Consider the following 57,671-nt stretch of genomic DNA (forward strand, 5'->3'; position numbering starts at 1 on the left):
TTCAGAATATTCTTTCCGTCACTCAGAATATCCCATTCATTTATCTAGTTCTATCGATTTTTATTACTTAACCTTACAAAATTGTAATAAAAATCAAAGTTCTACATACTTAGGGTTTTACTGTTCTTTATTCAAGGGCAGTGAATGTAATACAAAAAAGACACAGAGATTCCTCCCTATGCCCACAAATCATCTATTTCTTCACCGCATGCACATAATGCACCGTCTCAAAAGCTTTCAAATAATCGTTTCGTCCTTCAAAATATAATGTATTTATGTCTTCTGGCGATAAATGCTCATAAATAAGTAAGCCCGCCTTCTCTAACAGTGCTTCCATTTCGGCATAAGAAAAACATGATTTCATTGGTTCTCCGCCTACCGCAGCCATTTTCACCATATTTTCAACTCGATTGGACAGTCCCTTTTCCGTAAACAAATTTTCATCGGGATAATCAAAAACGATAGAACTACCTGCCGGAACCATCTCGAATAAACATTCTAATAAACTAGCAAGTTCCTCTTTCGTTAAATAGTACGTAACACCTAAAAGGCTAAAGAAAGTCTTTTTATTTTCAAATCCTTCATTGCGTAACTGTTCATAGGAAAATCCTTTCGTAAAATCCATTGAAACAAAATGAAGGTTATTTGGAACTTCAATTTCTACTTCTTTTATTCTTTCCTTCTTAAACGCCTGCGTAGAAGGATGATCCACTTCAAATATTTCTATTTTATTCTCTAACTCTCGGTTTCTAAAACTGAACGTATCTAAGCCTGCACCGAGTATGACGTATTGTTTCGCTCCTAATGTAATTTCATGTAGTAATACTCTTTCACAATATGCGGCACGTGCTAAAGGTGTTGGTGATAACTGAACTTGTGTAATCCATTTTAATATTTCTTTTGGATTGTCTTGAAACTGCTCTGCAATGTCTGTATTGAAAAAGTGAATCCCTTGAACCATGTTCGTTTCAATATTGTTACGTTCTTTTTGTGAAATGAAATCTTTAGCTACATAATCATTAAAGATTTTAGGACTATCAAATTCACTATGATACGCCCTTCCGAATGCTGATACTAACGACGTTACACTTGCTTCACCTTGTTTCACGCACATACACTCTCCTTCATTTTCACAACAAAAATAGGGTTCCCCTGGCCAGGAGAACCCTATTATACACCTTATTTTCGTATCGGTAAATTATAGCATAAATAAGTTTTTTTGTCAAGTTTTCATCCTACTAACGCTCCAATAATTTGTGTAATCTCTAGCAGGAAGATTTTGATCTACACCGAATATTCCAGTTCATAACAATACAAATGGAGGGCAATATGAAACGATTCGTCATTATTACTGTAGGAAAAACACACAGCGGTAAAACTACATTTGCAAAAGCTTTAGAAAAAGAGTTACCCCACTCTTTCGTTATGGATCAAGATAATCAAGCTGAATTTATTAACACGCATTACGAAAAATTACAGCCGGCTAAAGGCCCTAATACATTTAAGCACGGTCTTTCAAAATTCATTGTTGATTATGCGAAAGAACATTCAAATTTACACCTTATTATTAGTAACTCCAATCGCAGTAAAAATGGAAGGTTATATTTACTAAACGAATTATTTCCACAGAATGAATATGTACGCATACTCGTTCATTTTGACATTCCAGATGATGTACTTTACGAAAGAGTGGCTCGAAGCACGCGAAGTACCAATATTTTTAGAGGTGGATATTCTAGTTTCAAAGAAGTATTTGATCGACAACAAACTGAATCACTTCACGATGATGTGGTAGATCCTATAGAAAATGAGGCTGATTATTTGTTTGTTATTCGCAATAATAAAGATGTAAGCTTTACTATAGAAGAAATTGTTCATCTAGCTAAAGGTTTATCCCCTACCCCAAATAAGAGATTATAAAAATTACATAATCATAGATTATTATGCAAATCCTTCCTCTAAGCGCCTAACATAGTATATAATAATAAGATAATCTACTTCTATATGCTCATTTTTACACAAAACAGTTCATGCATATGAAAGAAAAGAGGTACAAAAATATGAAAACAAAACAAACAATTGCTGCGTCTACACTAGCTTTAGCAATGATTGCTGGCGCGAACTCTGCTCATGCGGAAGTAAATGATGCTACTCCTCAGCAAAGTACGGGAGATCGATTAGCTGAAATTAAGCAACATAAACAAGAGTTAGATGCAAAATTGCAGCAACAAAAAGAAAACGTGGATCAAACATTAAATGAACTTAACAAGGTTAAGGAAAATGTTGATACAAAAGTGAATGAACTACATGAACGTAAACAAGTTGCTGATGAAAAAATTAACGAAGTTAAACAGCATAAACAAGAACTAGATGCAAAACTGCAGCAAGACAAACAAATCGCCGAAGATAAAATCGCTGAAATTAAAGAGCATAAAAAACAAGTAGAAGATAAAGTTGCTGAAGTAAAAGAACATAAGCAAAATATCGATAACAAAGTGAATGAGATTAAAGAACATAAACAAACTGTCGATGAAAAAGTGAATGAAATGAAGCAACATAAAGAGAACATTGATCAAAAGGTTAATGAACTTAAGGAAGTTAAAAAACAAGTAGATGAAAAATTAGCTGAGTTAAAGAAAGCGAAACAAACTGCTGAGGACAAACTCGCTGAACTAAAAGAAAACAAGCCGAATACCGGTAACACGTTAGAGGAACTTAAGAAAATTAAAGGCAATTTAGACAGTCTTTCCGCTAACTTAGAATTAGCTAAACAAGATGTAAAAAACAAACTAGCTGTTTTACAAGAAGCTAGACAAGATTTAATTAATAAAATTAACGAAATTAAACAATCGAAACAAACTGTTTCAGATGATTTATCAAAGAAAAAACAAGACTTAGATATTAAAATCAACGACTTTAAGCATACTGAGAAAAAAATTGACGACAAATTAGCTGAGTTACATACAACGAAGCAAAATGTTGATAACAAGATTAATGAAGTATCACAGTCTAAACAAACGCAAGCAGATAATGGTACTAAAAACAATAACGCTAAAGAACTTCCTAACGCTGGTAGCGAGCAATCAAACAATATGGCTCTAGGAATGCTATCTGTATTAGGCGGTGTTTTATTACTTACTCGTAATAAAATTAAAACGTTATTCTCTAAATAAGTCCATAAAAAAAGGAAAACCGCACATACATGTACGGTTTTCCTTTTTTTATATTAACTGTCCATCTCGAAGCATCAATATACGATCACATACATCAAGCATTCTTTCATCATGTGTAATCATAATTGCTGCTTTTTGGCTCTCTTTCACTTCGCGTTTCATCATTTCAACAACTTCACGTGCGCGTTTTGAGTCTAAGCTTGCCGTTGGCTCATCCGCTAATATTAAATCTGGGTTGTTCATGAACGCACGAGCGATTGCTACCCTTTGTTTTTCCCCGCCAGATAGTTGATTTGGATAATGATTCTTTCTTTCTCCTAATCCAAATGCCGCTAATAAATGATCTGCACGCTTTTCGGATTCTTGTTTACTTTCTTTTTTTAGCTTTGCAATGTAAAGTAACTGTTCTTTCACATTTAAATATGGAACAAGGTTTGCAAACTGGAAAATGAAGCCGATTTTTTTCAAACGAATGTCTGTCATTTCCTTTTCTGATAACTGTGTAATATTTTGCTCACGAATGTAAATATCCCCTTTTGATGGTGATAATAATGCACCCGCGATTGATAATAACGTACTTTTCCCTGATCCAGAAGGACCGACGATTCCGATAAATTCTCCGGCTTTCACATCAAGCGATATCGGATGAAGGGCTGTTACTTCCGTATTCCCTTCTCCGTACACTTTACTTACTTTGTCTAATTTTAATAATGAAGTCATTACATCCCGCCTCCAATTGCTTCTAATGCATCAACTTTTAATACTTGATATAACGAAATAAGTGTTCCTAAAATACTAATAACGATAAAGATTGCTGCATATTGTGCAATCATCGGTGTTGTTAATAAGAATGGCATACCAGCTGGTAAAATTTGTTCTAACCCTTGTACAAGAACAATACTTATTACCATCGCAACGACTGATAAGAATAACGCCTGTACGACTAAGCTATTTGCTAAATAAGAGTTCTTCGTACCAATTGCTTTTAATACGCCTAATTGCTGTGTTTTTTGCAGTGTAATAACGTAGAAGAATACACCGATTAGTAATGCAGCGATAACAAGTAAGAACGCAATGATCATCGTTAATGTTCCTTGTTCTTCTTTAAATCCTGGAATACTTTGTAGCACTTCTTTTTTGTCAATTACGTGTGCATTTTTAATCTCTTTATCTGTGTTAAGTGCAATTGCACTATAATCTTTTTGGTTTGGTTGTGAAATAGCACCCCATACGTCTTCATTTACATAAACGACTGGTGTATGGCTAAACATTTGATCTTTCGTAAATCCAACGATTGTAAATTCTTTCTTTGAAACAGGATCAATAATTGTATCTCCAATATCAATTCCTTTTTCTTTAATTGATTCGTCAGCAACCATCTCGTTGTTTGCTGTACCTAATTTCTCCCCTTTTACAATTTTCGGTTCTAAAAATGAATCACGTTCACTTGAGAAAATAGCGACATCCACTTTTTTCGAACTATCTTTCTTTTCATATGTTGAAACTTTTACACGAAACGGAACGGCCTCTTTCTCGCCTACTTGATTGACTACGTTATCTACATCGTCTTTCTTAATTTGTGAACGAAGTAATTTATTTTCCGCATCATCTGCTAAAACGAACTTATTCGCCTCCATATTTTGAATTGATGAAGCATTATCATATGATAGTCCATTTGCTAATCCTGAAATAACAAGAACTAAAAATGATAATAACACCATAATCAGTCCGATTAATCCGTATCTTAATTTTGATTGTTTTAATTCACGCAGAGCTAAAAACATTTCGCTCGCTCCTTCCTCTTTCTTTCTATGCACTAATCATAAAAAAGAAATATGAACGGAATATGAACAGAAGATTACAGAGGGGAAGATTTAATTTTCAGAAAGTATTGAAAATAACTAAAATCCTTGATACAATTCAGTCAAATAATCTTGACCGAGTAATTCCATTTAAGGAGTTGATCATTTTGAAGCCCATGTTAACACTCACTACTTATAGCCAACTAAAAGCAATAAGCGATCCACTACGTGTCGAAATGATGATGCGTCTATGCGAACGTCCTTATACAGGACAATTACTATCTGAGAAATTCGGCATTCCAAGGGCGAAAATTCATTATCATTTAAAAGAATTAGAAAAGAATGGTTTTATAGAGATTGTTTATACAGAAGAAAAGAATGGCATCATTCAAAAGTTCTATCAATCTGTCGCTAGAGGCTTCACCCCTGCTGCAGACCTATTACCTCATTTAGAAATGTTAAGCGAATCAGGTCGCCAAATCTTTTTACAAATGGCAGAAACAACGAAAAACCATATTCTCGCTGCTCCTGAAGAAGCTTTTATATTACGAAAAGAAAGCGAAGACCCGGCTGAGTGGAATTACGTTTCATCTTGCTGGGAGTTTGATGCTACGCCGGAACAATTTCAAGTGTGGGTAAAAAAGTTTCATGAATTGATGGCTGAATTAAATGATATCGCAAAAGATGCGGATAAAGATCCAAATAGTAAATCTTATTACATTTCTACTACTGCACTACAAATCGACGAACGAGCAATGCAGCGATTTGTGAAAAAAGAAGAAAAATCGTAATACGATTTTTTTTACACTAACGGTCAAATTTATTTTACCGAATAAATTTATTATAAAGGAGTAGATTAAATGGACATATTGAAAAACCGGAATTTCCTCTTATTATTTTTAGGGAGAATTTTTACAAACATAGGAGATAGTTTGTATTATGTAGCCGCGATGTGGCTCGTATATAAGCTAAGTGGTAATCCTTTTTATTCTGGATTGGCTGGTTTTCTTACATTATTACCCTCTGCACTTCAATTTCTTACTGGTCCATTCGTTGATAGATGGTCCATTAAAAACACCCTCGTCATTACACAAGTTCTGCAATGCATTCTTATTTTAATCATTCCTATTACACACTACTTCGATCTATTAACAGTCCAACTACTACTCATCATTATGCCAATCGTAGCCTTTATCGAACAATTCGCCTATCCCGCACAATCGAAAGCTTTACCACTTCTACTGCATAAAACACAATTATTAAAAGGAAACTCACTCTTCTCATTTGCGTATCAAGGTATTGACTTAATTTGTACGACGATTTCTGGCATATTAGTAGCACTACTTGGCGCCATTACTTTATATGTGATCGACTCTTTCACATTCGCGATTACTGCCCTTTTGTTCTTTTCATTGAAAATGCCAAAGCAAACCGAAACGGGCACATCACTTTCAACAAAACAATATTTCTCAGATTTAAAAGAAGGTTTTTCAATTGTCTTCCGTTCCTTAATGGGCGCATTCTTAATCGGTTCAGTTGTTGCTAATTTCTCAATCGGTATGACGATGGCGATACTCCCTTCTTTCGCTGATTCTTTAGGAGGCGTGAAATCATATGGCTTCTTCTTAGCTGCTATATCAGCAGGTAGTCTCATCGGTGCATTATTCAGTTCATGGGTTGGCAAACGTAATGTTGGCCGCACTTCTATTATTAGCTTTGCGACTGGCGCTATCTTTTGGTTTCTCTCTACGATTGTACCGTTTCAATGGCTGTCTATTTTTTTATTCGGCCTAGCTTGGATCCCAATTGGTGCCACGAACATATTATTTGCGACAATTAGTCAAATTGTAATTCCAAATCAATATATCGGACGCATCAATTCAGTCATGCGAAGTATGGGCACAATTGCTATGCCATTCGGTTCTTTAATTGGCGGATACACCGCAAATGTATTTAGTAGCCAACTCATTTTTGCGCTCGCTAGCATCGGGATTTTCTTTATCTCTCTCGTATGGCTGCTTCATCCGAAATTACGGGCTTTGCCGAAAGCTGATGAGATTACAGCGGATACTTTTGGGGTTCGGTTTAAGGAAGAGCGTGGGAAAGGTGCGGCTTTATAGCAAACCAAACATAACCCCGTTCTAAATTGGGGACGGGGTTAAAAATATAGTTATTTCATTTTGGATGTAAAATAATTCACTAAAAATATAACAATAAAGTCGTTTGAATATCTAAATTTTATTCAACAATAGTACCAACTTATAACGGCAGTTAACGCTTTGATGGCCAAGCACCCTGCATTTTCCTTAATTGAATAATTTGTCCTGTATGATAAGCATCATGAAGCATGATATCCAGTAATTTCCCCTCTAGTGAATTTTGCTCAAGCTCTCTTTCGGAAATTGCACTTAATGCCTGTCTTAAATTACACTGAGCATTTTCAGAACGTTCAACGACTTTCTTCCATTCCATATCATCATTAGATTGCTTAGTAAGATAAAATGTGTCATTTCCGTCAAGATTATGTGTCCATTCACGGCCTTCCAAGTTTGCAGCAAGCCTCTCTTTGTAATAAATGAGATGATTAACGTTCTCCCAAATGGTATTCGTTTCCTCACCAGATGGTTTCCACATAGCCTGTTCGGCTGTAAGTCCTTCAATAGCATGTTTAAACGGTGCATACCAACTCTCTTTATCGAATGTTGAATCTAGTACGTTTAATAACACGTCAATTCGTTTCAAAGTAATTTCCTCCCTAAATAGTTACAGTTTCAATAAAATCCTTATAACTATGTAGAAATTCTACATTTCCAAACAAACTTCCTCCTGATTTCACTCCACAAACTCGTCCGAGTATGTAATGAAAATGACTCACATTTTTTCACTTTACACGTATACTAGAGACCAAAAAAAAAGAGGCCGTTCCGAAACAGCCTCTTTCTTTCCATCTATTTCGGAAGCTCCACCCGAACGGTCGTTCCTTCCCCCTTCGTACTATACACCGAAACGTTTCCATGATGCAGTTCAACAATCTTCTGCACAATCGACAATCCTAAACCGCTACCTTCTACGTTTCTCGTCCTTGCTGTATCTACTTTGTAAAAACGGTCAAAAATACGATCCATTTCTTCTTTTTCCATACCGATTCCGTTGTCTGATATAGAAATAATGACACTAGACTCTAACTCTTCGACGAAAAACTCAATCGTTCCACCATCGTTTGAAAACTTAATGCTATTCGTGAAAATGTTACTCCAAACTTGATGAAGTAAGTTTTCATCACCTTTTATAGTGATATCTGGCACATTAAATTCAACGGCGATATCTTTTTCCCGCCATTTCCACTCAAGCATAAAAATGACGTCTTTAATTTGCTTCTGCAGATTGAATTCTCTTATTTGTAGAACCTTTTCCTCTTTATCTAATGAAGCGAGCGTAAGTAACTGTTTACATAAACTAGACATTCGCTTACTTTCACCCTCAATAATTTGTAAGTAATGATTTCTTTCTTCCTCACTCATCTTTTCTGTTTGCAACGTCTTTGAAAAACCTTGTATGGAAGAAAGTGGCGACTGAAATTCATGTGAAACGTTCGAAACGAATTCTTGTCTCATTTCATCTAGTTCTTTAATACTCTTCGTCATCTTTTGGAAGCTTGTAGATAACGTTCCTATTTCATCTTTTCGTTTTACATCTAATTCAATTTCATATTCCCCACTCGCAATTTTTTGCGTAGCCTTCGTAAATTTACGGATTGGGCGAACGATGTAACCTGCTGCAATCGCTATAAAAATAATACTTAATAGTACGATAAACCCTAATAATACCGCTAGAAAAATTCTCATCTCGCCGAATTGTTGTTGAACGTCAGGGCGAATGAATAAAGCGTACTGTTTATCACCGTGTTGTACTGGGACACCGACGCTATTAATTAATTCATTATCGAAAAAACCTGTAATAAAGAGGCGCGTTGGATAAGTAGAAACACCATTAAATGTCTCCCCCTGCAATACTTTATGAACGGTATCATCACTTATTGTCGTCTTACGAAACGCATTACCGATACGCTTTCCATTCTTTTGATCATCAACAATGTAAATCTCATACCCTAAATTTGCAATAGAATGCAAATACGTCTCTTGATTTTCTTCACTTTGCTTTTCATATAACGATTTAACTTCTTCCGCATACTTTAAAATCTTTTCACTGTTATATGGTTTTAACTTCACTTGATAATATACGTTCGTTAATAAAAAGCCGATAATACTACTAAGTAGCATAATGCCGACCGTCATAAATACAAATCTAGAATATAGTGATTTCATCTTATTTCAACTCCAACTTATACCCGAGGCCGCGCACTGTTGTAATTTGAAAATCATCCGTTCGTTTTGAGAAACGATCTCGCAGCCTTTTCACATGAACATCAACTGTTCGTTCATCTCCTTCAAAATCCATTCCCCATACTAATTCAATTAGCTCTTCTCTTGAAAATGTTCTTCCAGGATAACTAGCAAGTTGTGATAATAACTCAAATTCCTTTAAAGGAAGCAAAATTGTTTGACCGTTACACTTTACTTCTACACCTTTTCGATCAATTGTCGTTCCGTGCAACGTAATAATATCTGCACTCAGCATTTGATAACGTCGTAATAAAGCTTTCATACGGAAAATCACTTCAGCTGGTTCAAATGGTTTTACGATATAATCGTCCGTACCAGAAATGAATCCTTTTTCTTTATCAACTAACTGATCTTTCGCCGTTAATAAAATAACCGGTATATCATGATACTTCCGGATTTCTTCACATAACGTATAGCCATCAACGAACGGCATCATAATGTCTACGATCGCAAGATGAATATTTTCCTTCTCTAAAACGTCTTGCGCTACCTTTCCATCTTCTGCTTCAAAAACTTTAAACCCCTCTTTTTGTAAATGGTAATGCAACAACTCTCTAATATGCTTATCATCATCAGCTAATAAAATATGTATCATCTTCATTAAACCCTCTCTCGTTCATCCTTCTACATCACTACATTAAGAAACAATTGGATTTTTTGCAAGAAAAAGAAAAAGAATCTATTTTGAAAAAAGATTATTCAAAATAGATTCTTACGTTTTAGTATTAAGATTATTTTAATCAAAAACAATTTCTAAGCCTTCGAAATATCAACAAATCCTTCTCCGAACACATCACGAACATCGTGTATAGCGATGAACGCCGCCGGATCCGTAGTTTGAACAATCCGCTTTAGCTTCACTACTTCTTGCTTATTAATAACAACATAAAGAATTTCCTTCGGCGTTTTCGTGTAATAGCCATGACCTGAATACACGGTAACCCCTCTCCCCATTAAGGTTGTCACCTTCCCGGCAATTTCATCTGGATTATCAGAAATAATCGTAATAGCCTTCTTCGGATTTAACCCTTCAATTACAAATTCCATCACTTTCGTTGCTACATATAGCATAATAATTGTTATCATCAGTTTTTCTGCACCAATGATGAAATAAGATGAAAATGCAACGATTAAATCGAAGAACAGTAGACCGTAGCTAATGCTCCAGCCTAAATATTTATGTGTCATCCTTGCTAAGATCGTAGTACCTGCAGTTGTTCCGCCAACGCGAATGATAAGACCAATACCACACCCGATAAATATTCCTCCGAAAATGGCATTTACAAGCATTTCATCCGAAGCAATCGTCCAGCCTTCTGTTAAATGAAGAAATAGCGAGTTAGTCACTACAGCGATAATCGTATAAATTGTTGTGATTTTATTTAAAAATTTATAACCGACTATTAACAAAATCGCATTTAAAATTAAGTTAACTAAACCTGGTGACCATTCAAATAAATAGTACGTAATAATCGTGATACCTGTTACCCCACCCTCACCAAACTCGTTCGGGATAACAAATAAATTGACACCTAAAGCAAAAAGAAATGCACCAATAATAATAAAAATAATGTCTGTCGTTCTTTTTTTCATACAGTACCTCACTTCTTATGTAAATATTTATTCTGTCATAAACTCTCACCATTATATCGTGGAATATTCAAATCGAACAGTGGTTTGTTTTTTATTTTAATATAGGATGATAAATCAACTTTATCCTATATCCACTTGTAATTAAGAAAGTAAAATAACTGTATTTATTATGTACTACAACTAAAGTTTTGATTTCACATGCAATTCATGCTAAAAATGAATAGGAACACGTACTCGCATTAACTTCGAGTACAAAACAAATAGGCGAAGCTATAGAATAGGCTTCGCATCAAACGTGTGCTCACAGAGATTTATATTCATAAATCTCTGATTTTTTCACTTATCTTTCTCCATATACTCTTTAATTTTTCGTTCTTCCCATTCTTTTCCGAATATCCCAAATGGAAAAGTTGTTAAACCGTGTATAACGATACCAATCCCCCAACCTCCAAGTGGATATAAAAACCATAATTTACTTGAATCAGAGCTTATATTTATGAAAAAAAGCATTAAGTTAACTAATATATAGACCGTTAAATGAATGTAAAACGCTTTTAAATTCTCCACTCTTTTTTTAGCTCGTAAATAATTCTCATCTCGCTCCATATATAAACACCTCTTTCATTATTGTATTTTTTAACTCGCTCTGATTTAAACATCATATTCTAGTCGGATATCCCTTATTCTCAAAAAATACAAAGCAAAAAAGTATCCAGCAAATGGTCATACACATCACCATTTGCTGGATACTACATGATACATTTGTTATTTACAGGATTTTAATTAAGACCAAATCCATACACCATCATTATTTTCAGCGTTCGTCTTTGCTTCATGAACTTTTTCAATATGGTCAACTGTGTTCCAGTTAATAGAACTTCCGCCCCACCCTACATACTTCATATCAATTTTCACTTTCTCACCCGCATTAAATACTTGTCCCTTTGTTAAGAAAACATCAATAATAGCTTTCTTCCCATTTAGCGATGGATACTCAACTACAACATATTTAGTAGCACCGTCTCCCTCATCTTCCATCGTTCCTACTTTTGATACTTCTCCAATTACATAATTAGGTGAGCCATCTTCTTTCATGTGCATACCTAACTTGTTTGTTGTATTTTCAACTGCAGTTGCAACCATATATTCTGTAAAATTACGCATCATAGATCCAGTAGCTTTTACTTCATCTCCTACTTTCACATTTGAAAGTGAATCAATATATACACTAACCGGTTCCTCATATTGCTTAGATTTTACAACAATTACACCGTTATCTACTTCTACTACTCGTCCTTCTAACGTCGAGAAATTCGATTCAATAGAAGCTGCACTCGCTTTTGTTACTTCTAGTCCTGGTAAATTTGTTCCTGATAATGCTGCGATCCCTAAAGCACCTGCTAAAATTAATTTTTTCATACCCATTATGAAACATCTCCATTCACGATGATTTTATTTTTTTGATTGGTATCGACCGACCTGTAATCATTATAGTTACAGGTAGTAAAAATAACAACCGTTTTCCTCATGCAATGTTGCATACTTTGATTTTCAAATATAAATCGGTTATTCCTATATTCAACACTAAGACTGAATTCTTGAATCCCAGCAGGTAAACGGATTGATGATGAAGAAACTAATGTCATACATCATGTTTTTCAATGATACAGTTTGTATAATCGTAGTCCATTACATTATGTAGGAGCGGAGTTAACATGTTAAAAAAACAAAGAGATTACAGCCAGGAGATACCGTGGCGACAGTAAGTCCTTCGTGGGGAGGAGCAGGTGATTCTGAAATAAGATAACGATATGACAGGACTCAAATAAATAAAAACACTCCTATAAGATATGACTGTGAATTGGTACTTTTCAAATGATATGAAGATTACTTATCTAATGATAAAGGGGGATTTACGTGTATGGACGTAACATTTACAGTAAGTAAATGGGATGAAAAACTAATTGATGATACTAGAAAAGATTTCCCTATTAATATTGCCCATGTTGAATATGATATTGATGGAGAATTAAAAGGAAAAGCTTTTGTTGAATACTTATTATATTATCTAGACTCAAATATAAATGATGGTCACTTGGCTACGGCTAAAATTTCTGGATTTTTACACTTTGAAGGAATTTATAAGGGGCAACAAGGGACATTCACAGCTATAGAGCAAGGAATATTTGATAAAGGAAATTTAGATTCCCCAGGAACAATTATTAAAGCTACCGGTAACTTAGAAAATCTGAGAGGGTCCTATAATTATCAGTTTACAGGTCAAACTAGTAAACTAATTTTAGAATTTGAACGTTAGCAAAATACCTTATAATTTAGTGGAAAGGACATTTCTTGTAATACTAGGAATGTCCTTTTTGTTGACGAGCTAGTACGTTATAATCTCCGCCAATTTTTGTAGGTAGTGTTGATGTTAATAGGCCTTGTACAACAAATCTCCCCTGCTCATCTTTAGATACTTCTGTAAATAAAACAACATCCTCTCTCGTAAAAGTTCTTTCAAAGGTAATTTTTTCGCCTACTTGCAATTTCATCGATCCCCCTCCTCAAAAACACTTGTAAAATAAGAAAAACCGAAACTCAAATCATTTCGGTTTTTCAAAACTATAGAAGTCAATATTTACTTTAAAGAATGAACAAACAACCCACTACGCAGTTTCGGTTCAAACCACGTTGATTTCGGCGGCATGACTTCTCCGGCATCTGCGATTGCTAATAAATCTTCCATAGATGTCGGATATAATGCGAATGCTGCTTTGTATTCGCCGCTGTTCACAAGGCGTTCTAGTTCTTCTAGCCCCCGTATTCCGCCAACAAAATCAATGCGTGAATCAGAACGCGGATCATGTATTTCAAGTACTTGGCTTAATAAATGATCTTGCAGGATAGATACATCTAAACCTCTAACAAGATCATTCGCATCAAATGTTTCTTCTTTCACAGTAAGCTTATACCACTTCTCATTTACATACATTCCAAATGCTTTTGGTTCATTTGGTTTATACGGAGAAACAGGTGCTTCTTCTACATAGAAGTATTGCTTGATTTGTTTTAAAAACTGTTCTTCTGATAAACCGTTTAAATCTTTCACAACTCGGTTATAGTCCCAAATCGATAATTCATCATGAGGGAATAGAACCGATAAGAAGAAATTAAATTCCTCTTCTCCTGTGTAATTTGGATATTGTTCTCTTCTCATAAGTCCTACTTTTGCAGCTGATGCAGAACGGTGATGCCCATCTGCAATATAAAGATTAGGAATATCTTCAAATGCGTTTACTAAAGTCGTAATTACATCTTCATCTGCAATCTTCCACGCAACATGCTTAACACCGTCTTCTGCTGTAAATGTATAAATTGGCGCATGCTCTTCTTTCCAGCTTCTAATTAAATGCTTTACTTCATCTTTTGTACGGTAAGTTAAAAATATCGGACCTGTATTTGCGTCACACACATCTACGTGGCGAATACGATCTAGTTCTTTTTCATGACGTGTTCTTTCATGTTTTTTAATTGTATCATCTTCATACTCATCAATAGATGTACAAACGACAAGGCCTGACTGCGTTCTTCCTTGCATCGTCAGTTCATAAATATATAGCGCTGGCTCTTCATCTTGTATGAACACTTCTTCTCGTATAAATTGCTTTAAATTGTCGCCCGCTTTTTCATACACGCGATCATCATACGGTGACAATTCAGGATCTAAATCAATTTCTGCTTTATCAACATGCAAGAAAGAATATGGATTCCCTTTTACAACTTCCCTTGCCTCTTCACTATTTAATACGTCATACGGTAAAGCTGCCACTTGTGCCGCTTTTTCCTCTACTGGACGAATGGCCCGAAACGGTCGTATTTTTGCCACATTCCTCTCTCCTTTACACAATCATTCGAACGGCTACAACACCTGTAATTTTGCTTATATTTTCTACAATATTCTCTTTTATTATATCATCAATTCCGTTATCGATATCAATCATTGTGTATGCCCAAGAATGTTTACTACGATTAATCATATCGGCAATATTAATATGATGTTCCGCTAAGCATCCTGTAATTTGCCCTACCATATTCGGGACGTTTTGATGCATAATTGTAATTCGTTTCTTTCCGATATACGGCAATTCTACGTTTGGATAATTTACTGAGTTACGAATATTTCCTGTCTCTAAATATTCACGTAATTGACGCGCCGCCATTACTGCACAATTTTCTTCCGATTCAGACGTTGATGCGCCAAGGTGAGGCGTCGCTGTTACATTTTTCATCTTTATTACATTTTCATTCGGGAAATCCGTTACGTAATGTGTAATAATATCTTCTTCTAATGCTGTTTGAAGAACCTTTTCATCTACAAGTTCTCCTCTAGAGAAATTAAATAGACGCATCCCTCTTTTCATCTTCTCTACAGCGTGTTCCCCAATGATCCCCTTCGTTTGATTCGTAAGAGGAATATGCAGTGTAATATAATCACACGTTGCAAAAATTTCATCAAGGCTAAATGCTCTTTGCACATGTGTAGAAAGACGCCAAGCTGTTTCAACTGAAATATAAGGATCATATCCGATAACATCCATGCCTAACGCTAACGCATCGTTCGCAACTAAAGCACCGATTGCGCCAAGTCCGATAACACCTAGACGTTTCCCTGCAATTTCTGATCCAACAAATTGTTTTTTTCCTGATTCAACAAGCTGTGGTACTTCTTCACCCTCTAAGTTTTTCGTCCAACTTACACCATTAATAATGTTGCGTGAAGACATAATAAGACTGGCAATAATGAGTTCCTTTACAGCGTTTGCATTTGCCCCCGGCGTGTTAAATACTACAATTCCTTTTTCTGTACATCGCTCGACAGGAATATTATTTACACCAGCGCCAGCTCTTGCAATCGCCTTTAAGTCTTTTGAAAACTCTTCTTGATGTAAAGAGTAGCTACGAAGCAAAATTCCATCTGGATGATTGATTCTATCTCCTACTTCATAACGTTCTTCAGTAAAAACTTGCAAACCTTTTTCTGCAATTTGATTTAACGTTTGAACACGAAACATATCCCCATCTCCCTATCTATTCTCAAGCTCAAATTCCTTCATATAATCTACTAATCGTTTTACGCCGTGTGCTGGCATCGCATTGTAAATACTGGCACGCATACCGCCAACTGAGCGATGTCCTTTTAACGTAACAAGGCCGCGTTCCTTCGCTTTTTGTAAAAACTCATTGTTAAGTTCTTCTGACGGTGTTGTAAATGGAATGTTCATAAGTGATCGATACGCAGGATCAACTGGTGAAGTAAACAATTTAGATTCATCTAAAAAATGATAAATAAGTGAAGATTTCATTCTATTTTGTTCTTCAATCGCAGATACTCCGCCTTGCTCTTTCAACCACTCTAGTACAAGTTTTGTTACGTAAATACTAAAGGATGGCGGTGTATTATATAAGGAGTTATTTTTACTGTAAGTTTCATAATTTAACATTGTCGGACAAGAGCGATCTGCTCCCCCAATTAAATCTCTTTTTATAATAGCAATCGTTAAGCCCGCTGGTCCTAAATTTTTTTGTGCTCCCGCGTATATAAGACCAAACTTCGAAACATCATATTGTTCTGACAAAATATTTGAAGACATATCCGCAACGAGCGGCACTCTTTCTATATGTGGAATATCCACATATTTTGTCCCCTCAATTGTATTATTCGTTGTAATATGTACATAATCTAGTTTTTCATCGCTTAGTAAACCGTCCAGTTTAGGAATCGTAGTAAACTTCTCTTGCTCGGAAGAAGCAATCACTTGTACTTCCCCAACTTTTTCGGCTTCTTGCAGTGCCTTTTTAGACCATGAGCCAGTTAGTACGTATCCAGCTTTTTTATACGTATTCATTAAGTTCAGTGGTATCATAGAAAATTGTAATGACGCACCGCCTTGTAAAAATAAAACATCATACTCATCAGGGATGCTCATTAATTCACGAAGTAAGTTACTCGCTTCCTCTATAATACTTTGAAAATAAGAAGATCGATGACTCATTTCCATAATAGACATGCCTGTCCCGTTATAATTTACAAGCTCCTTTTGCACTTTCTCTAAAACTGGCAAAGGGAGTATTGATGGTCCTGCTGAAAAATTATAGACTCTCTCCATTACCCTCATAACCTCCCCTATTTCTCATTTTTATTAATTTTTAAACTTTCTGAATTATAACCCAAAATATAATACGTGGTCAATTTGTTTTCTATTATTACGGCGCAAGACGCAATGGAATCGCTTGCATGTGCAAACTATTTTTATAAACATACAAAAAAGTGTTAAGTACATAATCGTACTTAACACTCTAGTAATAAAGTATAATTGCTAATTGTCCGTGAAGAACCGATCAAAAATTTGATAAATAGCAGAAAGACCAATGAGCCAATAAATAGTGTCCACAAGCGCCGGCATAGAACCAAACCATTTCTCAACTACATTGTAATCTAACGCTACAAACAACCAATTCAAACCGCCGAGAATCACCAAAATTACTGTAAGGTAAGACAAAAATTTCATTATGATTGCCCCCTAGGTGATAAGATGGTGAAAGGCCTTTCACTAGAAATATATGTAGTAAACTTCAAAACTTACCTATTTTATAAAAATTATTTTCGGTACCACCCGTTAATAACTGTCTCTGCTTCTTTACTATGTATTTGATACGCATGTGTACTATCATTAGAGCCAATAAACCAAATTGAAAAACCTTTAAAATATGGTTTCGGTTCTAATACATCTCGGTAAGCACGCCATCCATTTAATTGTACATCTTTCGAAAACACATTTGAAACATCTGGATTCCATGGATTTTGTAATCCAAGTTCACGTGCTGGAACGTTAAATCCACCGAAGTAAACTGGCTTTCCTGTTGCATTATGTAATTGTTCCAATTGCTGAACAACATTTTGCCCACGATTATATACTGTCGTCGCAAATAAACTTTGCTTCACTTCTTCATATGACGGATTTCTTTTTCCAGAAACTTCAAACCAACTATCGATACTAACAATATCTACCTTCTTTAAATACGGACGGTTTATTTTCTCTATAAACTTCTCTTCATAAGAAGGATCCCAGCTTGCTGTTAACCACCAGTTCATTTGATACAAAATATTTCCTTTATACTGATTACGAACAAAATCAATTGTATCGCTCCAGTATCCTTCTGCATACTCCATATTCACGAAATTAGAAGCAATCTTTAGTCCATACACATTGTATTTACTTGTAATGGAATTAAAAATATCTTGCAGAATAACCGTCTTCCAATTCCAGAAGAAATCATTAATGTTACTTGGGTTCCATTCTGTCTCTCCAACATTCCCCTGCTGAATATATGGGAACGGTTCCACTATAACTTGAATATTACGCTTTAATAATTCTTGAATTAAAATAATAGCTTGTTGCTTTTGCGCTTGATTAATTACCATGTTAGTAGAAGTCACATTTGGGATATCTACTTGAATCGGTACATTTACTGTATTTAAATTTAAGCGCTCCACATCCGCTAATACTTTCGCTACATTTCCAACTTCCCATACTGTTACGTTTCCTGATTTGATTTTTCCAGATTGAACAGTATTTACATCTGCCTGTACATTTCCTTGAAAACAAAAAGAAAACAACATAATAAACACTCCTAAAAAACTTATTAAACTCTTATTTTTCTTCACAACTTTCCCCCTATAATTTTTGCCTTTCTTGATTATTTTATACAACGTTTCACATTTATTCCAGAAAAAAATGAAGTGCCGTTCAACTATATTCATATAAATCTTCTAAAAATAGTAGGGAAAATAAAAAAGGAGCAGATTTCCGCTCCTTTTTATCCTTTTACGATTGAAATTATTGAATCCCTTCTGGTAACTTAATTGAATCAAACTTTTCATATGAATCAATCTTTATACTCACAACTGCATCCAATTTTTCCTTATCTGTACTAGCTTTTTTATCTGAGTTACTTTCACTCACTTTTATAGTTGTTCGCATCTCTTCAAATTTATAATCTTTTGTTATTATATATTCAATGTTAAACGCATCCATATTAAATCCTTCCGTTAATTTTTTCATATCTCCATTAATTTTTTGTAACGTATCTACCGCTTCTTTTCCCTTTAATTCAAGTGTAAGTTTATATGTGTCTCCATCTTTCTTTGCTTTCATTTTCTTAGCCAAAGCTTCCGGTAAATCTAACTCATTAAGTAAATTTTTACTGACCATTACATCATTTACATTAAATTGATTATTAGGTATCGTAACTAACTCTCCTGTATCAGGGTTTTTCACTTGAGCAGCGACCTTTCCATCTACTTCATACGTTACAATATCTGTACCACTTATTTTCATTTCAGCTCTAGAATTCTTCAGTTTCGGCTCCATTTGTATTTTCATTTTAATTTCTTCTGATTGGCCGCTCCCCTTCATTGACATAAGAGATGTCAATGTAAGATATTCCTCTTGTTTTAATCCGTCAGCTGCTTTTTTAAAAATATCTTTCGCTACTAACTCTTTTTCTTTTTTTACAGATACTGTTTTAGGTCCACTTGTTTTTTCACTGCTACAACCAGTTGTTAAACCTACTATTAGCGCCAAACTAGATATTACAACCATTTTCTTCATACTGATTCTCCCCATTTCCCACTTAAAAATATTTTCATCCCATGTATAGTAAATCAACTGAAATAAATATATATACAATAATTATTTAACCTCTAAACGAAACCAGTTATTCAATCCGTATACTAATGTAACTAAAGCTCCTATCACACCAAAAACAACAATATTTACACCAATTGACGAACCAAATAAAACAGCCATCATTGACACCATCAGTAATAGCATAGCAATACTATTTATCTTAATTTCTACTACATCGCCATCCTTTACTTTCTTTTCTTTACTTCCAAAAAAGAATTGTTTTACTTTAATATTCGCTTCATCTAATTCAAAAGGAAGCGTATATTCTTCGTTATTCTCAAGTTTCATTACTACTTCGTTATCTACCTTTACAGCAACTCTTGCTGCTCCTCCCATTACCCCTGTTGCTCTTATTACTTTAATACTCATGCTAAATCTCCTCTCCCCCTATGACTTCTCCATGTCATTCATTTTTGTAATTCTTCTCTTATGAAATCCTTGAATGTAAAACAAAAAATGTATTTGTATGACATCGAAATCTTTTACGCTATACACCCATTTCTCGTTAAACAAAATATTCCAACAGAAATTATAACAAGTTCCTGCAAATTTTTTTGTCAAATTTTGTCGCGTTTACAAAAAAAGAGACTCTTACATATAGTAAAAGTCTTTTCTATCATTACCGTGGCTGTAACGTTAACATTTTCCCTTCTATTCCCGCTGTATTCAGTGTAGTCGTATGATAAATCATCTATTTGATCATGATACCAATCCCTTCTAAAAGGATAAAAATCCTCTTCCCCCTAATTCGCTTCTATTATGAAAGAACCTTTTGAAACATTGAAAAACCCCCTTCATTTTCCTACCAATGAAGGGGGTTTTTCTTATCGTTCGCTACGCCAACTTTCATTATGCCCAAGATTTGAATCTGTCGCTACTTGCACATCATATAACATTTCACTAAAGAAGCGTTTATCTACTTCTTTTGGTACAATGCGTCTTTCATCATCAATCTCATCGTATTCATATGAACCACGATTCACTGTACCTGCTTTATAAAATTGAATGTCAAATACACATACATCTTCTTCATCTTCATAACCAATCGGCGCTCCGCTAAATGACAATTGCACGCCTAATCCGGTACGAGTATCTTCTTTGTAAAATGTATAATACACACCGCCATCTTGAACAGACCCACGGATCCATCCAAGCTTCGTCATCTTACCGAATAACGAACGACCATTTAGTAAAATACCGCCAAATCTCTCAATAGCACTCTCATCATTCTCTTCTACTACAAACACTGGACGCTCAATTTGTAGGAACGGCTGAACAATTCCCGCACTTTCTAATTGCTCTTTCCATAATTCCTTCTCCGCCCCAGACAATTCTAACGGATGAACGAAACCAATAACAGTGCCAGATGAAAGTTCATAACTCTTCCCGTCAATTGTACAGAACACGCCACCTTTTGCATAACGGAATGCCTTCAGCAACTTCCCTTCCTTATACTCACCCCAAATGAGTGAAATAGAAAATTGCTTCATAATTGGATTATCCATAAATACAGACTTCCATGCATTATGTGACCAATAACGCTTTAATGAAAGTGCCGTTTCCAATCGTTGTTTTTGCATGGAAAGAGTATTTCGGAGTTCCTTCTTTAAAGAGGCTAATTCTTTTTTAGCCTCTTCAGCCTTTTCTACATCATCTTTTGCATTCGGCTTTGGAAGTGACTTCATACGTTTTCCTTCTTCTGTCTCTAATTCAATTTTTGACTCTGTAGTTAAAATGGCAGTAAAACTTCGATTCCCGAAATCAATTATTTTTTCACCATGTATAGTAAAGCCGAGGTCCGGCACCAATTGATCTTCCAGCTCTTCCTCTGTTATACCACGTGTTTTCGCAGCAAGACTTAGCGCTTCTTTTGCTGCATTACGTACTTGCTTATGTTTATATTTAAATGCTATTGCATGAATAGACATAAGTGCAAGCTTAGATGAAGACAAACCTAAAGCACGAACGGCATCCGCTGCTATCTTTCCTCTCATTTGAAGCACCCATTCATCAATTTGCTTTATAAGTATGTCGACCATTTTGTCGTCACTATACATTCCGTATAACGAAAGAATTCCACGTTTCTTCACATCTGCGTCTTGAGAAATCCATATTTGATATATTGTTTGCACATATTCTTTTAAGTCCTCTTCATTTAAAGCTCTACCAATTACTTCTGCTGTTTCTTTCTTCTCAATAACAGCATCTGAAATATACTGTTGTAAATAGGCTAACGGAATTGCAGCATCAGCAATTTCATCAGAGTCACGTAAACGGATTTGTGGCTCACCCCCAATCAATTGCAGAAGTGAATTTCTTGTTTGTTCAGTTAAAATACGTGCACATAGCTCTTCTATCTTTTCTTCCTCCGTTTGAAATAAAAACGAGAATTTTCCTGCGAAAGATTCATTTTTACTTTCTTGCAAAGCTTCCTGTACAAGTTTCGTATATTTTTCAAGCTTATACTCTATAAGTATTTTCATCACATTTTCACGAACAATTTTCTTTTTATTATGAAGTTCAACTGCTACATCTGCTGCAGCTTCTACATCTTTTGAAAGCAGTTTAACTACAGACTCACGCATTTTTTTAGATGAATCTCCTAAGCTTTTAATTAAAATTGGACGTATTTTAATCATGTTATCCTTTGCTAACTCTTCTAAAATATATGCTTTGGCCACAGCAGAATACTCATCAAATCGTTCAATGATGTACGCTTGTTCTTTTACAATTACACAAACAAGCGCTTCCTTCGCCTTATTTCGCTCTTCACTGTAGCATGCAGCTTCTTCAACTGCATAAGCGATAAGCTTTTCCTTACTTAACCCATACGAAAGCAGATCTTCTAATACTTGTTTCGGTTCTACTCCTCTGACAGAACATTCGTAAAGAAGTTCGTATAAATTAACACTATCTTCATCTCCAAACTGTAGTGTAAGTACAGCTTCCCTCTTCGCTACATCATCTATATCCCAAAGAAGCGCAACCTCTAACACCGGCATACCCCAATACATACTTCTATATTTCGGATTTTTAAGTATTTGCTCCATATCCTCAAGTGACAATTTCCCTAGTAAATAATCACGATATGTATTCCGCACTGTAGACAATTTAATTTGCAAAGCAGCAACAAAAAATTCTTCTCGCATTTTCCCTCTATTTAGCTCATATCCTTTTTCAGCTAGCGTTCGTGCGACGATGAGATAATTCATTCTACTTACATATTGCAAAGTACATTGAATAAATTCAGGATTTTCCTCCAACATAAAGCATAGCAATTCATATTCATACGTCTTACAAAAATCCTCACTATTCAAATCATGTTGCCTTAGACGATGCGCAAAAAATCGTTCCTTAGAAATCCAAAACTGTGTACAAAAACTTTGAATTTCTTCATATGTTTCTCTATTTACACTACCATTTTTTTTGTAGTTTTGAGACTGACCGAGAGTGTGACACATATAACGTGTTGCATAGTTTATAAAACCCCAAACATTTTTCTTCGCCAATATTTCAATATATCGCCTCGCAACATTCGAATATTTATGAACACAAAATAATAGCCGCCAAATATGTTCCGGTAAATTCCCACCTATAAATACTTCACTATCATCTTTACCTTTTAAATACCGTTTAACTGCTTCAACCTTTTCCTTTTCCCCTAGCAGTTTCAATATAAATTCTGTATGTTCTTCTAACCTCTCATTCAATAAAGAACTATATGTACGAAACTTTTCATAATCTACATCAAACATTACAAGAAGTAATGTTACTTGCTGGTTAGTTGGTAAAGTATGTAATTGTCCCTCTATATAGTTCGGATTCTCTCTTGTTAACTCTCTAAGAAAAACATCTGCTTCATTCACATAACTTGAAATACTGGATAAATATTTACATGCGATTGCTACAAGTTTGTCCAAAGGAAGTGCACTTTTTTCTAAATAAATCTTCATTTTAGAAAAACTGACATGCGCAAAACGGACTACAAGAACATTTAATAATTGCTCCTCGAGTATATGGTAAAATAATCGAAAAAAATCCGGATCTTGTTTATGCACTTTCCTAAAATCGTTTATAAATCGCTCCGCAAAATCGCTTCTTTTTTGATCACGAATTGTCGTTAGTTGAATATCTTTTAAAATCTCTTCTTCTTTTGTCTGTAAATATCGTTGTGATAATTGTTTCTGTTCTTCTGTCATATTAATATATTGAAACAACTCAGATGTACTAGTAGTCAAACTTTGTACCCCCCGCATCTTTTTATCTATTATAAAATACCCTTATTTAATGGTAGTATAGCATAAATCCCACAAAAACGAACATACATTCTATGTCAGGTTAATGTAAATTAAAATACACTACTCAAAATACATTTCCTTCTCTCTAAACTTCCCATTACGCACTTCTCCCCACTAAAATCCTTTAATTTTTCACTACACCAATTCCTCAAAATCCCCTTCACATAAGCTAACGTTTTCTTATTATTTTCAAACGCAATTTTAAGTGCCTCTAACACTTTCTCTCCAGAAAGTCTTTGTATCCAATTCTTCAATTCCTTCACAATATATGGGGATAAACTACTAATATTTTGTTCATAAAACTTATAAACTTCACTATTTGGAACGTCCTCTTCTATGGTTTCCACCTCTATCTCTTCCGCTTCTTCTTTCTCTTCAATAACTACTTGTGAACTACTATTATCCTCTTCTTTTGGCATACCAAAATGCTGCAGTACTAATGGAATCTTGTATTCTTCTTCAAGGCATTTACGTAAAAATATATGTATGAACTTATTACTTTTTATAGTCTTTAACTCACGTAATACGCACTTCTCCACATTCGTATTTGAAATAGGGTTATAGTGTAACCAATTTATTATGAATACCTCTTTCGTTTCCGTATCATATAAAATCTTTCCATACTCAACAAACCTGTTTAGCAACTTCTCAACAGTCTCCATACTATAACCTGTTTCAAGCTCTGCCACACGCTTCGGTAATATGTAAATACCACATTGCTTTGTTTTCGTACCAGTTAACAAATATATGTAAAAATAACGCTCCTCTGGCGTTAAATCTAATATGAATTCATCTTGCCAAAAGTTCACCTGCACATTACGGTATACCGCCATATGTTTCCCTCCACTCTTTGCTAGTAAATAGGAAAATTTTAATCCTTCATTATAAAGATAGGCATGCGGGAATGGTTTTGGCATTCGAATTACAATTTTTTTACTACTACAACGCCGGTTTCATTTTTTCGCGCTTGTTTTGTTCTTGTAGTTGTTTTTGTTTTTGTTTTTTCTTAGTGATTTATTACTTGGTAGGGGCTTATAAGGGGCTTGGAAGGGCATTCTACATTACAATCTATGAAATACAATTTGTTCTTCCTACTAAATAGGAGCTATTCCAAATTATTATTTTGGATAGCTCCTTTCAAATTCTTCTTATTTTTTACTTCTACCAATGTCAGCTTCTACATACAATTTATTCTGCTATTTGCGGACAGTAAAACTCTCATTTCAAAATTCGGTGAATAAACTGCTCGATTGCAGTGCGAGTGGCCCTCACTGATTAAAGTTTCATTTTATTTTTGCATTGAATCTAACATCTTCACAATAAAGGCAGCTGCCTGGCCACGAGTTGCTGTACCTCGGGGATCAAACTCATTATTTCCAATACCATTAACTACCTTTAGACTGTATAATCGTTGAACCGATTCTTTGTATGTTATTAAATGCTTATCTGTAAATGGTAATGCTACTAACTCACCTGTAATTCCTTTATATCGTAATGCTTTGTCAATCATAATAGATACTTCTTCACGAGTAATTGGTGAGTTAGGATCAAAAATCCCTTCACCACGACCATTAATAATTCCTGCACTTGCACAACGTTTAATACCGTCATGAAGTGATGGATGTGCCTCATTAATATCTACAAATGACTTATTTCCCTCTGGTAGTTTAAGAGCATTCGAGATTAATTTCGCAAACTCCGCTCTCGTTACATTTCGATATGGCGCAAATACACCATTACCTTCGCCTTGCATAATACCTAGACTGTTTAATTTACGAATATGCTCTTCAAACCAGCCACCTGTAATATCATCTTTTGGTTTTTGTACTTCTTCCTTAGGCTTTTGTACTTCTTCCTTTGGTACATTGTAGTTAATTTTAATCCAGCTTGGGTCATAGAAAATCCATTCTCCATTACCTACTTTATACCAACCATTTTTAACCGCTAATACTTTGTAACGATCTCCGGTTGAAGCTTTACGTACAACACGATGTTCAATACCCGCATCACTACGTACATTGATGCCACTACCATTTACCACTAGTTCCATGCTAGGTTCAGCTGGATTATTTTCATTTGGATTAAATGAGTCATTTTTATCTTGTAAAGGCGTATCAATCTGCGCATTTATATTTGCATACCACTGAATTCCTTGTACGAAACCAGCCCAATTACCACGTGAAATTAAAATGTCAGGACATTTTTTCCCGCTCCATTGTTGATGCTTGTAAATATGATCTGCACCAATTCCTTCTTTGTTCATTAAATAACCTGCAAGTCGTTTTGCATTTTCTAAAGCTTTATTGTAATCACCATCTTGGTTAACCGCGATCTCGATACCGATAGACTCCCTGTTTCCTGATCCATCTCCATCTCCTGCATGCCAACCATTTTCGTTTGTTGGTAAGTGTTGATAAATTTGTTTATCGTCTACAGTAAAATGCCATGAAGCTGTTCGGAAAGTGCCTTCAGTTGCTTGCTTGTATAAATATTTCGCATGATTTTCAGCATTAGCACCAGCGGCTGTATTTGCGGTCTCATGAATTGTAATGTAACGTGCTTTCATCGGATTTGCAGGACGAATATCAGGATTTCCTGCTGGAACAATCCACTCCACAAATGGAACTCCTGCAAGTGTTCCATATTTCTTCGTACTCTGTGCACTATATTGAATACCTCTTGGCTTTGCAACAGGTTTCATTTGACGATCAGATCCATCATTTCGACCATCTACAGATTCAAATGCCTTTTCAATGTTTGAAATAGCTTCCTTTTCTGCTACTTGTCCCTTCTTAGCATTTTGCATTTTGTTTAATTCTTCTGTTTCATCATGTTTATGCTTATATTCTTCTAAAAGCATTTTTTCATTTTCAGATACTTCTGCTTCGTTAATTTGTACATGATTAGGAACTTCCAACTTGAAATTAGAATAATTTAATCCGCTCGTTCCGTGTTCTCCTTGGGCAATATTAAGTTGATCAGTTTGAGAGTTGTTTATCTCTTCTGCTGATGCTGATAAAGGTACGCTCCCTAAAATCACTAGACTTGTTGATAGTGCGATTACTTGTTGTTTGATTGTCTTATTCATTATTATAATAAATACATACACACTCCCACCGTGTATGTATCTCAACCTCCCTTTATTGTCACATTAATTTTTAAAAATATGAATCTACTATGTACTTCTATTATATTTTCTTTTTATTTATATATTTTAATTATTTTATACTCATTAAGAAAATATTTATATGTCATCCCTACAGATGAATTTCATCTAACATACTTTTTATAAAATTCGTCAACAAACATTATTTTACAACTAATTACAAATACCATCAAAATAATCAATTTAAACTTAGACAAATAACTGGCATACAATTTCATAATAAGAGATCCTATACTATCGAAATACATCTATTACAAATTCCCTTTAACGTTTTCAACAATCTCATTTATCGTATTCCGATCAAACTTATCACTAATTTCATATGACTCACGATCTCCTACGAATTGCACGCCTACGATATCATTGCGATCCTTACCGTATTGCACTTCAATAATAGATCCACGCTCTATTTGTTTCCAAATGAGACCTGCTTCATCTTTATTATCTAAAATAATGCAGTCTTCAATATTTTCGTCAATCCCAATTAACTTATTATCATCCATATATCCAATCTCGTATTGTTGCCGTTCTTTCGCTTTGCCACTTACTAATATACCTTTGCTACCATATGAGTAATCCATATAGTCCTTTTTCTCCGTTTGTACCGCTTTCGGCTTTTGTGCTTCAGTTTTTTCAGCAGCCCCACAACCTGTAATAAGACTGATTGGGATAACCACTATCAATACTAATCTAGTAAATTTTTTTATCATTTGTAACCAACCTCATATATTTAATGCAAAACTCCATTTATTACTCTATTAAAGAATAACATGATACTAAGTAAACAGAACGAAAGATAACATATTATTTACATACTCGCACTTTAATGAAGGACCAGGCCATTTAAACCTAGTCCTACATAACTTTAACTTTGCTTCACATACTTAATTGTATTAAATGACGTCTCATTAAATAATTGCAAGTTTTCCCCATCATAATCTTGAACTTTATATGCTATTTTCTTTTTTTGAATTGTATCTTCTACACCGTCTACTAAACGTTTATTGAGATGTAAATAGATTGTAAAAGCTTCCTTATCATATTCCCAAGTTCCTTCAATATAATTCTTTTTATTTGGATACTCACCTTTACCATACGTTTCAAATGTCTTATCACCTTTTAAAATGAGTGACATATTGAAACCGTCTGTTCCTTGGAATCCCCAATTACCAATTAATTCCGTACCATCTTTTACATTCTTCATAACATTATCTGTATTAATTCCAGCTTTCTTATCTAACTCTTTCAAATCTTTCATTGATACTGTACCGTCACCGATTTTAATATCCCCTTCAAGATCTTTAAATGCCTTAAGCCAGTATATATCTCCTTCTTTCACTAACTTTTCAGATTTATCTATTAACTCTTTATCAGTCTTATCACCTTTTTCTCTTTTTTCTTTTCTGGTGAATACTTCATTTATTAAAGAAAAAGACTCTCTAAAATAACTAATTGCTTTTTCAAAATCTTTTTGTTGGTTTACATACTCTGCAGGGGGATCTATTGACTCAAATTTATCTAACACTTTATTTAATTCTTTCACACTATCTACTATATCTGATTTCTTTTTCTTACCGTCAAAAACCTCTCTTGTAATATTGTTATGCTCCGCAAACAACTTATCAAACTCTACTCCTAATTTATACACTTTATTAGGATAGTCTTCCTTTGAAACTTTTTCTTTCTTACTATTAGACTTCGATTCTTTTACTTTAGACTCTTCCGTTTTCTCCTGTTTAGAAGTGTTCGTTTTCTCAGAAACTCCACAACCAAATAACAACATGACCGGAACTGCTACCCCTAGTAGTTTCTTTGCATTCATGACTGATTTCTCCTTCTACTTGAATAGATTACTCTTGCTATACCCATCCTCTTTTTTTATCTTGTAATTAAAGTTACAATCGCAATAACTCCTAGAATCGGTCCCCAATATTCCATTTTTATAAAAAATAATGAGTGCTTTTTGTTAAACATAACTTTTTCACCAGTTTCGGCATCTATATAAACTTTCCCATCTGGCTTATTAATATATTTACCTAAATACCAAGACATAACCCCTGATATAATAAACATTACCGCCATTGGCCAACTATGGTCTTGAAAATATGTAGCGTCCCCCGTTATAGATCCAAAGATAGCCTTACCCAAAAGAGTATTAATAATTACAATAATTGCGACTAAAAAACCCCAACCAGACCAAATAATCATCTATTTCTCCTCCTAAAGCGTACAACTTTGTACTTTATGTTAATTTGAACTGCAAACGAAAATGTTTAAAAAACCGAATATTCAGACGTTAATAATTATATTTAGCTTACATTCGATTCTAACTTTAATGTCCTAAATGCAAATGAACCAGATATAATTTGTAAAATTGTCGGAATAAGTAAAAAGAATAATGACATAAACAACATAACTATAGGAATCACAATCATACAAACTCCATAAACTTTATTATTAACCTTGTTTACTAAACACGATAAAATGAACAACCCTATTTGAACCGTTAAAATAATAGAGTAATAAGCTAAAAGTTCGTAATCAACCCCTTCCATAATATTAAACGCTACAACTATTAATATTATGGAAATAATAATTCCCAAAATGCCACCAATTAAACCTAATACAAATTCAGGCGTTCTTTTCAATTCAATCCCCCTTTTATGAACCACTAACTGCTTGTATATTTTTCCCATTCACCATCATACCAAATATTCATTGGAAAAACTATACATACTTTTCATTCTTCCTTACAGTGACCTTCTTACCATTATAGATAGCTTGTAGCAGTCACAAAATCAAAACCTTCAAAATTACTAACCGGTTTCGATACTTTTAGAAAGTAGACATACCCCTTGAATACAATTAGTATTAACACATGAAATACGAAAGGCTTAAAAAGGCTTTCACATGAAGAAAGGAAGTTGCACAACTATGGATTTTAAAACAGTTATGCAAGAACTTGAATCTCTAGGTAAGGAACGAACGAAAAAAATATACATATCTAACGGTGCGCATGAGCCAGTATTCGGAGTAGCTACAGGTGCTATGAAACCAATCGCTAAAAAAATAAAATTAAATCAAGAGTTAGCTGAAGAGCTTTATGCCACAGGTAACTACGATGCTATGTACTTTGCAGGTATTATTGCCGATCCAAAAGCTATGAGTGAGTCTGATTTTGATCGCTGGATAGACGGGGCATATTTTTATATGCTATCCGATTATGTGGTGGCAGTAACTTTATCAGAGTCAAATATCGCACAAGATGTTGCTGATAAATGGATTGCAAGTGGGGACGAGCTTAAAATGTCTGCCGGATGGAGTTGCTACTGTTGGCTTTTAGGAAATCGCAAAGACAATGAATTTTCCGAAAGTAAAATTTCCGATATGCTTGAAATGGTGAAAGATACAATTCATCATTCTCCAGAACGAACAAAATCCGCTATGAATAATTTCCTAAACACCGTGGCAATATCATATGTACCACTACATGAAAAAGCAGTCGAGACTGCAAAAGAAGTTGGTATAGTTGAAGTCAAACGTGATAATAAAAAAAGCAGTTTGCTAAATGCTACAGAGAGTATTCAGAAAGAACTTGATAGAGGAAGACTTGGTTTTAAGCGTAAGTATGTAAGATGTTAAAGAAATTCATACCTAGGTGTCAATTCGAGAAGGATTGACACCTTTTTAATTAAGGTTATTCAACTATTAGATAAGCTCAATAACTTCATTAACAGGTTCACTAAACATATCAGGATTTTCATTTTTTATTTCCAATTGGTAGTATCATTTTTTCACCTTCTTGATGTATTTATAACTTTTTACATTTAGTTGAGCTACTAGTTGTTTTTTTATTTTCTCCCATAAAACATCTATTAAAGCTTTCCGTTATAATAAAAATCACTCCTTAACAGAGTGTCATAGAATGATTCATCACATATATCGTTTTCTTATACGACTACATGTCCATAAAAATACTTTTTACCAATCTTCCATTCTTTCTTTGTTAGAACATCGATATATGACATCAACTCTCTATTTTTTTCATCTGTTATTATCGTATCGTATTGAATTGGACATTTGATTCCACTCCAAATTGATAAAACGGAAGGTATAGTAACAACATTATAAGTAGTTCTATCTCTTAAAGAACTCATAACTTCCGAAACTAACTCCTTTGCCAAATCTCCAGGAAAAGATAGCCTAGTACGATAATAGTATTCTTGCGTATCATTATTTTCGATAAAATCAGAATAAGCTTCATTAAATTCTTCTAACGATACTTCATAATACTCGTCCTCAATTCCAAGCATCCATGAAAGTTCATTTCTTATAGCTTTTTCAACAAAGGTATCTTCCCACTCTTCTAGTAACGCTAAAAGATATGGTACTACATGATATGAAAGAGTTTCACCAGCACTTACTACAAAATTATGAACTCCATCCTCTGAAGCACTTGAAAGGAATTTCAAATTATTCGTTTCTAATAAATCATCGTGAGTAGCTACTGAACAAAATAGTCTAGTGCATAAATGTAAAACAAGCTCATTTCGAGTACTATTCATAAGTTCAATTAGTAACCCCTTTACAGAGAAATCACCTAGCTTTAACAATTCATTAATTAAGATAAAGCATTCTTTCTCTGTTGCACTATCCCTTAAGTTAGACTTAAGAGTTTCAATTGTATGATTAGAAACTTCTCCATACCAAATATCTTTTTTTAAATGCTCTAAGTCCATCATTCTCTCTCCTTTTATTGCTGCTTACATTTATACGAACCATTTCATATGAATAATATTATTAATCATGTAACTTATTTAAAAACTCCGTAAAATTATTAGAAATATAGAATACATTTTCTCTTGCTCGTTCCTCTGCTGCTTCTTCCGTAATCCCTTCACTTTCCATCAAAGTTTCCTTTTCCCATGCTCCCTCATGTTCCCAAAAAACGACAATTGGATCTTCTTCATGATTTTTATAATCAAAGCAAATTAAATTTCCTGCTGGGTCAAATGCGAATGGAATCAATGCACTCGGTAATGTGTCATTGTAATCATTGAATATCTCAATAATATTTTCATCATCATCCATATCATAAGTTAGTAATGTACCAAAAACTTTTCTCTTCCCCTCAACTTCAAATACTTCTGGACTAACATGTGCTCCGTTATTCTTCATTACACATTCTATATAATCTAAAGGGAAATGAATGCCCAACTCTTTTTCCACGTTCTTTACATTTTCTCGCAATAAAGGCTTATCTGGTAATCTCCATTCTACTTTATTCATCTCCTAACCCCCCACTGAATCTCCTCAAGTCTTTTTCTCATTTATATTTGTTTGTTCGCGCCATAAACATACTTCTATATTTCGATACCTCTTCACATTTCCTATACTCTTTCTACGACTATCTCTCACTCGAATTACAATTCGTTATTTTATTAACATTCAACATTTTTAATATAGTGCTTATTACTTATTTAAACCGCTACTGAATTTTTCCGCATATAATATATCGAATTCAGTTAGTTCTATTTTTTGTTCTACAATATTCCCTTGTTCATCATACTTTTTAAAAGTCATTTCACGTCCCGCAATACATTCAGACTCATGCTTCTTCATTCCATTTTGAAAAAATTCAACACAGTGCCCTTCAACCGCGCTTCTATTCATATTACTGATTCTTTTTATATTTCCATCCATATAAAACTCCACATACTCTCCTTGTTTAACACCATTTTCTACATAGAAATAACATTCTATATTTCCATTCTCATAAACATCATAAGCTAAGCCAGTAAACAATTTTTCTTTACCATCATCCGCACACTCTACTATTCCTAACCCATAAGGTCCCCCATATTCTAAACATTCTTCAAACTCAAGGCCATTCTGTATTATATACTCCTTCGTTAACACATCATTTAACATTTTCAATCCTCCTTTACAATATTAGCTAATGTTAGTGATGTTAAAATTAGTATGTAAAGGAAAGTTTTTATCGTAATATACTTCTATTTTTATTATGTAATTTCTACATACAATGAGAGGTATTTTCTAATATTTGTTTATAACGTACGCTACCCATATCATAGGTCTTTCAATGGTCAAAATTCATTTACTTCTCACCATGTTTCATATTTGCTTTAGAGCAGTCCGCTTCACCAAATCTACAATCTGCAATATGTATTTTCTCTAAATTACAGCTTCTGAAATCAGCAAACTCAAAATCACAATCAAAAAACGATGCTCTCATACTTGTTTTGCCATAATATCCTCTGCCATCACCTCTGACAAATCAAAAAATAAGGTCTACATTGCTCATATCTAGCCCATCTATTATTTCATCATTGTATTGAGATCGATTTAATATTTCCATGACTCTTATTCTATTATTCTCATTCATAACTGCGTTCCCTTTTCATTTATCTTGTTAAATAATCCTTCCAGGCAACATTCGGAGAAAAAGATACTCCCATCCGATCCTCATCAAAGCTTGGTAGAGCCATTACTTGAGCTGGTTCTAAATATTTCATTGCAGATAGCCAACTATCAAGCAACAAATCCATATCAGATTCTAAAGGGTTGTGTAAAAGATCTATGCAAGTTCCACCCCAATTCAGTTCTGATACCACCCCTGGGCTATTTAATAATAATTCTTTATCAAACATGTCTAAAATATGACCACTCAAATATGTTCTAGCTCCTAATCCTAATGGACCATTCGGAAGAAACCTAACTGGTATGGGTTGAGAAGATATTTCCATCCACATTTGTAAGCGCTCGCGTTCGGTATTCCATGGATAGGACAATGGCCAAAAAATTTGAGTTACTCCAATACGAGGTTTCGCGATTTCTGCGATTTGATCAGATAACTCAATAAAAGCAGACCATAATTTTTTAGGTATCGACTTATGAAACTCAAAGTTTAAAAACGAACGATGACTCCAGTTAACTTGAAAACTTCCTGTGTAGTTCACAGACTTATCACGATACAAGTGAACTTCAGATACTCTACGCTCTGAAATTACTTTTTCTAAAATTTCCTGACGGTTATATTCTATCTTTACTGTTTCACAGTTCCCCCAATGAGTAGGAGTAAATTTCTCATTTGACTCAAATACATGCAAAAGACGCCCCAGTATCTCTTCTTCATTAAAAGATATTGTTGGATACATTGTAATAAAGAAAAAATCAGGTTTCATGTAAATTCTCCCTTCAATATATAATTTTAACATTTAAATACATATTTTCTGTTATTTTCACATATTTTTTCTGATTTTTAAATTCACTCCTCAATCGCCTAATGAACTAACAGATCCCCTTAGTTATTTTTCATTTTGCACAGTATGTATTAATTACGCACAAATAAAAAAACTACAGTCTAGTATATCACTGTAGATTCTTACATTTACTCTTCTTGATAATGCACTATATCATAGGGATAGTGTGGTGTCTCTTTCAAAACTGCATTATCTTAAGTCTATTTATAGTACTTAATGCATCTTTCTTGGAAAAGGATTCTATCATCAAACAGCACTTCTTCTTGCAGAAACTTTATTATATCCTCTATTTTCGCAATGAATAATGTGAAAAAATCGCCCGAATTAGGATATGAAAATAGTCCATACCCCTTTGGTGACAGTATTTTGTTGGCCAATTCAATCTTTTCAGGTAAATATTCATAGTTAAATGCTTCTAATTTCTCGAGTTCTTCTTGTGTCGCTAATTCAATTTGGTTTGTAAATTCGTAATCAAGCATAAAGTTGACAATTTCTTGATATTGCTCACCTTTATAGTCAACGTATAAAAACAGTTTCGTCATCAAACCATATTTTAATAGATCTTCATGTAAGCCATAACCTCCTTGCTCCTTCAAAAACGTTTCCAAATCCTCACTATCGGGAAATATACTCTGCGCTATACCTTGATTATGCATATTAGCTTCCTCCTTTTTTATTAAAATAATTCTCCATGCTTGTTAGGAATATATTCCGGATAGTTTTTACGATAAAATTGATCAATCATCTGAAGCACAGGATCCCATTTAGGATATGGCTCACGTTCCCCAAATACCATTCTCGCTTCTGGAGTATTCATCAGAAAATTATCAATTTGAGTAGGTACTGGCAACCCTAGTTGTTTCCTTACATGAATTAAAAATAAGATTTCAACAGGATAAAACCCATATCTGAAATCGCCAAATTCACCTAGTTGTCCGATTTCAGAAACTAATGCAGAATGATAATGAGCCATTATTGAAATTAGATGTTCTATTTCTTCTAAATCATCAGTCGCCCAACGTCCCAACACTTCATCATACATGTTAAGGTCTTCAGGAATTAAATCGCATCGCAGCTTAGCTTCCTTAAACTTATTTTTCACGATTAAGTGCAATTTTTGATTTGTTCCCATGATGGTTTTATTTTTATATTGCAAGTACAGCTCTAGCAAAAACCAAATATGTCTATTCTCTTCATTAGCATCTATTAAATGTCCACAGAAGTGATGAACCATAAAATCATATAATATATTCTCTTCTTTCTCCCATCCATACATTGCAAAATGAACTATTGTGAGGGTGACTTCTCTAAACGTATATCCCAAAATCATCTTTGGATACCTGATTGTATAGAGATCCTGTCCCATGCACTGGTAAAATAAGACTTTCTGCATGTTCTTTAATCCTTCTACATTGTTTCCATCGTTTATTAATACATCGTTTTTCCATAGTGACAAGTGATATGAGAAAATTTTGCTTAAATTTATTAATAAGATGTGACCTTTCTCTATTTCATTTTGCTCAACAATCTTCTCAATCTTATTTTTACTGACATTATACTTATCTTTAACATCTTCAAATTTGATTCCATCCACAAAATTTTTGCTATATCTTTTAAAAGCCATTTCTAACTTTTTTTGATTCATAACTGCATCCTTCCTATGAATACATCTATTTTCTTCTTTAACCTTTCCCCTTAATTCACTCTCACCTTCAACGAGCTCATATATTTCTATACAATTTGTATTATCTATTCATATAACTTATCACCAGACACACTTTTTGGTTCAATCCAAACCTCGCATTTACACAGTGCATCTTTTTCAGTAAATTAAAGCAATAGAAACTATCTTTAGTTTTTCCTCTTCTCTTATTTTTTCCCACAACTGTTTGCTAAGTGAACATGTTCATTAAAAATGTTGTTGTTAATTTGTTTTTCATATTTCTTTAATTCTTCATTGATTTTACTGCCAGTTTTACTTTCAAAACTTTTCTCTAATTCTGCTGCTATATCTCTTAGACTTGTTTGTAATTCATGAAATGTCCCTATATTTTTTTGAAGAGCATATGTATCTTCTTTTATAATGTCTATTGATTTAAACCCTACTTCTGTTTTTAACATCATACGCTGCATTTCTCTTTCAATCTGTTTTTTAGCAGCTTGTAACTCCTCAACAACCTGACTCGCTAAATCTCCTGTCACATTTTCGATTTGCTTTTCTATCTTTTTAATTTCCCCCATAAAATCCATCATATAATTATCTCCTTATCTAAACTGAAAATTCCCCGCTAATTGATTATCTTTATCCCTAAGTGAATTTGCTGCATCACTAATTTCATCCCCAAATCTACTTAAACTTTTTTGTTCTTTTCTTAAAAGATGAATTAATTCTTCTGCCATGTGTACATCGTGAAAATAGTCATTTCCACCTTCTTTCGTTTTAGCAATTCGTGAGATGGCTTCATCTATTTCGTATGCTTCTAATAGATGATATTTCCCACCTGGCCCTGTTTCATATTTTAATTGACTTTTCAACTTTTGAACCGCTTCAGCTTCTCTTCTTTGAAACTCTTCTATATTTTTTGCTATATCTGATAATCGATTACTGAGCATTTGAATTTTTTGTGCTTGTCTTATAATATCTTCAGGTTCTAATTTTAATAGGGGGCTTCCATTTGAATGAAATGCTCCTCTAAATGTATCTCTACCGTGTCCTTCCATAGTTAAACGTGTAAAAAAATCTTCTTTTGTATCATTCTGTCTCACTGTAAATTGCTTACCAATTAGAGGTGCACCGAATTGAGTATGGTTACCAATTGGGTCATTCTCATGTGTATAATCCGTAGCTTTGTTTTCCATTTCCCCTCTATCTACTCGTTTTTTCGCTTCAGGACTTAGCAAACGATAAGGGTTTGGTGCAGCCCATGTAGTTGCATAAAAATTCCGTTCCGAAGCAACATAATCAGCTTCTGCGCCTCCTTTACTATGCCCTGTAGCATGCACATAAGTTGGCTGATATGTTTCATTTACTTTATCTACCCATTCCAATCCGGTATTAAAAGATGTTGCAAAATCTGGTTTTACTGTTTGACTATTACTTGGAGTAATTACTTTAGAATGTGTTTTAATTCCAAACGTAATTTGATCGATATCTGTTTCGAAATCTGCTAATTGCTTAGGCTCTGTTCCACGAAATGCAAATACTATAGTTTCATAGTGAGTTTTATTCTCTTTATAATCATTTTTCGGTACCACTGCAATAGCTTGTAATCCATTTTTCACTTTTTGACAATCTGCATCTATTGATTCTATAACAACCCATTTTTTACCATTAACACCTTTTATTTCTACACCTTTGTGCAAAAATTTATCATCATACACTTTATCTGATAGTTCGAAGTAATCTTCATCTGTCGCAATTGAATTCTTTTTAAATTCACTCATATCTTTCAACTCATTTCATGGTATATTTTAACTATATTCAAATACAAGGGGATTTTTTATGAAGAAAAAATTAGTAATTATTTTATCCATTATTTGTATTATAGCAGGAGGATTTTTTACTTTGGAATACTTAAAACATAAAGAAAAAGAAGAATTTTTTTGGAAAACACAAGAAACAAGAGTAGAAAAGTATATTCATTATAATGTTAAAGATGTTAAATCGATTACATTTATAGAACATAAAATAAGTCCAATGGGAATTCCGTCTATAGAAGGATATATAAATGATGATAAAGATCTATGGTTTGATGCTAGTATCAGTACTACAGAAAACTTCGAAGATAAATTTTCACGTTCTGGAGAACTAGGAAAACTTATAAAAGACCCTGAAAAATCCGTATCCGAAATTGAAGAGGAAGAGAAAGAAAAGAAAAAAGAATAGTCTCTGCACTATTCTTGTCTATCCCATTTTAAAAAGAATGTAATGGTAAGTTTTTTATAAGGGGCATTTCTAATGAAGAAAGTAGTTATTTTGATTGTGTCTGCTTTGTTACTCATAGCAGGAGGATTTTTTACTTTGGAATACTTAAAACATAAAGAAGAAGAGGAAAAGTTTTGGAAAGTACAAGAAACAAGAGTAGCAAAATATATTCATTATAATGTTAAAGATGTAAAATCTATTACATTTACAGAACACGAAACTAGTCCTATGGGCGTTCCTCATATAAAAGGATATATAAATGATAATCAAGAATTATGGTTTGATGCCGGTCTTAATAGTAATGATAATTTCGAAAGGAAATTGGGGCGTTCTGGAGAACTTGGACAACTTATAAAACAGCCTGAAAAATCCGTATCCGAAATTGAAAAGGAAGAGAAAGAAAAGAAAAAAGAATAGTCTTTGCACTATTCTTGTCTTCCCTATCCAATTTTAAAAAGAATGTAATAGGGGCATTTCTAATGAAGAAAGTAATTATTTTAATTGTATCTGCTTTGGTGCTCATAGCAGGAGGGTATTTTACAATGGAATACTTAAAACATAAAGAAATAGAAGAAAAGTTTTGGAAAGCACAAGAAGTACGTGTAGAAAAGTATATTCATTATAATATTAAAGATGTGAAATCTATTACATTTACAGAACGTGAAACTAGTCCTATGGGCATTCCTAGACTAAAAGGGTATATAAATAATAACCAACAATTAGATTTTGTAGCTCGTATTAGTACTACAGAAAATTCCGAAGATAAATTTGACTGCTCTGCGGAATTAGGAAAACTTATAAAAGATCCTGAAAAGTCTGTTTCCGAAATTGAAAAGGAAGAAAAGAAAAAAATCCAAGAGTAGTCTTTACGATTACTCTTTTGTTTTCCTATAAAAAATAAAACAAAAGTTGATTATTTGTAATATAGTAATAGCCATTTAACTATCTATAAGATAATTTTTTTATATTTGATAACCATATGCCTATCAATCCCATTATTTTAGTCTTATTTTTTTTTCCAATCTTTATTATCTCTCATCTATCTTACGTTTTATGTATGCAGCGATTTCTATTCTCTTGTTTAGCTATGTCTCTTACATTTGCAGAAACATGAATTATTCAACCGAAGATTTATAATCACTCTTTACATTTTTTAACCCTTCTATTACATTATTTATTCTTATCGATAAATCTTTTATTTCCTCTACTGTCAATTCACCTTCTGCCTCTTGAAGATTAAACATACTTAGCCTCTTTGTTATACCTTTAATACGCCCAACAAAAACCATATGATGATTGACTGCTATTTCTCCTATGGCAGTATCAACGATAACATCTTCAATCTTTCCTACATTATCAAATTCATCCGCTAGTTTTGCTATAGCATATCGATACCCTCTCTCTTCATCTAATAACTCTTCGTACGCCTCCCGAATTGCATGAAATAATTCATCATACTCCCAATCTTTCATACATCCTCCCTCAAAAAAATCCCCACGCTTATGTGAAAATAATCTTTCAACACAAATATGAGGACTTCCTTATTTCATTACTATACTTTATACATTTTATTCGTTAGAATCTTCGTCTTTCAATTTATATACTCTATCTCTTTTCTCATCACTTTTGACAAAAATAAGCTTTTCTTCTTTAACAAACCCTTCTAATAGTAAGCATACTTGCCCATATGCTTTAGGCTTATTCGTTGTGAATCTTTCATCTGATATTTTACCAGCTCGTATTAATTGTTCGCATAACTCAAGTGCACTTATTTCTTCAGAATTAATTAATTCTAAAATGTCCTTTTGTAAGGGCGATAAAGGTACGGGAATCTCAGCTACCTCTACCTTTCCTCGTTTGTTTTCTTCTTCAAATAAATCTTCGAATGAAATTTGATTCATACTTCTTTTCCTTTCTAACGATTGATTTGTATAACATGAACTGAATCCTATAGCGTATGTATTATTATGTATCACTTACCTTTTTTCAAAAATCTCAAACTCATGTACATCGTTTCATATAGTATATTTCGATTATACCAAATATACGTTCTGTTTTCTATTGTAGAATTCGTTATAATAGGGATGAAAGTAATAATGAACATTTTCTCGTTGTTAATTGTATACTCTCTGTAAAAAATAGAAATATAATCTGTAAATTTGTATAATAAAATAGTACGAGTGAAATTTTATTATAGAAAGGTTCTGGTAACATGTTAGGTATTCATGTTGAAAAAACAAAAGATGAACTAATTATTTCATGGCAATTCTCTAAAATTCATATTCCATTATGTGAAATCACTGAGGTAACGGAAGATAATACATATGCTGGTGTTGAAGAAAAAAGCGTAATCCGAATTGGAACAGCATATGGTACAACTGATCGTATTTTAATTAAGACAGTAAAGCAAAATTATTTACTATTCACTACTAATAGAGTATCCATTTTAAATAAAATAAAAGCTTAATTGTTTTTCTTCCTATATTTAAATGTTAAACACCTACATTCTATTATAGGAAACGCTACAAAAGATTCGTTGATTACTCCTGCTCCTAATTCGGAAGCGTATGGTGAAACTATATAACACAAACACCCTAACTCTTCGCTAGGGTGTTCTTAGTTTTATCTATAATACAGTAGTTCTACAATTCTTATTTATTTTTATGAACTCCTTGTAATTGACTAAGAACTTCATTGGCAGTGATTTCAAATCTTTTCGGGTTATTAGTAATAATTTCATTAAGTAAATCAATTACTTTTAGTTGTATATCATAATTCATTCCTACAAGCACTTTAGCATACTCACTTCTATACAAATCATCATTTAAAATTCTTTTATTTAATAGCATTGCCCACTCTTTTGCACTCTCAACCATTTTTGGTAAAGCTTTAGGCATCTCCGTTAAATATTTTTCCATTTCAAAACTTTCAATAAAATGAACTAGACCAAACATAACCTCTTCCGCTTGTGTTTCATCCTCAAATACTATACACAACTCTTGAATAAGCTCCTTAACAGTACAATCTGCTAAATTTTCTAGTGCATTGTCAAACTCTTCACATTCCGATTGATTTTTTAAAAATCTACAACTATATAGTCTCTTAACCTCAGATTGATAGTCCATATACATTTCTCCTTTTAAATGAATTGGGTAATTAAATTAATATGATCATAAGTTTTCAATCTTTATAATCCGCTTAACCCAAGAAAAGGAACAAACCCGAAACATTCATTATACGTAGGGGTTCCACGCTTTTCTATTACCTCAATATATGACCTCAAATGTACATTTTTAAATATTCAGCAATTTTTTGTCCTCTTTCAGTAGCAAATTCATAAGCTCCCATATCTTTCATAATCTTTCATAGTATCCCCTGTATACTTTACAGTAATATCAATACCATTCTTTACAATATTAAGATGCCTATCATAAATTGCTGAGAATAGTGAATTTCTATTTGGATCACTAACATCTAATATTGCACCATTATCAAATAAGTACTCAACAATAGCCATCTCACCAAAAACTGCATCATTTATAATCATTTTTAACTCTCCCTATTTACTCCCTTGGATTCATATCGATTTCTCTATTCGTATGAAAGCTACCCTCTAACATTAACTGTTTTTTCCAGTCACTTCTATACTCAGTATAGTACTATCAATTGCTAATTTTCCAACGAGTTTTTCCGCCTTACCGTATGGAAATTTCTCTACTAATATATAAGGAAGATTTTTTGAACCCTTTAGCAAATCAATTGCGGAAATCTCAAGCCCTAATACGTTCTTTATTCTTATTAAATCTTTCAAACCTTCACTAGGGGTTTTCACTAACACTATATTACAAATATCAGATGACTTATGTATTGTTTTCTGTTCTATTTCACTTACACAACCACTATTCACCCATTTTTTAAAATCAGCGGTAATTACAGTAGCATGACTTGGATTCATGTCCCCAGAATCAATTACTAACACCTCTTTTTCCTCTGCATGTTGAGCCATTAAAAATACATTACCGCCACCGTCATCACCAATTGCGACATACCCCATTGCATACTCATCTACTTCCCAAACCTCGTTCCTTTCTGCAATATGCTCCGTACCATAAATAAGTAACCCACCACCGATTGAAAAGCCATTTGTACATCTCAATAATTCCTTATATGCATTAGGTAATGTAACATTCATACAATTTTCTACTGCTTGAATTTCAATATCACTCGCTGCTGACTTTTCTATCAAATCTGGAATATTAGATAGATTAATCATTTAATAATCCCTCCTAAACTATCAAGATATTTAAACGTATTGCCTGTCATCTCTCTATAATCGTTTCACAATAGAGTTCATTAAATCATAAAGTATGTCGGTATGTAAGCCTTCATTTTTCATTTGGTAAGTAGATAATCATTTTCCCTTCCATGTACTCACCTTTCCATCCACAAGGCCATCCTCCCATTTTATACACCTTAAATACCTTTTCATAAAAATTATCCACTTTTCCATTTACTAAACGATTTAGTGCACACATCTCAAGGTCTCTTTCTACTTCCTCAACTAACTTAGTATTTTCACCATACTTCATCCCTGTAGCCACCTTCCGCGTCCGTCGTCCTTCGTTCTCATTCTCCGTACTGTATTCACTTATGGATATTCTTTTGAATTTCATTGATTTTTTGTAAGTATCTTTACTCATGCAGAGCTGCCTCGGAACCCCATTGCCCTCGCTTCGAAATAAATTCTAATCAAAAACAACTCTCAATCCTCAGTTTTACAATAAATAAAAAGAATCCATTTTGAAAAAAGATTGAGCAAAATGGATTCTTCTTCAGCAGATTTTTTGTTTCGACTTTATAAGAATTCGAGCATTTTCTGCCTGTATCGCTCCATCATTGTGCCTGATTGTTCTCGCTAAAGTAAAGAGGCATTATTAAACTTTCTTAATATACTCATACACTTCTTTAGGTTTTATATTAAGCATGTGGGCAATTTCCGTTATTTTCTTTCCTTCTTCCTTCATCTTTTTTACTTTTCTCTCCATTGTTTGCTCATATTCTTCTGCGATATCAAATAATGGACTTAATAAAGAGTGCCATATTTCAAAATCAGTAAATTTATTTCTTTCTAAAAACTCATTTAACAATATATCCAATTCTTTAGTTAGTATCATTCTTTTACCTTCTAACACTTGTTTCTCAGTTAGAAAATCACCTATATCTTTCATAAAATTAATAAATGATTCCATGGAATCTGCAAGAAAATCGCCACCACTCCAACTATCCATCCCGTGCATGAGTGAAGATATAGGGTATCCTTCCTCACTTAAGTCAATAATAATTGGATCTCCACACATAGTTTCATATGCAATAACAATCCAATTTGCATCCCAAGTATCTTCCTCATCGGTTACAAGGGAGTTTCCGTCGGTGTCAATGCTGTATCCTACTTGAAATTCATCTAATTGCTCAAAAGAACATACATCAAAATTCACATACTCTCTAATTTTTTTATGCTCTAAGTTCATAAGTTCTAAATTTCTCTTTACCTCTACTTTTTGATGATAAGAATTAAATTGTATCATTGTCATTTTTACTCCATCCCTATTATTACATTAAACTTCTAATCTTCATAAATTACCGATCCCATATACTTCAGGCTTCTACCATCCAGTTTTGCTTCTTCAACAAGTTCTTCATATTCAAAATCATATAACCTAATGATAGTATTGTATTGTTCTTCTAAATTTTCACCATAAAATTCTATAAGTTCACTTATAATTGATTCAGAATACGAAGCATTCTGTAGTAATTCAGACAAAGAAGATGTAACATGATTATATGTACATTCTAATAAGTCTTGGTTATACTCAATGAAATCTATTTGAAAGTCAGTCATAAAACGTGAAGGGATTCTGTTCCCCTCATTATCATATTTTATTTCTACATACTTTTAAAGCTTCATTTACATTAATAGCCTTTTAAATAAAAAAACTGAAAGAGGATTAATCCACCTTCCAGTTTCTTCTTTCATTATTCTATCGGCCCCATAAATTGAGTAATTAAATAAACATGCTCGATAAGTTTGACTTTTTGTAAGTTTTCTACTTTTTCTGGTCCACCTAGTGCAAGTAAAGGTGTGTAACCAAAACATTCATCTATTTCAAGCTTTCCGTATGTATTTAATGCCTGCTGATAATGCTTCCAATCCAATACTTTCTCTAAAAAATAATCATCTTTCGTATTTTTAAAGAAAAACTTGAATTTTCCAGCTACTACATCTACCGTACCTTTTCGATACTTAAGTAATAATAAATAGTTATTTTCCCACACAAGAATATCTCCCATACCTGTTGTAAAAATTGGGATAGCTTCTTCATAACGGATATAACTTTCCTTTAATATATCTAAATATTTTTCTGGGTTTATTGCTCTTAAGTATCCATTTAACATACTCCCAAACCCATAGCATTTCCATAAATCTATTATTTGATTTGGAATTTTCCCTGTATACTTTTCAATAACCTCTGTTGATGGTTTTTCGAAATATATAAAATCATTTATATTTTCCATAGTATCCCCCTACTCCGATTTCAATCTAACATAAAGATATGTCAATTTTTTTCTTCCTCTAATACGGTGTCAGCAACTCGTCTAATTTCCTTATCCACATTACCAATCCTGCTTTTCCACTGCGAACCTATTGATGAATTAATTCTAGAATCACCCATGCCAGTTATTTTTAATGGATTTCCACCCGCAATTTGATCTGGGTCATGTAATGTAGCTTTATCCTTTATCCACTTTAAAGCTTGCTCTTCTGCTTCCCTAAATGAAAAACCTTCTTCCATAAATTCATCAATTTTATCTTGCACAGCTTGTTTTCGTGTTAATCTTTGAGCTGAATTTGTTTGTTTTGATCTCCCATATTTTAAAAATTAGTTCCGATTCTAAATAAACTCATAAACTGTCAATTTTCCCAGTCCATCTTCTTGGTTTTTTAATTGTCGTATAAACTCATCTTCATTATGTTTCCGATTACGTTTAAATTCGATTCCAATTTCGTCAGTACGCGAGCTATTATTACCCACTCCGCTAGTTTTATTACTTCCTTCTAATTTACTATGCCCATGAGCAAGTTGATAAACGTCATCCTTAGTTACCGTACTTGCCTTTGAAAACTTTCCAGTTACTTCTCCAACAGTTGAAGGAAGCTTCACTCCTATTCCAGTATCCACCATCCTAACCGCTACTGGAATAGGAGTATTTTTCATAGCATCTAGTGCATTCTTTAAAGTCTTATTTTCCCTAGGCGATTGTACCACATTATTTCTACGCTAAAACACAAAAAAGCGCTTGTTGCCTCAAATAGACAATCAAGTGCTTTAAGTTCATATGTTTTTAAGTAGCATAAATTTGTAAGATTTATAAGATCTGTAAGTTTTGTATTAACAGTACGACACCTTTTACATGCCATGACAACTACTACGCTAAAACTTACGAGCTTGTACGAGTTCTTTAGTTTAATATATATTCCATGTAATTATATTCATCGCCATGTAAAATGTCATCTCGCCTAAGCTCGTACTTCGTTTTCTATTCTATCATTGCACACAGTACTCCATGATGGTACAACCATCATGGAGTATGTATTTTCAAACACCCTATTATTTTTTTATCTACTTCACATAAACTTTGTTTTTCATTGATTTATATATGTGTTAATGTGTTTCGTTATCATATTCGCTTGTAGAATATAAATTAAGTAGTAAGTCTAAGTCATTTGAACGAATCCTATATCTCTATTTACCTAGTAATAAAATATCTATTTATTCTATTATTGTACTGCCCCCATAAAACTAGTAATAATAAGAATATGTTCCTTTAATTTGACCTTTTTTAAGTTCTCTACTTTTTCTGCTCCACCTAAACCTAATAGAGGTGTATAACCAAAACACTCCTCGTAATCTAACTCATTATATTGTTTAAGCGCTTCAGGATAAGGTTGCCAAGATAAATCTTCATCTCTAAATTCTAAATCAGCAATATTTTGAAAGAAAAATTCAAATGTAAACATAATGGTCTTTACTATACCATACCTGTAATTAAGTAATCTAACATATCCATCTGACCAAATAACCAAGTCTCCCATACCCGTAGCAAACAATACTATTGAATCCTTATATCTTTGACTACTCTCCTCCAAAATCTCTTTAAATTCCTCTGGATTTACACTTTTAAAATACCCTTGCATAAATGTACCAAATCCATAATTACTCCATAAATTTATTATTTCATTAGGTACTACATGTTTATACTTTTCAATGATTTCACTCGGAACTTTATTATGCAACTTAAAATCTTTTAAATATTGTTCCATCTAAACTCCTCCTCTAATGTGTTAATTTTACATTCAAATAAGTACTTTTTAGTTGTTCTGGTGTCATGTTTTTGGCTAATTCCTTAATTTGTTCATCAACAATATCAATCCTATACCGCCATTGACTACCTATAGAAGAATTAATCCTTTTATCTCCCATACCTCCTATTATTTCTACCTTTCCACCTGCTATCTGGTCAGGGTTGTGAAGTGCAGCTTGAGTATCTAGCCATTCCTTGGCTTTTTTCTTGGCATTTGATAACGTTAATCCTTCTCTTTGTAGTTCATTTACCTTTTGTACATAAGCTTCTTCTCTAGCAGCTTGTTGAGCAGCATTCCCTTCAATAGCTCGCCCCTGTGCTATGTATCTTTCACGATTTTTTAAATACTCATCCACTGTAAGCTCATTCATACCTTTTTCTTGGTCTTTTAATTGTCTCGCAAACTCTTCTGAATCATGTTTTACATTTCTATTAAAGTTCACTTCAATTTCTTTTATTTTAGGTACATCATTTAAATGCTTACCATTACCCGTACCCTTAGCAAGTTGATAAGCGTCATTCTTAGCTACCGTACTTGCCTTTGAAAACTTTCCAACTACTTCTCCAACAGTTGAAGATTCTATATATGGACAAAAAAATCCACAGTGTAAAAGTTTATCACTGTGGATTCTTACATTTATTTTTCTTGGTAATGCACCATATCATAAGGGTAGTACGAAGTATCTTTCAAAGTTGAGTCATCTAATTTTAAAATTTTTACGATTGCTCCACTTTCAAAACTCCAGTAACCACTATAAATGTCATTTTTATTTTCATGTGCATCGTACCCTGTTTCCGAATAAGTTCTCAAGAAACTTTCACTATAATAATTGGCTTTGAATTATCTCGACCGCTTTCTAGTTTAACATACCCATCACTTGCTTTAGCCATTTCACTTTATTCTTTAAAAATCTTTCTCCTTCGCTCATAGAATCTAGTGAAATAGCACATACTATCTTAATTCTAATTTAAGTTGCTGTTTTAACAACTTCAATAATATCATGAAAATCTCGTGATAATTCTTCATTTCTACCATCTTTATACATGAAATACCCTTCCAATCCTCTATGAATAATAGCAAACATAGTAGGATGGAAATTTTTATCTGTGGAATTAATAAGAAACTGGCTAAATTGAACAGCAGACTCTAAAGAATAATTTAGTTTTTCGTTTAAAATCTGAATCATAGCACCTTGTATGTCAACAGGTTTAATATTTTTTTCGTGTCCTAATCCATTAAACATTCCAAAAAGGTATGCACCTAAGATTTGCTTTTCTTGTTCATCATTGATGTCTATTTTAAAAACCTTATATATGGTAGTATTTATAATATTCATACATTCATTAAGGAAATCTTTATTTTCTTCCAAAAAACTTCACTCCTTATCATATAACTTTTATATTTCCTTTAGGATATTCTCCAGTCCACCCACATGGAATATAACCATTTATATATATTTCGTATAAACAATTATAAAATTCAGACTCGCATACTAAAGAATAACTTTTATATAGTGCGATATTCATTATATCAAATAAAATTTGACTTTTCATGTTTTCTAAAAGTTGTCCTTCACTAATTAGAACAGACAATTTTTCATCAACAATAGGAATAATTTCCTTCTTTATATCCATCGCTAAATTATTCCAATTTTTATTATACATTTCTTTATAATTCTTTGATAAATGTGAAGTAACATCCCCTATTTTATCTAAACAAAGGTTCTCCCACTTTAATTGATTAATACTTTTACTAGCCAATTTTAAAGTTGGTACTATCTCAAAATCAACTTCTAATTTTCTAGTGTGTGATAAAAAATCAATTCTACATAAAGACTGCACGACTTCATTTTCTAATCTCACTTTACTTCCTCCATCAAGGTTTTGGTTTTGGTAAATTAATTCTCCCCGGTATTCTAGGCACGAAATCATCAGCCAAAAGACCAGCATTTATTTGTTGCTTAATCGCTTCTGAAACTGCTTTGTTTACTTGTGCTTCTGATAACCCTGCATTAATTAAAGAATCTCTCAATGCATTGTTATAGTCTGTTAAATTAGGCTTAAGTCCTGCTAGATCTCCATTTTTCCTGTAAATATTCCAAAAATCTTCTAAACTTTTATGAGCATTGTAATGGGGGCTATCTATATCTTTAAATATATTTCCTTCCAATTTTACAGAAAGTCCGTCATTTCTTGGGATATAGTCTCTAAAAGCAGCATCTTGATTCAAATGATGTGCTTGACCTGAAATTTCTTTATTTTTCCTCAGATTTTTGTATGAATCAATTAAGATATCATCGAATTCATTAGCCCCACTGGCTCCCTTACCAATATTATCCGTACTCTTACTAGCAAGAGAAGCCTCTACACCCTTAATCTTATCATCTATAATCTTATTACTTTCTGTATGATGCTTATTCACCCAGCTTTGGAGATCTGTACCACCTTGTTTAGATATTAGTAAGCCATTTCCGTCAACTTCAAAACTTGCCGATTTGGCTGTCCTATCATCTATGCTTTTGGCTATTTTTTCGCCAAATTGATACATCTTTTCATTTCCGGATTTCTCCATTTTAAGGCTCGCTAGTTTCAAACAATCAAGCATTATAGCTTTATTATCACGCAATGATTGTACCACAATATTTCTACGCTAAAACGCAAAAAAGCACTTGTTGTCTTTAATTGACAATCAAGTGCTTTAAGTTCATCTGTTTTTAAGTAGCATAAATTTGTAAGTTTTGTAGTAACAGTATGACGCCTTTTGTACATCATGACAAATACTATATTAAAACTTACGAGTTTGTACGAGCTTGTTAGTTTAATATACATTCCATGTGTTTATATTTATCGCCCGGTAAAATGTCATCTCGCCTAAGCTCGTACTTTATTTTCTATTCTATCATTGCACATAATACTCTATGATGGTACAACCATCATGGAGTATCTATTTTCAAACACCCTATTATTTTTTCTATCCACTTCACATAAAATTTATTTTTCATTCATCATTATATTTTTTAATCGTGTAATTTACTTAAAAAATCAGTAAATGTATCTGCAATGTAAAATACATTTTCTCTTGCGATTTTCTCTGCTTCTTCTGCCGTAATCCCTTCACTTTCCATCAGCGCTTCCTTTTCCCATGCATCTTCATGTTCCCAAAAAACAACAATTGGATTTTCTTCATGATTTTTATAATCAAAGCAAATTAAATTTCCTGCTGGGTCAAATGCAAATGGAATTAATTCTTTAGGTAATGTATCACTAAAGTCATTATATACTTCAACTATATATTCGTCACTATTTTCATCAAAAGATAATAAAGTCCCAAAAACTCTCTCATGATTATTCACATTAAATATTTCTGGTTCCACATTAGCACCATTATTCACAGCTACACATTTTATATAATCGTTTGGAAATTTAACACCTATTTCATTACCAATTTCCCCTACAAAATCTTCACTTACAGTTGCATCAGCAAATTGCCACTCTACTTTTCTCATCTAATTCCATCTCCCCATAATTTATTTCCACCTAAGTGATTTACTTTATGTACTTTTGAAATAACTAATTGCATCTTGCCAGGAACTTGATGGTGATGCCAAGTTAATCCTTTTATTCTTGCCTTACCAGCATTTATTTGAGCTAATTGATCTGGAGAAAACAATTCTTTTGGAATCTTGCCTGAATCAATCGCTTCTTTTAATTTCCTTGTACATTCCTTAAACTGTGCCTCATCTGGACTAATATGTAAATTCTTATCTAGTCTCATTGTAAATTTAACATCGTCCCCTTTAAATATTGGGAATCCTAAAATATCAAAATCTACTCCTTTTTTCACATGTGTTCCTCCTGCTAAAGGCTTATTTAATATATTATTTTTCGTTTTAGTATTCAAATATGTTTCTGTTAGTCCCACGACTTCTTTAAAATCTTCAACACTATCATATCCCTTAGGAACAATTGATCTATTAATCAAGTTCCCATCTTTATCGTAATTATTTTTAATTACTTCGTCAATTTCAGATCTATGAACAGCGTTACCCGTACCCTTAACCCCACCACTCTCCAAATTCGAGATCCTACTCTGAATACTCGCCTTTGAGGCATCATGGGCTTCTTGGAATTTCCCGCTATAGTTCGTTCCAGTTCTAGCGACACTTCCATCTGGCAGTATTTCTACACCTTTAACGAATAGGGATACGGAGTCCACACCTTTTGCTAATGTAGTTCTAGTTATATAATACTAGAAACTTTTGTTAGCCTTAATTCATAAAAATAATTTCTTTAAATTTATAGTATACCTTTCAATAAAAAAAGCACTCATTGCCTGTAGTCGACAATCAAGTGCTTTAAGTTCATATGTTTTTAAGTAGCATAAATTTGTAAATTTTATAGTAATAGCATGACACCCTTTACATGTCATGACAACTACTACGTTAAAACTTACGAGTTTGTACGAATTCGTTAGTTTCATGCTCACTCCATGTGTTTATATTCACCGCCATGTAAAATGTCATTTCGCCTAAGCTCGTACTTCGTTTTCTATTCTATCATTGCACACAGTACTCCATGATGGTACAACCATCATGGGTCTCTACTTTTAAACCACTTATTGTTTTTCTTTCCACTACAAATATACTTTATTTTTTATCTGGTGAATATACAATTATTCTCCCTTCTGGATATTCACCTTCCCATCCACACGGCCATACCCCAAGCTTATAAACCTCAAAGATTCTTTCATAAAAATTATCAACTTTTCCATTTACTAAACGATTTAGTGCACACATATGTAAATCTCCAATTATTTCTTCAAAAATATCAATATATTGTAATACAAAATCACCTGAATAGTTCTCGGATGATTGAATAATCTCCCTTATAGGGCGCTCCATAGAGTTTAAATCATGCTCATATAATTGTCCTATTATTTCCCCACCTTCTGAGGATTTAATATCTTCCCAAACGTTTTCAACCTCATCCAAATCTTGAGACCATGCCAATTCTTGTGCTCTTTCATACTCATTAACCATAACAACATCACGATTTAGAAGGTTTTCATTATGAAAAAGTTGTAAATTTGTAATAAAATTAATAACCTCTTCGACTAATTGAGTGTTTTTTCCGTACTTCATTTATTTATCCACCTTTCTCAAAGTTCTTCAGTAGCACCGCCACCTCTTTGCCAAATCTTTATTTCTTCATTTAATTTTGTCTTATAAAACTTCTCAATACCAATTTCTAATACCTTTGATTTGTATAATGGTAAGCCACTTTCTGTACCTTTTTTAAATTTTTGTTGCAATTCAAATACTTGTTGTTCCAACTCCTTAATACTTTGATTGATATTTAATTTATCTAACTGATCTTTAACCACATTATTATATACACTATGAAATCCTCTATGCCTAGACAAAGCACTTGGATCTTTTGCTGGTATCGGTAAAAATATCCCGTTATCAGCATGATCCATATCCATTCCAATTTTCTTTAATACCGGATGATTTCTTAAGTTTTTAGGTATTATATGTTGTGCCTGATATCCTTTCCATGATGCAGAACGTGGAAGCCCCATGGATTCCAATAAATTTTGCCCTAATTTTGTAGAACTACCTCCTGTAACCTTTCCAGGGGTACCTGGAATAAGTCTAGTAGTTTCACCCGTACCCTATGTTGTAATCTTAAACCCTCACAATAAAAAAGCAAACCATGTAAAACCTTATTAAACTACTTCTTTTTCTTCCACTACCGGCAATTCATAAGCTGTTTTATATTTCATCATGCCATATACAATGTTTACAAGCCTTCTCATAATACATACCAATGCTTGTCCTTTTGTTTTTCCCTCTTTAAGTTTCTTTTGATAATATGCATGAAACACTGGGTTTCTGGGTAACTTACTTCCTTTCGCTACTTGCACTTGTTGTACAGCTAAATTATAAAATAAAGCGTGTAGCGCCCTGTTTCCTTGTTTGCTTTTGTGTGTCTTACCTTTCCCACCAGAACTAAAGTAAACAGGTGCAATCCCCGCAAATCGTGCTAATTTATTGGCATTTGGAAATCGCCTTACATCCCCAATTTCTGCAATTAATGCTGATGCCGTCACAAGTTCTATTCCCGGCATCGTTTCTAATTGATAATCTAGTAGTTTTACTAGCTGTTTTAATTCTCTCTCGATGTATTTCATTTCTGTCTTTTTAAACTCAATATCCCGTACAATACTTCTTACTAAAAAGTCTCGTGTTTCTTGATATTCCTTCATTGTATGTCCATCTTCTTTTAAAAGTTTTAATATTTCGCTTGCTTTCTTTACTGAACATGTATTGTTGCTAACATCCAATAAAAAAGCTGTTAATTGCTTTATATTCGTCCCCTCTAAACAAGAGGGTGACGGATACTGCTGCCAAAATGCTAATGCTGTTTTCCCATCTACCTCTGAGAAAAACTTTTTATAACTTGGATAATGGTGATTTAATTGAATATGTAGTTGATTCTTTAACGCACTTTGTGCTTTTACTAATGCATTCCTTCTTGATACTAGTTGTTGTATCGACCAAAATAAATCGTTTGGCTTTGCATCTGGTTTGCTCAAATTTGTTTACCAATATGCGTGCCACACATTCCGCATCCCAACTATCATTTTTTTGTATCATCACTTGGCTTTTTCGTTCTAAAAATAATAAAGCTGGATTTACTTCTTTCACTACTCGTTCATGGTCTACTAAATATTTCGCTAATGCTCTTCCGTAACCACCAACATCTTCTAAACCAAATACAACTGATATACCATCACTCACATATGTCTCTACTTCTAATAAAAACTTCGAAAATGCAGATGATTTATTATCAAATTGTATTTCTCCTAATTTCTCTTGCCAACAATTAATCATAACAGCCGTATGATGCTCCTTATGTAAATCTACTCCTACATACAAATAGTTCTGTCTATTATGCATAACTCATCCCTCTATTCAATGATTTAGTCATATATAAAAATGTCGGCAACCTTAGTTCGAGCGTTCATCTTCCGATGCGCATAGGTACGCAAGCCTATCCATTTTCATAAGTACATATAGTAAAATGAGCGATTTTTTTAAGCAGGACTGTTACATAATTGCTGGATGCTGCCCGTTTGCCTGTATTTGTCCGTATGTATACACGCCACGATAAAAGCTCTCAGGGTCTAACATGCGTTTCACTTGCACTTTCGTAAACAGCTTTCCTTTCTCTGTACGATACCCTTCCCTATTCAGTAGTTCTGCCAATTGAGTTAGTGACCAATGTTTTAAAAAATGTCTTAATTCAAATAGTCTCCGTACAGCCACTGCTTTCTCAGCATCCACTTCTAACACCTTTTGCCCTTTTGTTGCCTTGTAGCCAAACAGTACACCGCCACCTGCATATCCACCTTGTTCTGCTTTCTTCTTTCTGCCTCGACTTAGCTTTAATGCAATCTCAAGACGTTGATATTGATCTAATAGCTCTAACATACCATTTACTAAAAAGTCATTTGGGTCATGCGTGTATATACTATAATTTGGTTGTTCAATTGCTTTCACATCTACCTTGTGTTTCTTTAGCTCTCGTTGTATTAACACTTTTGCCATATCAGAGCGCCATAACCGAGATGTATTTAGTACAATAACTTTGCTCACTTGATGATATGCCATATCCGACAATAGCTCTTGTAGACCTTCACGTTCAACTGTTAATCCATCTTCATCTACTTTCGCTCCGCTGATTCCTTTATCTTCGTATATGTGAAGCAGTTGTAGTTTATTTTCGATGCAGTACCGTTCAATTTCTTCTACTTGATACGTTAGGCTATACCCTTCACGCACTTGTCCTTCCGTTGAAACTCGTACATAACCAACTACTTTCTCTCCCATATTGAGCCCCTTCCCGTTACAGCAATTACAATCCCTGTAACGTTTACCCGTTTTTTGCGGATAACGTGTGCATAACGTCCATCCGTTAAAACGTACTTTACGATGATTTCCAAAAATAATACAACCCTTTATTTTTTCCTCTACTATCGTCGTACGCTGTACATAGCCATTACAATCTATAAAACAACAATAAAAATTTAACACTTAATACACTTATAAAATTATAATGCTCTTTTAAATTTCTACGCTTAAACGCAAAAAAGCACTTGTTGCCTTTAATTGACAATCAAGTGCTTTAAGTTCATATGTTTTTAAGTAACATAAGTTTGTAAGTTTTGTAGTAACAGTATGACACCTTTTGTATGTCGTGACAACTACTACGTTAAAACTTACGAGTTTGTACGAGTCCGTTAGTTTCATGTCCATTCCATGTCTTTATATTCGTCGCACAGTAAAATGTCATCTCTCCTAAGCTCGTAATTCTTTTTCTATTCTATCATTGCACATAATACTCCATGACGGTACAACCATCATGAAGTACGTATTTTCAAACACTCTATTTTTTTCTCTCCACACCACATATACTTTATTTTCATTGATCTTTTTATGAATTATTGTATATTTAACTTTAGCAATACAAACATTGACATATCTGCAAATGAATTAGTAAGTGTAAGTTATTAAAACTAATCCTATATATCCATTCGCATAGGAGTAAAACACTTGCTTCTTCTATTATTGGACAGGGCCCATAAACTCAGTAATAATTAGAATATGTTCCTTCAATTTCACCTTTTTTAAATTCTCTACTTTTTCTTCTCCACCAAGCCGTAGTAAAGGTGTATAACCAAAACATTCTTCATACTCTGGTTCATTATATTGTTTTATTGCCTCTGGATAAGGTAACCAACCTAATGCCCTTTGTTTAAATGCTTCTTCCTCTAAAAATCTAATAAACAAGGAGAATTTTGAGGCTAACACTTTTGTTTTACCTTTCCGATAGTTAATCATAACTATATACGACTCTTGATTTTCATCTTTCTCAAAAATTATAATATCACCTAGGGATGTAGTAAAAATAGGAATCGTTCCTTTACTCCTTAAGTATGTGTCACTTACTAAAGAACTAAAATCATCCGGATTTATTACTTTTAAATAGCCATCCATAAAAGTCCCATAGCCATAAATTCTCCATGCTTCAATCAATTCTTTAGGAAGGTATTCTTTATACTTATTTATTGTAGACTCTTCTACTTTACTATTTTTTTTAAAATCACTATAAATACTCAATTGACAATCCTCCTTTAATATGTAAGTTTAACATTTAAATACGTATTTTTCCGTTGTTCTAGGGTTAAACTCTTTTCTAATTCCTTGATTTGTTCATCAACAATATCAATTCTATACCGCCATTGACTACCTAGTGAAGAATTTATCCTTTTATCCCCCAGACCACCAATATGCAACGGATTTCCCCCTGCTATTTGATCAGGATTATGAAGTGCTGCCTGTGTTTTCAACCAACTAGCTGCTTTTCCCTCAGCTTCTTCCCAAGACATTCCACTTTCAAATAATTCTTCTATTTTTTTACTTAAGGCTTTTTCACGAGCTGCTTGTTGTGCTGCATTTCCTTCTATTGCTCTACCTTCATCAATAAATCGCTTCCGATTTTGCTGATACTCATATACGGTTAATTCATTCATACCTTTTTCTTGATCCTTTAACTGTCTTGCAAATTCTTCTGAATCGAATTTAGTTTTATAATTAAAGTTTACTTCAATTTCATCAATTCGCGGAACGTTATCTAGGTTCTTTACTTCACCCGTACCCTTAGCAAGTTGATAAGCGTCATCCTTAGCTGCCGTACTTGCCTTTGAAAACTTTCCAGCTACTTCTCCAACAGTTGAAGATTCTATATAAGGAAGCTTCATTCCTATTCCAGTATCCACCGTCCTAACTGCTACTGGAATAGGAGTATTTTTCATAGCATCTAGTGCATTCTTTAAAGTCTTATTTTCCTTAAGCGATTGTACCACATTATTTCTACGCTAAAACGCAAAAAAGCACTCGTTGCCTTTAATTGACAATCAAGTGCTTTAAGTTCATATGTTTTTAAGTAGCATAAATTTGTAAGTTTTGTAGTAACAATATATCTATTTTGTTTTCTGTCCACTTCAAATATATTTTGCTATAGATTTATCAGTATTTATGTTTTTATAGCTGTACAGTAAAATACACTTAAAACAAGCATAATTGTATAAACTACCCCTTTAAAGCTAATATTTCTTCTCTATTATAGTCAATCATTGCTAAAAAGTACTCGTCAAAGTTCTCAAATCTATCTATTTCTTCGCCCGCAAACCAAATAATCTCTCCTGGTCTAGAAGAAGAAGGTAGACATAAAACAAATAAATCCCTATCAAATTTCGAAACTGCAATTGGTAGTAGCTCATGTCTTAAAACACCACTACCCTCTAAAACAACATCATCTATAGCTTTTAATAGCATCTGAGCATAATCCATTATAGAAGATTCCTTTAATTGCTCCGTACCAAATAAATCCACCGTTTGATAAAAACCTGCCCAACCATTGGCATATTGAAGAAATTCTCGATACATTGAATCAAGTTTATATCCCAATTCTTGTTCAATAGTGCAAATAGATTTTTCATTTGCTCCCACCTCTGGAAAATGGTGTGGCCATATTTTTTCTACATCTTGTTTCATTAGCTCCTGCTTCACTAAAATCATTGTAGCTATCTTATCTTTCCAATTATTCACCGTCTACTCCTCCTCTACAAACTTAAATTTTGTAGGTTTATAACCAATTGGATATTTATTAGCCTGTCCACCTATGCTCATATTAACTTTTGGGTCAAGGTCTAACCAACTATGAGGATCCGGTTTCCCTATCCAAGTTGTATCGGGAACATGACCAACATGTCCCTTGTATGCTTCTCCA

Annotated in this window: 62 protein-coding genes and 9 pseudogenes; 10 read left to right on the plus strand and 61 right to left on the minus strand. The window is 33.5% G+C overall.

The features are described from left to right. Positions 1-193 precede the first annotated feature (193 nt). Positions 194-1,114: a class I SAM-dependent methyltransferase gene (locus tag HFD78_RS12860; protein WP_033668010.1), complete on the minus strand. Its 921-nt coding sequence runs from the start codon at positions 1,112-1,114 to the stop codon at positions 194-196. A gap of 215 nt (positions 1,115-1,329) precedes the next feature. On the opposite strand from HFD78_RS12860, the gene HFD78_RS12865 reads away from it, so the two are divergent. Both HFD78_RS12865 and HFD78_RS12870 read left to right on the plus strand, forming a co-directional pair. Continuing rightward, entirely contained in the window at positions 1,330-1,920 is a 591-nt protein-coding gene (locus HFD78_RS12865) for an ATP-binding protein (RefSeq protein ID WP_000819858.1), read from the plus strand. Between the two features lie 140 nt (positions 1,921-2,060). Continuing rightward, a complete protein-coding gene (locus HFD78_RS12870; protein WP_098005359.1) occupies positions 2,061-3,173 on the plus strand; it encodes an LPXTG cell wall anchor domain-containing protein in 1,113 nt (370 codons plus the stop codon). Between the two features lie 48 nt (positions 3,174-3,221). Here the strand turns inward: HFD78_RS12870 and HFD78_RS12875 are convergent, their stop codons facing one another. Then, positions 3,222-3,893, minus strand: a complete 672-nt coding sequence (locus HFD78_RS12875; RefSeq protein ID WP_000202594.1) for an ABC transporter ATP-binding protein — start codon at positions 3,891-3,893, stop codon at positions 3,222-3,224. After that, positions 3,893-4,957 carry an ABC transporter permease gene (locus HFD78_RS12880; protein WP_000477761.1) on the minus strand — a complete coding sequence of 355 codons (1,065 nt, stop codon included), beginning with the start codon at positions 4,955-4,957 and terminating at the stop codon, positions 3,893-3,895. The genes HFD78_RS12875 and HFD78_RS12880 overlap by 1 nt, the downstream gene beginning before the upstream one ends. 185 nt (positions 4,958-5,142) lie before the next feature. Between HFD78_RS12880 and HFD78_RS12885 the strand changes: the two genes are divergently transcribed. Together HFD78_RS12885 and HFD78_RS12890 are read left to right on the plus strand one after the other, a co-directional pair. Further along, a complete protein-coding gene (locus tag HFD78_RS12885) occupies positions 5,143-5,766 on the plus strand; it encodes an ArsR/SmtB family transcription factor (protein ID WP_000803871.1) in 624 nt (207 codons plus the stop codon). A 69-nt stretch (positions 5,767-5,835) separates the two neighbouring features. Beyond that, on the plus strand, positions 5,836-7,095 hold the full coding sequence (locus HFD78_RS12890; protein WP_087948644.1) for an MFS transporter: 1,260 nt from the start codon (positions 5,836-5,838) through the stop codon (positions 7,093-7,095). A 151-nt stretch (positions 7,096-7,246) separates the two neighbouring features. On the opposite strand, the gene HFD78_RS12895 is transcribed toward HFD78_RS12890, so the two are convergent. From HFD78_RS12895 to HFD78_RS12920, 6 genes are all read right to left on the minus strand, one after another. Then, positions 7,247-7,717 (minus strand): DinB family protein, encoded by a 471-nt coding sequence (locus HFD78_RS12895; protein WP_000821015.1) that lies wholly within the window; start codon positions 7,715-7,717, stop codon positions 7,247-7,249. Positions 7,718-7,923: 206 nt separating this feature from the next. Further along, complete coding sequence (locus tag HFD78_RS12900) at positions 7,924-9,300, minus strand: sensor histidine kinase (RefSeq protein WP_098005363.1); 1,377 nt, start codon at positions 9,298-9,300, stop codon at positions 7,924-7,926. 1 nt (position 9,301) lies between these two features. Beyond that, positions 9,302-9,979, minus strand: coding sequence for a response regulator transcription factor (locus tag HFD78_RS12905; protein ID WP_000781961.1), 678 nt, complete (start codon positions 9,977-9,979; stop codon positions 9,302-9,304). 152 nt (positions 9,980-10,131) lie between these two features. Beyond that, positions 10,132-10,971, minus strand: coding sequence for a YitT family protein (locus tag HFD78_RS12910; RefSeq protein ID WP_000747492.1), 840 nt, complete (start codon positions 10,969-10,971; stop codon positions 10,132-10,134). A 336-nt stretch (positions 10,972-11,307) separates the two neighbouring features. Continuing rightward, positions 11,308-11,577, minus strand: a complete 270-nt coding sequence (locus HFD78_RS12915; RefSeq protein WP_000438994.1) for a 2TM domain-containing protein — start codon at positions 11,575-11,577, stop codon at positions 11,308-11,310. A gap of 177 nt (positions 11,578-11,754) precedes the next feature. Then, positions 11,755-12,396: a F0F1 ATP synthase subunit alpha gene (locus HFD78_RS12920; protein WP_000525525.1), complete on the minus strand. Its 642-nt coding sequence runs from the start codon at positions 12,394-12,396 to the stop codon at positions 11,755-11,757. A 496-nt stretch (positions 12,397-12,892) separates the two neighbouring features. Between HFD78_RS12920 and HFD78_RS12925 the strand changes: the two genes are divergently transcribed. Then, positions 12,893-13,288, plus strand: coding sequence for a DUF3224 domain-containing protein (locus HFD78_RS12925; RefSeq protein WP_000383503.1), 396 nt, complete (start codon positions 12,893-12,895; stop codon positions 13,286-13,288). A gap of 61 nt (positions 13,289-13,349) precedes the next feature. Here the strand turns inward: HFD78_RS12925 and HFD78_RS12930 are convergent. The 15 genes and pseudogenes from HFD78_RS12930 to HFD78_RS13000 form a co-directional block, all read right to left on the minus strand. Then, positions 13,350-13,523 (minus strand): annotated as a pseudogene (locus HFD78_RS12930) (hotdog family protein); the annotation flags it as partial. A gap of 86 nt (positions 13,524-13,609) precedes the next feature. Next, positions 13,610-14,857: a DUF1015 domain-containing protein gene (locus tag HFD78_RS12935; protein WP_001063069.1), complete on the minus strand. Its 1,248-nt coding sequence runs from the start codon at positions 14,855-14,857 to the stop codon at positions 13,610-13,612. 13 nt (positions 14,858-14,870) lie between these two features. Then, on the minus strand, positions 14,871-16,043 hold the full coding sequence (locus tag HFD78_RS12940; protein ID WP_000490230.1) for a 3-phosphoglycerate dehydrogenase family protein: 1,173 nt from the start codon (positions 16,041-16,043) through the stop codon (positions 14,871-14,873). A gap of 12 nt (positions 16,044-16,055) precedes the next feature. After that, a complete protein-coding gene (gene serC, locus HFD78_RS12945) occupies positions 16,056-17,138 on the minus strand; it encodes a 3-phosphoserine/phosphohydroxythreonine transaminase (RefSeq protein ID WP_000442937.1) in 1,083 nt (360 codons plus the stop codon). 210 nt (positions 17,139-17,348) lie between these two features. Then, positions 17,349-17,540, minus strand: coding sequence for a DUF378 domain-containing protein (locus HFD78_RS12950; protein WP_000670803.1), 192 nt, complete (start codon positions 17,538-17,540; stop codon positions 17,349-17,351). A gap of 89 nt (positions 17,541-17,629) precedes the next feature. After that, on the minus strand, positions 17,630-18,697 hold the full coding sequence (locus tag HFD78_RS12955) for a glycoside hydrolase family 113 (protein WP_000739760.1): 1,068 nt from the start codon (positions 18,695-18,697) through the stop codon (positions 17,630-17,632). 172 nt (positions 18,698-18,869) lie between these two features. After that, the gene (locus tag HFD78_RS12960) at positions 18,870-19,643 is read right to left on the minus strand and encodes a DUF6612 family protein (RefSeq protein WP_000738993.1); all 774 of its coding nucleotides are present in this window, start codon (positions 19,641-19,643) and stop codon (positions 18,870-18,872) included. An 81-nt stretch (positions 19,644-19,724) separates the two neighbouring features. After that, the gene (locus HFD78_RS12965) at positions 19,725-20,090 is read right to left on the minus strand and encodes a hypothetical protein (RefSeq protein ID WP_000025027.1); all 366 of its coding nucleotides are present in this window, start codon (positions 20,088-20,090) and stop codon (positions 19,725-19,727) included. A gap of 455 nt (positions 20,091-20,545) precedes the next feature. Beyond that, positions 20,546-23,959, minus strand: a complete 3,414-nt coding sequence (locus tag HFD78_RS12970; protein ID WP_000213794.1) for a DUF4132 domain-containing protein — start codon at positions 23,957-23,959, stop codon at positions 20,546-20,548. A 110-nt stretch (positions 23,960-24,069) separates the two neighbouring features. Beyond that, positions 24,070-24,852 (minus strand): DnaD domain-containing protein, encoded by a 783-nt coding sequence (locus HFD78_RS12975; RefSeq protein ID WP_000312095.1) that lies wholly within the window; start codon positions 24,850-24,852, stop codon positions 24,070-24,072. 455 nt (positions 24,853-25,307) lie between these two features. Beyond that, positions 25,308-27,107 carry an S-layer homology domain-containing protein gene (locus HFD78_RS12980; protein WP_033668309.1) on the minus strand — a complete coding sequence of 600 codons (1,800 nt, stop codon included), beginning with the start codon at positions 27,105-27,107 and terminating at the stop codon, positions 25,308-25,310. A 329-nt stretch (positions 27,108-27,436) separates the two neighbouring features. Next, positions 27,437-27,895 (minus strand): hypothetical protein, encoded by a 459-nt coding sequence (locus HFD78_RS12985; protein ID WP_000591634.1) that lies wholly within the window; start codon positions 27,893-27,895, stop codon positions 27,437-27,439. 155 nt (positions 27,896-28,050) lie between these two features. After that, the gene (locus tag HFD78_RS12990; protein WP_000992205.1) at positions 28,051-29,007 is read right to left on the minus strand and encodes a DUF3994 domain-containing protein; all 957 of its coding nucleotides are present in this window, start codon (positions 29,005-29,007) and stop codon (positions 28,051-28,053) included. A 56-nt stretch (positions 29,008-29,063) separates the two neighbouring features. Next, positions 29,064-29,393, minus strand: coding sequence for a hypothetical protein (locus HFD78_RS12995; RefSeq protein ID WP_000587853.1), 330 nt, complete (start codon positions 29,391-29,393; stop codon positions 29,064-29,066). A gap of 101 nt (positions 29,394-29,494) precedes the next feature. After that, positions 29,495-29,833, minus strand: a complete 339-nt coding sequence (locus HFD78_RS13000) for a DUF4064 domain-containing protein (RefSeq protein ID WP_000831724.1) — start codon at positions 29,831-29,833, stop codon at positions 29,495-29,497. A gap of 286 nt (positions 29,834-30,119) precedes the next feature. Between HFD78_RS13000 and HFD78_RS13005 the strand changes: the two genes are divergently transcribed. After that, positions 30,120-30,827, plus strand: a complete 708-nt coding sequence (locus tag HFD78_RS13005; protein ID WP_000346350.1) for a DNA alkylation repair protein — start codon at positions 30,120-30,122, stop codon at positions 30,825-30,827. A 308-nt stretch (positions 30,828-31,135) separates the two neighbouring features. Here HFD78_RS13005 and imm47 read toward each other — a convergent pair whose 3' ends face one another. The 9 genes and pseudogenes from imm47 to HFD78_RS13050 all read right to left on the minus strand — a co-directional run bounded on the left by imm47 (position 31,136) and on the right by HFD78_RS13050 (position 37,912). Continuing rightward, positions 31,136-31,924: an Imm47 family immunity protein gene (imm47, locus tag HFD78_RS13010; RefSeq protein ID WP_000362630.1), complete on the minus strand. Its 789-nt coding sequence runs from the start codon at positions 31,922-31,924 to the stop codon at positions 31,136-31,138. A gap of 61 nt (positions 31,925-31,985) precedes the next feature. Further along, positions 31,986-32,474 (minus strand): SMI1/KNR4 family protein, encoded by a 489-nt coding sequence (locus HFD78_RS13015; protein ID WP_001044972.1) that lies wholly within the window; start codon positions 32,472-32,474, stop codon positions 31,986-31,988. A 183-nt stretch (positions 32,475-32,657) separates the two neighbouring features. Further along, positions 32,658-33,116 (minus strand): toxin-antitoxin system YwqK family antitoxin, encoded by a 459-nt coding sequence (locus HFD78_RS13020; protein ID WP_000930905.1) that lies wholly within the window; start codon positions 33,114-33,116, stop codon positions 32,658-32,660. A 193-nt stretch (positions 33,117-33,309) separates the two neighbouring features. After that, positions 33,310-33,591, minus strand: a pseudogene (locus HFD78_RS13025) (pentapeptide repeat-containing protein); the annotation flags it as partial. Between the two features lie 19 nt (positions 33,592-33,610). Further along, entirely contained in the window at positions 33,611-34,390 is a 780-nt protein-coding gene (locus HFD78_RS13030; protein WP_000801400.1) for a hypothetical protein, read from the minus strand. A gap of 278 nt (positions 34,391-34,668) precedes the next feature. Continuing rightward, positions 34,669-35,124 carry a DUF6630 family protein gene (locus tag HFD78_RS13035; protein WP_000551851.1) on the minus strand — a complete coding sequence of 152 codons (456 nt, stop codon included), beginning with the start codon at positions 35,122-35,124 and terminating at the stop codon, positions 34,669-34,671. Positions 35,125-35,144: 20 nt separating this feature from the next. Continuing rightward, entirely contained in the window at positions 35,145-36,113 is a 969-nt protein-coding gene (locus HFD78_RS13040; protein WP_001072153.1) for a hypothetical protein, read from the minus strand. A 224-nt stretch (positions 36,114-36,337) separates the two neighbouring features. Continuing rightward, complete coding sequence (locus HFD78_RS13045; RefSeq protein WP_000968637.1) at positions 36,338-36,721, minus strand: hypothetical protein; 384 nt, start codon at positions 36,719-36,721, stop codon at positions 36,338-36,340. A 12-nt stretch (positions 36,722-36,733) separates the two neighbouring features. Continuing rightward, positions 36,734-37,912 (minus strand): alpha/beta hydrolase family protein, encoded by a 1,179-nt coding sequence (locus HFD78_RS13050; protein WP_001288655.1) that lies wholly within the window; start codon positions 37,910-37,912, stop codon positions 36,734-36,736. A 58-nt stretch (positions 37,913-37,970) separates the two neighbouring features. On the opposite strand from HFD78_RS13050, the gene HFD78_RS13055 reads away from it, so the two are divergent. The 3 genes from HFD78_RS13055 (at position 37,971) to HFD78_RS13065 (ending at position 39,256) form a co-directional block, all read left to right on the plus strand. After that, on the plus strand, positions 37,971-38,354 hold the full coding sequence (locus HFD78_RS13055; protein ID WP_000728327.1) for a DUF1433 domain-containing protein: 384 nt from the start codon (positions 37,971-37,973) through the stop codon (positions 38,352-38,354). 72 nt (positions 38,355-38,426) lie between these two features. Further along, positions 38,427-38,810, plus strand: a complete 384-nt coding sequence (locus HFD78_RS13060) for a DUF1433 domain-containing protein (RefSeq protein ID WP_000758185.1) — start codon at positions 38,427-38,429, stop codon at positions 38,808-38,810. Between the two features lie 62 nt (positions 38,811-38,872). Further along, on the plus strand, positions 38,873-39,256 hold the full coding sequence (locus HFD78_RS13065; RefSeq protein ID WP_000755748.1) for a DUF1433 domain-containing protein: 384 nt from the start codon (positions 38,873-38,875) through the stop codon (positions 39,254-39,256). Positions 39,257-39,508: 252 nt separating this feature from the next. Here HFD78_RS13065 and HFD78_RS13070 read toward each other — a convergent pair whose 3' ends face one another. Continuing rightward, the gene (locus tag HFD78_RS13070) at positions 39,509-39,865 is read right to left on the minus strand and encodes an Imm3 family immunity protein (RefSeq protein WP_000656073.1); all 357 of its coding nucleotides are present in this window, start codon (positions 39,863-39,865) and stop codon (positions 39,509-39,511) included. A 96-nt stretch (positions 39,866-39,961) separates the two neighbouring features. Beyond that, entirely contained in the window at positions 39,962-40,294 is a 333-nt protein-coding gene (locus tag HFD78_RS13075; protein WP_001071932.1) for a DUF3895 domain-containing protein, read from the minus strand. Between the two features lie 311 nt (positions 40,295-40,605). Between HFD78_RS13075 and HFD78_RS13080 the strand changes: the two genes are divergently transcribed. Then, complete coding sequence (locus HFD78_RS13080) at positions 40,606-40,860, plus strand: SunI/YnzG family protein (RefSeq protein ID WP_000900622.1); 255 nt, start codon at positions 40,606-40,608, stop codon at positions 40,858-40,860. Between the two features lie 184 nt (positions 40,861-41,044). On the opposite strand, the gene HFD78_RS13085 is transcribed toward HFD78_RS13080, so the two are convergent. From HFD78_RS13085 to HFD78_RS13200, 26 genes and pseudogenes are all read right to left on the minus strand, one after another. Next, on the minus strand, positions 41,045-41,518 hold the full coding sequence (locus HFD78_RS13085) for an Imm30 family immunity protein (protein ID WP_000386362.1): 474 nt from the start codon (positions 41,516-41,518) through the stop codon (positions 41,045-41,047). A gap of 154 nt (positions 41,519-41,672) precedes the next feature. Further along, positions 41,673-41,925, minus strand: a pseudogene (locus HFD78_RS13090) (ankyrin repeat domain-containing protein); the annotation flags it as partial. A gap of 87 nt (positions 41,926-42,012) precedes the next feature. Beyond that, a complete protein-coding gene (locus HFD78_RS13095) occupies positions 42,013-42,666 on the minus strand; it encodes an SMI1/KNR4 family protein (RefSeq protein ID WP_000609230.1) in 654 nt (217 codons plus the stop codon). Positions 42,667-42,778: 112 nt separating this feature from the next. Further along, complete coding sequence (locus HFD78_RS29455; RefSeq protein WP_000873537.1) at positions 42,779-42,982, minus strand: hypothetical protein; 204 nt, start codon at positions 42,980-42,982, stop codon at positions 42,779-42,781. Positions 42,983-43,327: 345 nt separating this feature from the next. Continuing rightward, positions 43,328-43,984 carry an SMI1/KNR4 family protein gene (locus HFD78_RS13105; RefSeq protein WP_000177844.1) on the minus strand — a complete coding sequence of 219 codons (657 nt, stop codon included), beginning with the start codon at positions 43,982-43,984 and terminating at the stop codon, positions 43,328-43,330. A 32-nt stretch (positions 43,985-44,016) separates the two neighbouring features. Beyond that, positions 44,017-44,346 (minus strand): annotated as a pseudogene (locus HFD78_RS13110) (immunity 22 family protein); the annotation flags it as partial. A gap of 80 nt (positions 44,347-44,426) precedes the next feature. Beyond that, positions 44,427-44,966 (minus strand): T6SS immunity protein Tdi1 domain-containing protein, encoded by a 540-nt coding sequence (locus tag HFD78_RS13115; RefSeq protein WP_000427868.1) that lies wholly within the window; start codon positions 44,964-44,966, stop codon positions 44,427-44,429. A gap of 9 nt (positions 44,967-44,975) precedes the next feature. Further along, positions 44,976-45,721 (minus strand): annotated as a pseudogene (locus HFD78_RS29935) (polymorphic toxin type 15 domain-containing protein); the annotation flags it as partial. A 509-nt stretch (positions 45,722-46,230) separates the two neighbouring features. Next, the gene (locus HFD78_RS13125; RefSeq protein WP_000438858.1) at positions 46,231-46,773 is read right to left on the minus strand and encodes a T6SS immunity protein Tdi1 domain-containing protein; all 543 of its coding nucleotides are present in this window, start codon (positions 46,771-46,773) and stop codon (positions 46,231-46,233) included. A 13-nt stretch (positions 46,774-46,786) separates the two neighbouring features. Beyond that, positions 46,787-47,257: a polymorphic toxin type 15 domain-containing protein gene (locus tag HFD78_RS13130; RefSeq protein WP_001010540.1), complete on the minus strand. Its 471-nt coding sequence runs from the start codon at positions 47,255-47,257 to the stop codon at positions 46,787-46,789. Positions 47,258-47,451: 194 nt separating this feature from the next. After that, positions 47,452-47,652 (minus strand): annotated as a pseudogene (locus HFD78_RS13135) (PoNe immunity protein domain-containing protein); the annotation flags it as partial. Positions 47,653-47,782: 130 nt separating this feature from the next. Then, on the minus strand, positions 47,783-48,184 hold the full coding sequence (gene imm48, locus HFD78_RS13140; protein ID WP_000392122.1) for an Imm48 family immunity protein: 402 nt from the start codon (positions 48,182-48,184) through the stop codon (positions 47,783-47,785). Between the two features lie 16 nt (positions 48,185-48,200). Further along, a complete protein-coding gene (locus tag HFD78_RS13145) occupies positions 48,201-48,677 on the minus strand; it encodes a hypothetical protein (protein WP_001235344.1) in 477 nt (158 codons plus the stop codon). A 13-nt stretch (positions 48,678-48,690) separates the two neighbouring features. Then, positions 48,691-49,452 (minus strand): annotated as a pseudogene (locus HFD78_RS13150) (hypothetical protein); the annotation flags it as partial. Between the two features lie 379 nt (positions 49,453-49,831). Then, positions 49,832-50,320, minus strand: coding sequence for an SMI1/KNR4 family protein (locus tag HFD78_RS13155; RefSeq protein WP_001233226.1), 489 nt, complete (start codon positions 50,318-50,320; stop codon positions 49,832-49,834). Continuing rightward, positions 50,317-51,030: an HNH endonuclease gene (locus HFD78_RS13160; protein WP_000378747.1), complete on the minus strand. Its 714-nt coding sequence runs from the start codon at positions 51,028-51,030 to the stop codon at positions 50,317-50,319. The genes HFD78_RS13155 and HFD78_RS13160 overlap by 4 nt, the downstream gene beginning before the upstream one ends. Before the next feature lie 57 nt (positions 51,031-51,087). Further along, complete coding sequence (locus tag HFD78_RS29470; RefSeq protein WP_000779207.1) at positions 51,088-51,294, minus strand: hypothetical protein; 207 nt, start codon at positions 51,292-51,294, stop codon at positions 51,088-51,090. A 166-nt stretch (positions 51,295-51,460) separates the two neighbouring features. Further along, positions 51,461-51,955, minus strand: coding sequence for a hypothetical protein (locus HFD78_RS13165; RefSeq protein ID WP_000873546.1), 495 nt, complete (start codon positions 51,953-51,955; stop codon positions 51,461-51,463). 17 nt (positions 51,956-51,972) lie between these two features. After that, a complete protein-coding gene (locus tag HFD78_RS13170; protein ID WP_033668022.1) occupies positions 51,973-52,464 on the minus strand; it encodes an AHH domain-containing protein in 492 nt (163 codons plus the stop codon). Positions 52,465-52,542: 78 nt separating this feature from the next. After that, positions 52,543-53,776: pseudogene (locus tag HFD78_RS13175) on the minus strand (IS110 family RNA-guided transposase). A gap of 150 nt (positions 53,777-53,926) precedes the next feature. Beyond that, positions 53,927-54,709: a recombinase family protein gene (locus HFD78_RS13180; RefSeq protein ID WP_191968080.1), complete on the minus strand. Its 783-nt coding sequence runs from the start codon at positions 54,707-54,709 to the stop codon at positions 53,927-53,929. Positions 54,710-55,444: 735 nt separating this feature from the next. Then, positions 55,445-55,999, minus strand: coding sequence for a T6SS immunity protein Tdi1 domain-containing protein (locus HFD78_RS13185; protein WP_097995698.1), 555 nt, complete (start codon positions 55,997-55,999; stop codon positions 55,445-55,447). Between the two features lie 14 nt (positions 56,000-56,013). Further along, positions 56,014-56,490: a polymorphic toxin type 15 domain-containing protein gene (locus tag HFD78_RS13190; protein ID WP_050399644.1), complete on the minus strand. Its 477-nt coding sequence runs from the start codon at positions 56,488-56,490 to the stop codon at positions 56,014-56,016. A 39-nt stretch (positions 56,491-56,529) separates the two neighbouring features. Beyond that, a pseudogene (locus HFD78_RS29945) lies at positions 56,530-56,748 on the minus strand (hypothetical protein); the annotation flags it as partial. Further along, a complete protein-coding gene (locus tag HFD78_RS30080; protein WP_374058670.1) occupies positions 56,712-56,891 on the minus strand; it encodes a hypothetical protein in 180 nt (59 codons plus the stop codon). The pseudogene HFD78_RS29945 and the gene HFD78_RS30080, both read right to left, overlap by 37 nt. A gap of 80 nt (positions 56,892-56,971) precedes the next feature. After that, entirely contained in the window at positions 56,972-57,490 is a 519-nt protein-coding gene (locus HFD78_RS13200) for an SMI1/KNR4 family protein (RefSeq protein ID WP_001067164.1), read from the minus strand. Positions 57,491-57,671 lie beyond the last annotated feature (181 nt).

This window comes from Bacillus sp. EKM501B (assembly GCF_011800505.1).
GTDB classification, from domain to species: Bacteria; Bacillota; Bacilli; order Bacillales; family Bacillaceae_G; genus Bacillus_A; species Bacillus_A cereus.

Bases quoted from the DNA above. Each gene is read 5' to 3' on its own strand.
- HFD78_RS13165 (WP_000873546.1), bottom strand. From the start codon at position 51,955: ATGAAGTACGGAAAAAACACTCAATTAGTCGAAGAGGTTATTAATTTT.
- HFD78_RS13080 (WP_000900622.1), top strand. From the start codon at position 40,606: ATGTTAGGTATTCATGTTGAAAAAACAAAAGATGAACTAATTATTTCA.
- HFD78_RS13035 (WP_000551851.1), bottom strand. From the start codon at position 35,124: ATGCATAATCAAGGTATAGCGCAGAGTATATTTCCCGATAGTGAGGAT.
- HFD78_RS13045 (WP_000968637.1), bottom strand. From the start codon at position 36,721: ATGATGGATTTTATGGGGGAAATTAAAAAGATAGAAAAGCAAATCGAA.
- HFD78_RS13155 (WP_001233226.1), bottom strand. From the start codon at position 50,320: ATGAGAAAAGTAGAGTGGCAATTTGCTGATGCAACTGTAAGTGAAGAT.
- HFD78_RS13050 (WP_001288655.1), bottom strand. From the start codon at position 37,912: ATGAGTGAATTTAAAAAGAATTCAATTGCGACAGATGAAGATTACTTC.
- HFD78_RS12940 (WP_000490230.1), bottom strand. From the start codon at position 16,043: ATGTTTCGTGTTCAAACGTTAAATCAAATTGCAGAAAAAGGTTTGCAA.
- HFD78_RS13125 (WP_000438858.1), bottom strand. From the start codon at position 46,773: ATGGAACAATATTTAAAAGATTTTAAGTTGCATAATAAAGTTCCGAGT.
- HFD78_RS13070 (WP_000656073.1), bottom strand. From the start codon at position 39,865: ATGAAAGATTGGGAGTATGATGAATTATTTCATGCAATTCGGGAGGCG.
- HFD78_RS12870 (WP_098005359.1), top strand. From the start codon at position 2,061: ATGAAAACAAAACAAACAATTGCTGCGTCTACACTAGCTTTAGCAATG.
- HFD78_RS12875 (WP_000202594.1), bottom strand. From the start codon at position 3,893: ATGACTTCATTATTAAAATTAGACAAAGTAAGTAAAGTGTACGGAGAA.
- HFD78_RS12860 (WP_033668010.1), bottom strand. From the start codon at position 1,114: ATGTGCGTGAAACAAGGTGAAGCAAGTGTAACGTCGTTAGTATCAGCA.
- HFD78_RS13030 (WP_000801400.1), bottom strand. From the start codon at position 34,390: ATGAAACCTGATTTTTTCTTTATTACAATGTATCCAACAATATCTTTT.
- HFD78_RS13040 (WP_001072153.1), bottom strand. From the start codon at position 36,113: ATGAATCAAAAAAAGTTAGAAATGGCTTTTAAAAGATATAGCAAAAAT.
- HFD78_RS13105 (WP_000177844.1), bottom strand. From the start codon at position 43,984: ATGACAATGATACAATTTAATTCTTATCATCAAAAAGTAGAGGTAAAG.
- HFD78_RS12995 (WP_000587853.1), bottom strand. From the start codon at position 29,393: ATGATTATTTGGTCTGGTTGGGGTTTTTTAGTCGCAATTATTGTAATT.
- HFD78_RS12915 (WP_000438994.1), bottom strand. From the start codon at position 11,577: ATGGAGCGAGATGAGAATTATTTACGAGCTAAAAAAAGAGTGGAGAAT.
- HFD78_RS13015 (WP_001044972.1), bottom strand. From the start codon at position 32,474: ATGAATAAAGTAGAATGGAGATTACCAGATAAGCCTTTATTGCGAGAA.
- HFD78_RS13115 (WP_000427868.1), bottom strand. From the start codon at position 44,966: ATGGAAAATATAAATGATTTTATATATTTCGAAAAACCATCAACAGAG.
- HFD78_RS12920 (WP_000525525.1), bottom strand. From the start codon at position 12,396: ATGGGTATGAAAAAATTAATTTTAGCAGGTGCTTTAGGGATCGCAGCA.
- imm47 (WP_000362630.1), bottom strand. From the start codon at position 31,924: ATGGACTTAGAGCATTTAAAAAAAGATATTTGGTATGGAGAAGTTTCT.
- HFD78_RS12905 (WP_000781961.1), bottom strand. From the start codon at position 9,979: ATGAAGATGATACATATTTTATTAGCTGATGATGATAAGCATATTAGA.
- HFD78_RS12980 (WP_033668309.1), bottom strand. From the start codon at position 27,107: ATGAATAAGACAATCAAACAACAAGTAATCGCACTATCAACAAGTCTA.
- serC (WP_000442937.1), bottom strand. From the start codon at position 17,138: ATGGAGAGAGTCTATAATTTTTCAGCAGGACCATCAATACTCCCTTTG.
- HFD78_RS12975 (WP_000312095.1), bottom strand. From the start codon at position 24,852: ATGGCGGTATACCGTAATGTGCAGGTGAACTTTTGGCAAGATGAATTC.
- HFD78_RS12880 (WP_000477761.1), bottom strand. From the start codon at position 4,957: ATGTTTTTAGCTCTGCGTGAATTAAAACAATCAAAATTAAGATACGGA.
- HFD78_RS13065 (WP_000755748.1), top strand. From the start codon at position 38,873: ATGAAGAAAGTAATTATTTTAATTGTATCTGCTTTGGTGCTCATAGCA.
- HFD78_RS12950 (WP_000670803.1), bottom strand. From the start codon at position 17,540: ATGAAATTTTTGTCTTACCTTACAGTAATTTTGGTGATTCTCGGCGGT.
- HFD78_RS13085 (WP_000386362.1), bottom strand. From the start codon at position 41,518: ATGGACTATCAATCTGAGGTTAAGAGACTATATAGTTGTAGATTTTTA.
- HFD78_RS29470 (WP_000779207.1), bottom strand. From the start codon at position 51,294: ATGAAACTAACGAATTCGTACAAACTCGTAAGTTTTAACGTAGTAGTT.
- HFD78_RS12865 (WP_000819858.1), top strand. From the start codon at position 1,330: ATGAAACGATTCGTCATTATTACTGTAGGAAAAACACACAGCGGTAAA.
- HFD78_RS12900 (WP_098005363.1), bottom strand. From the start codon at position 9,300: ATGAAATCACTATATTCTAGATTTGTATTTATGACGGTCGGCATTATG.
- HFD78_RS13060 (WP_000758185.1), top strand. From the start codon at position 38,427: ATGAAGAAAGTAGTTATTTTGATTGTGTCTGCTTTGTTACTCATAGCA.
- HFD78_RS13005 (WP_000346350.1), top strand. From the start codon at position 30,120: ATGGATTTTAAAACAGTTATGCAAGAACTTGAATCTCTAGGTAAGGAA.
- HFD78_RS13020 (WP_000930905.1), bottom strand. From the start codon at position 33,116: ATGTTAAATGATGTGTTAACGAAGGAGTATATAATACAGAATGGCCTT.
- HFD78_RS29455 (WP_000873537.1), bottom strand. From the start codon at position 42,982: ATGAAGTATGGTGAAAATACTAAGTTAGTTGAGGAAGTAGAAAGAGAC.
- HFD78_RS12965 (WP_000025027.1), bottom strand. From the start codon at position 20,090: ATGAGTATTAAAGTAATAAGAGCAACAGGGGTAATGGGAGGAGCAGCA.
- HFD78_RS12960 (WP_000738993.1), bottom strand. From the start codon at position 19,643: ATGAAGAAAATGGTTGTAATATCTAGTTTGGCGCTAATAGTAGGTTTA.
- HFD78_RS12925 (WP_000383503.1), top strand. From the start codon at position 12,893: ATGGACGTAACATTTACAGTAAGTAAATGGGATGAAAAACTAATTGAT.
- HFD78_RS13095 (WP_000609230.1), bottom strand. From the start codon at position 42,666: ATGATTAATCTATCTAATATTCCAGATTTGATAGAAAAGTCAGCAGCG.
- HFD78_RS13055 (WP_000728327.1), top strand. From the start codon at position 37,971: ATGAAGAAAAAATTAGTAATTATTTTATCCATTATTTGTATTATAGCA.
- HFD78_RS12985 (WP_000591634.1), bottom strand. From the start codon at position 27,895: ATGATAAAAAAATTTACTAGATTAGTATTGATAGTGGTTATCCCAATC.
- HFD78_RS12990 (WP_000992205.1), bottom strand. From the start codon at position 29,007: ATGAATGCAAAGAAACTACTAGGGGTAGCAGTTCCGGTCATGTTGTTA.
- HFD78_RS13075 (WP_001071932.1), bottom strand. From the start codon at position 40,294: ATGAATCAAATTTCATTCGAAGATTTATTTGAAGAAGAAAACAAACGA.
- HFD78_RS13180 (WP_191968080.1), bottom strand. From the start codon at position 54,709: ATGGGAGAGAAAGTAGTTGGTTATGTACGAGTTTCAACGGAAGGACAA.
- HFD78_RS12890 (WP_087948644.1), top strand. From the start codon at position 5,836: ATGGACATATTGAAAAACCGGAATTTCCTCTTATTATTTTTAGGGAGA.
- HFD78_RS12910 (WP_000747492.1), bottom strand. From the start codon at position 10,971: ATGAAAAAAAGAACGACAGACATTATTTTTATTATTATTGGTGCATTT.